This window comes from Pseudomonas sp. NPDC087803, from assembly GCF_044742995.1.
GTDB lineage: Bacteria > Pseudomonadota > Gammaproteobacteria > Pseudomonadales > Pseudomonadaceae > Aquipseudomonas.
The window spans coordinates 188,780-245,273 of record NZ_JBIUVO010000003.1 but is presented as its reverse complement, the minus strand read 5'-3'; the positions used below and the strand labels follow the sequence as shown (position 1 = coordinate 245,273).

Annotated in this window: 52 protein-coding genes (1 of these 52 only partly in view); 26 read left to right on the top strand and 26 right to left on the bottom strand. The window is 61.0% G+C overall.

Annotated features, from left to right (window positions below):
* Positions 1-112: 112 nt before the first annotated feature.
* Genes ACIOUG_RS05635 through ACIOUG_RS05620 form a run of 4 tightly spaced genes read right to left on the bottom strand, consistent with a single transcriptional unit; the run spans position 113 to position 2,562 of the window.
* Positions 113-589, bottom strand: coding sequence for a DoxX family protein (locus ACIOUG_RS05635; RefSeq protein WP_401063202.1), 477 nt, complete (start codon positions 587-589; stop codon positions 113-115).
* A complete protein-coding gene (locus tag ACIOUG_RS05630) occupies positions 586-1,344 on the bottom strand; it encodes a putative DNA-binding domain-containing protein (RefSeq protein ID WP_401063200.1) in 759 nt (252 codons plus the stop codon). Before ACIOUG_RS05630 ends, ACIOUG_RS05635 begins: the two co-directional genes overlap by 4 nt.
* Positions 1,341-2,228: a DUF692 domain-containing protein gene (locus tag ACIOUG_RS05625; protein WP_401063197.1), complete on the bottom strand. Its 888-nt coding sequence runs from the start codon at positions 2,226-2,228 to the stop codon at positions 1,341-1,343. Before ACIOUG_RS05625 ends, ACIOUG_RS05630 begins: the two co-directional genes overlap by 4 nt.
* A gap of 25 nt (positions 2,229-2,253) precedes the next feature.
* Positions 2,254-2,562: a DUF2282 domain-containing protein gene (locus tag ACIOUG_RS05620; RefSeq protein ID WP_401063194.1), complete on the bottom strand. Its 309-nt coding sequence runs from the start codon at positions 2,560-2,562 to the stop codon at positions 2,254-2,256.
* Between the two features lie 379 nt (positions 2,563-2,941).
* Here ACIOUG_RS05620 and ACIOUG_RS05615 point away from each other — a divergent pair, with 379 nt between their 5' ends.
* Together ACIOUG_RS05615 and ACIOUG_RS05610 are read left to right on the top strand one after the other, a co-directional pair.
* Positions 2,942-4,255, top strand: a complete 1,314-nt coding sequence (locus ACIOUG_RS05615; protein ID WP_401063192.1) for a DUF2599 domain-containing protein — start codon at positions 2,942-2,944, stop codon at positions 4,253-4,255.
* A 32-nt stretch (positions 4,256-4,287) separates the two neighbouring features.
* Entirely contained in the window at positions 4,288-5,526 is a 1,239-nt protein-coding gene (locus ACIOUG_RS05610) for a DUF2599 domain-containing protein (protein ID WP_401063189.1), read from the top strand.
* A 161-nt stretch (positions 5,527-5,687) separates the two neighbouring features.
* On the opposite strand, the gene ACIOUG_RS05605 is transcribed toward ACIOUG_RS05610, so the two are convergent.
* The 6 genes from ACIOUG_RS05605 to ACIOUG_RS05580 form a co-directional block, all read right to left on the bottom strand.
* Complete coding sequence (locus tag ACIOUG_RS05605; RefSeq protein ID WP_003222380.1) at positions 5,688-6,389, bottom strand: ABC transporter ATP-binding protein; 702 nt, start codon at positions 6,387-6,389, stop codon at positions 5,688-5,690.
* Entirely contained in the window at positions 6,390-7,157 is a 768-nt protein-coding gene (livG, locus tag ACIOUG_RS05600) for a high-affinity branched-chain amino acid ABC transporter ATP-binding protein LivG (RefSeq protein WP_003222381.1), read from the bottom strand.
* Entirely contained in the window at positions 7,154-8,410 is a 1,257-nt protein-coding gene (locus tag ACIOUG_RS05595; RefSeq protein WP_096797533.1) for a high-affinity branched-chain amino acid ABC transporter permease LivM, read from the bottom strand. The genes livG and ACIOUG_RS05595 overlap by 4 nt, the downstream gene beginning before the upstream one ends.
* Entirely contained in the window at positions 8,407-9,330 is a 924-nt protein-coding gene (gene livH / locus ACIOUG_RS05590; RefSeq protein WP_003222384.1) for a high-affinity branched-chain amino acid ABC transporter permease LivH, read from the bottom strand. The genes ACIOUG_RS05595 and livH overlap by 4 nt, the downstream gene beginning before the upstream one ends.
* 230 nt (positions 9,331-9,560) lie before the next feature.
* Complete coding sequence (locus ACIOUG_RS05585; RefSeq protein ID WP_401063184.1) at positions 9,561-10,688, bottom strand: branched-chain amino acid ABC transporter substrate-binding protein; 1,128 nt, start codon at positions 10,686-10,688, stop codon at positions 9,561-9,563.
* A gap of 61 nt (positions 10,689-10,749) precedes the next feature.
* A complete protein-coding gene (locus ACIOUG_RS05580) occupies positions 10,750-11,010 on the bottom strand; it encodes a hypothetical protein (protein WP_401063182.1) in 261 nt (86 codons plus the stop codon).
* Positions 11,011-11,039: 29 nt separating this feature from the next.
* Here ACIOUG_RS05580 and ACIOUG_RS05575 point away from each other — a divergent pair, with 29 nt between their 5' ends.
* Positions 11,040-11,345, top strand: coding sequence for a DUF2288 domain-containing protein (locus ACIOUG_RS05575; protein ID WP_103520440.1), 306 nt, complete (start codon positions 11,040-11,042; stop codon positions 11,343-11,345).
* A gap of 318 nt (positions 11,346-11,663) precedes the next feature.
* Here the strand turns inward: ACIOUG_RS05575 and ACIOUG_RS05570 are convergent, their stop codons facing one another.
* Positions 11,664-13,811, bottom strand: a complete 2,148-nt coding sequence (locus ACIOUG_RS05570) for a hypothetical protein (protein ID WP_401063180.1) — start codon at positions 13,809-13,811, stop codon at positions 11,664-11,666.
* Between the two features lie 197 nt (positions 13,812-14,008).
* On the opposite strand from ACIOUG_RS05570, the gene ACIOUG_RS05565 reads away from it, so the two are divergent.
* A complete protein-coding gene (locus tag ACIOUG_RS05565; protein WP_401063177.1) occupies positions 14,009-14,905 on the top strand; it encodes an NAD(P)-dependent oxidoreductase in 897 nt (298 codons plus the stop codon).
* Here the strand turns inward: ACIOUG_RS05565 and ACIOUG_RS05560 are convergent.
* Positions 14,796-17,078 carry a putative bifunctional diguanylate cyclase/phosphodiesterase gene (locus ACIOUG_RS05560; RefSeq protein ID WP_401063175.1) on the bottom strand — a complete coding sequence of 761 codons (2,283 nt, stop codon included), beginning with the start codon at positions 17,076-17,078 and terminating at the stop codon, positions 14,796-14,798. The two genes, ACIOUG_RS05565 and ACIOUG_RS05560, sit on opposite strands and share 110 nt — an antisense overlap.
* Before the next feature lie 147 nt (positions 17,079-17,225).
* Positions 17,226-17,594 (bottom strand): YkgJ family cysteine cluster protein, encoded by a 369-nt coding sequence (locus ACIOUG_RS05555; protein ID WP_401063174.1) that lies wholly within the window; start codon positions 17,592-17,594, stop codon positions 17,226-17,228.
* A 301-nt stretch (positions 17,595-17,895) separates the two neighbouring features.
* Between ACIOUG_RS05555 and ACIOUG_RS05550 the strand changes: the two genes are divergently transcribed.
* A complete protein-coding gene (locus ACIOUG_RS05550) occupies positions 17,896-19,245 on the top strand; it encodes a spinster family MFS transporter (RefSeq protein WP_401063172.1) in 1,350 nt (449 codons plus the stop codon).
* A gap of 186 nt (positions 19,246-19,431) precedes the next feature.
* Here ACIOUG_RS05550 and rapA read toward each other — a convergent pair whose 3' ends face one another.
* Positions 19,432-22,278 carry an RNA polymerase-associated protein RapA gene (gene rapA / locus ACIOUG_RS05545; protein WP_401063170.1) on the bottom strand — a complete coding sequence of 949 codons (2,847 nt, stop codon included), beginning with the start codon at positions 22,276-22,278 and terminating at the stop codon, positions 19,432-19,434.
* Between the two features lie 254 nt (positions 22,279-22,532).
* On the opposite strand from rapA, the gene ACIOUG_RS05540 reads away from it, so the two are divergent.
* From ACIOUG_RS05540 to ccoM, 3 genes are all read left to right on the top strand, one after another.
* Positions 22,533-22,874: a hypothetical protein gene (locus ACIOUG_RS05540; protein WP_003222394.1), complete on the top strand. Its 342-nt coding sequence runs from the start codon at positions 22,533-22,535 to the stop codon at positions 22,872-22,874.
* A 109-nt stretch (positions 22,875-22,983) separates the two neighbouring features.
* Complete coding sequence (locus ACIOUG_RS05535) at positions 22,984-23,145, top strand: hypothetical protein (protein WP_177327516.1); 162 nt, start codon at positions 22,984-22,986, stop codon at positions 23,143-23,145.
* A 149-nt stretch (positions 23,146-23,294) separates the two neighbouring features.
* Complete coding sequence (gene ccoM, locus ACIOUG_RS05530) at positions 23,295-23,408, top strand: cytochrome c oxidase subunit CcoM (RefSeq protein WP_003222396.1); 114 nt, start codon at positions 23,295-23,297, stop codon at positions 23,406-23,408.
* 1,040 nt (positions 23,409-24,448) lie between these two features.
* On the opposite strand, the gene ACIOUG_RS05525 is transcribed toward ccoM, so the two are convergent.
* Both ACIOUG_RS05525 and ACIOUG_RS05520 read right to left on the bottom strand, forming a co-directional pair.
* Positions 24,449-25,924 (bottom strand): inorganic phosphate transporter, encoded by a 1,476-nt coding sequence (locus ACIOUG_RS05525; RefSeq protein WP_003222397.1) that lies wholly within the window; start codon positions 25,922-25,924, stop codon positions 24,449-24,451.
* Between the two features lie 376 nt (positions 25,925-26,300).
* Complete coding sequence (locus ACIOUG_RS05520; RefSeq protein WP_003222398.1) at positions 26,301-26,501, bottom strand: hypothetical protein; 201 nt, start codon at positions 26,499-26,501, stop codon at positions 26,301-26,303.
* Positions 26,502-27,149: 648 nt separating this feature from the next.
* On the opposite strand from ACIOUG_RS05520, the gene pcaR reads away from it, so the two are divergent.
* From pcaR to pcaC, 11 genes are all read left to right on the top strand, one after another.
* The gene (gene pcaR / locus ACIOUG_RS05515) at positions 27,150-27,992 is read left to right on the top strand and encodes a pca regulon transcriptional regulator PcaR (RefSeq protein WP_401063167.1); all 843 of its coding nucleotides are present in this window, start codon (positions 27,150-27,152) and stop codon (positions 27,990-27,992) included.
* 292 nt (positions 27,993-28,284) lie between these two features.
* On the top strand, positions 28,285-29,631 hold the full coding sequence (locus ACIOUG_RS05510) for an MFS transporter (protein ID WP_401063164.1): 1,347 nt from the start codon (positions 28,285-28,287) through the stop codon (positions 29,629-29,631).
* A 273-nt stretch (positions 29,632-29,904) separates the two neighbouring features.
* On the top strand, positions 29,905-30,762 hold the full coding sequence (locus ACIOUG_RS05505) for a CoA transferase subunit A (RefSeq protein WP_401063162.1): 858 nt from the start codon (positions 29,905-29,907) through the stop codon (positions 30,760-30,762).
* The gene (locus ACIOUG_RS05500; protein ID WP_338800997.1) at positions 30,762-31,541 is read left to right on the top strand and encodes a CoA-transferase subunit beta; all 780 of its coding nucleotides are present in this window, start codon (positions 30,762-30,764) and stop codon (positions 31,539-31,541) included. Before ACIOUG_RS05505 ends, ACIOUG_RS05500 begins: the two co-directional genes overlap by 1 nt.
* Complete coding sequence (gene pcaF, locus ACIOUG_RS05495; protein ID WP_401063160.1) at positions 31,538-32,743, top strand: 3-oxoadipyl-CoA thiolase; 1,206 nt, start codon at positions 31,538-31,540, stop codon at positions 32,741-32,743. Before ACIOUG_RS05500 ends, pcaF begins: the two co-directional genes overlap by 4 nt.
* A gap of 36 nt (positions 32,744-32,779) precedes the next feature.
* Complete coding sequence (gene pcaH / locus ACIOUG_RS05490) at positions 32,780-33,484, top strand: protocatechuate 3,4-dioxygenase subunit beta (protein WP_401063158.1); 705 nt, start codon at positions 32,780-32,782, stop codon at positions 33,482-33,484.
* Position 33,485: 1 nt separating this feature from the next.
* Entirely contained in the window at positions 33,486-34,052 is a 567-nt protein-coding gene (gene pcaG / locus ACIOUG_RS05485) for a protocatechuate 3,4-dioxygenase subunit alpha (RefSeq protein WP_003222412.1), read from the top strand.
* 191 nt (positions 34,053-34,243) lie between these two features.
* On the top strand, positions 34,244-35,539 hold the full coding sequence (locus ACIOUG_RS05480) for an MFS family transporter (protein ID WP_003222414.1): 1,296 nt from the start codon (positions 34,244-34,246) through the stop codon (positions 35,537-35,539).
* 46 nt (positions 35,540-35,585) lie between these two features.
* Positions 35,586-36,950: a 3-carboxy-cis,cis-muconate cycloisomerase gene (locus ACIOUG_RS05475; protein ID WP_401063154.1), complete on the top strand. Its 1,365-nt coding sequence runs from the start codon at positions 35,586-35,588 to the stop codon at positions 36,948-36,950.
* An 11-nt stretch (positions 36,951-36,961) separates the two neighbouring features.
* Positions 36,962-37,750: a 3-oxoadipate enol-lactonase gene (gene pcaD, locus ACIOUG_RS05470; RefSeq protein WP_401063151.1), complete on the top strand. Its 789-nt coding sequence runs from the start codon at positions 36,962-36,964 to the stop codon at positions 37,748-37,750.
* A gap of 13 nt (positions 37,751-37,763) precedes the next feature.
* Positions 37,764-38,156, top strand: a complete 393-nt coding sequence (pcaC, locus tag ACIOUG_RS05465) for a 4-carboxymuconolactone decarboxylase (RefSeq protein WP_003222417.1) — start codon at positions 37,764-37,766, stop codon at positions 38,154-38,156.
* A 123-nt stretch (positions 38,157-38,279) separates the two neighbouring features.
* Here the strand turns inward: pcaC and ACIOUG_RS05460 are convergent, their stop codons facing one another.
* From ACIOUG_RS05460 to emhA, 5 genes are all read right to left on the bottom strand, one after another.
* Positions 38,280-39,086 carry a methyltransferase domain-containing protein gene (locus ACIOUG_RS05460; RefSeq protein ID WP_401063148.1) on the bottom strand — a complete coding sequence of 269 codons (807 nt, stop codon included), beginning with the start codon at positions 39,084-39,086 and terminating at the stop codon, positions 38,280-38,282.
* A gap of 288 nt (positions 39,087-39,374) precedes the next feature.
* The gene (locus ACIOUG_RS05455; protein ID WP_401063146.1) at positions 39,375-40,634 is read right to left on the bottom strand and encodes an OprD family porin; all 1,260 of its coding nucleotides are present in this window, start codon (positions 40,632-40,634) and stop codon (positions 39,375-39,377) included.
* Between the two features lie 416 nt (positions 40,635-41,050).
* Positions 41,051-42,511, bottom strand: coding sequence for an efflux RND transporter outer membrane subunit EmhC (gene emhC, locus ACIOUG_RS05450; protein WP_401063144.1), 1,461 nt, complete (start codon positions 42,509-42,511; stop codon positions 41,051-41,053).
* Complete coding sequence (emhB, locus tag ACIOUG_RS05445) at positions 42,508-45,657, bottom strand: efflux RND transporter permease subunit EmhB (protein WP_401063142.1); 3,150 nt, start codon at positions 45,655-45,657, stop codon at positions 42,508-42,510. The genes emhC and emhB overlap by 4 nt, the downstream gene beginning before the upstream one ends.
* A 3-nt stretch (positions 45,658-45,660) precedes the next feature.
* Complete coding sequence (gene emhA / locus ACIOUG_RS05440; RefSeq protein WP_401063139.1) at positions 45,661-46,815, bottom strand: efflux RND transporter periplasmic adaptor subunit EmhA; 1,155 nt, start codon at positions 46,813-46,815, stop codon at positions 45,661-45,663.
* A gap of 267 nt (positions 46,816-47,082) precedes the next feature.
* On the opposite strand from emhA, the gene emhR reads away from it, so the two are divergent.
* Positions 47,083-47,715: an efflux system transcriptional repressor EmhR gene (gene emhR / locus ACIOUG_RS05435; protein WP_401063137.1), complete on the top strand. Its 633-nt coding sequence runs from the start codon at positions 47,083-47,085 to the stop codon at positions 47,713-47,715.
* 343 nt (positions 47,716-48,058) lie between these two features.
* Here emhR and ACIOUG_RS05430 read toward each other — a convergent pair whose 3' ends face one another.
* From ACIOUG_RS05430 to ACIOUG_RS05420, 3 genes are read right to left on the bottom strand one after another with little or no spacing between them, the layout of a single operon-like run.
* Complete coding sequence (locus ACIOUG_RS05430) at positions 48,059-49,108, bottom strand: alkene reductase (protein WP_401063134.1); 1,050 nt, start codon at positions 49,106-49,108, stop codon at positions 48,059-48,061.
* Positions 49,109-49,136: 28 nt separating this feature from the next.
* A complete protein-coding gene (locus ACIOUG_RS05425) occupies positions 49,137-50,303 on the bottom strand; it encodes an MFS transporter (RefSeq protein WP_401063131.1) in 1,167 nt (388 codons plus the stop codon).
* Between the two features lie 5 nt (positions 50,304-50,308).
* Complete coding sequence (locus ACIOUG_RS05420; RefSeq protein WP_003222436.1) at positions 50,309-50,629, bottom strand: helix-turn-helix transcriptional regulator; 321 nt, start codon at positions 50,627-50,629, stop codon at positions 50,309-50,311.
* 169 nt (positions 50,630-50,798) lie between these two features.
* On the opposite strand from ACIOUG_RS05420, the gene ACIOUG_RS05415 reads away from it, so the two are divergent.
* The gene (locus ACIOUG_RS05415; protein WP_401063128.1) at positions 50,799-51,377 is read left to right on the top strand and encodes an ACP phosphodiesterase; all 579 of its coding nucleotides are present in this window, start codon (positions 50,799-50,801) and stop codon (positions 51,375-51,377) included.
* A 107-nt stretch (positions 51,378-51,484) separates the two neighbouring features.
* On the opposite strand, the gene ACIOUG_RS05410 is transcribed toward ACIOUG_RS05415, so the two are convergent.
* Both ACIOUG_RS05410 and olsB read right to left on the bottom strand, forming a co-directional pair.
* Positions 51,485-52,276, bottom strand: a complete 792-nt coding sequence (locus ACIOUG_RS05410) for a lysophospholipid acyltransferase family protein (protein WP_401063126.1) — start codon at positions 52,274-52,276, stop codon at positions 51,485-51,487.
* Entirely contained in the window at positions 52,276-53,031 is a 756-nt protein-coding gene (gene olsB / locus ACIOUG_RS05405; RefSeq protein WP_007963187.1) for an L-ornithine N(alpha)-acyltransferase, read from the bottom strand. The genes ACIOUG_RS05410 and olsB overlap by 1 nt, the downstream gene beginning before the upstream one ends.
* A gap of 153 nt (positions 53,032-53,184) precedes the next feature.
* On the opposite strand from olsB, the gene ACIOUG_RS05400 reads away from it, so the two are divergent.
* The 5 genes from ACIOUG_RS05400 to ACIOUG_RS05380 all read left to right on the top strand — a co-directional run.
* Positions 53,185-54,066, top strand: coding sequence for an acyl-CoA dehydrogenase (locus tag ACIOUG_RS05400; RefSeq protein ID WP_401063123.1), 882 nt, complete (start codon positions 53,185-53,187; stop codon positions 54,064-54,066).
* A 148-nt stretch (positions 54,067-54,214) separates the two neighbouring features.
* Complete coding sequence (locus ACIOUG_RS05395; protein WP_401063120.1) at positions 54,215-55,294, top strand: serine hydrolase domain-containing protein; 1,080 nt, start codon at positions 54,215-54,217, stop codon at positions 55,292-55,294.
* A complete protein-coding gene (locus ACIOUG_RS05390) occupies positions 55,291-55,596 on the top strand; it encodes an amidase (RefSeq protein WP_401063117.1) in 306 nt (101 codons plus the stop codon). The genes ACIOUG_RS05395 and ACIOUG_RS05390 overlap by 4 nt, the downstream gene beginning before the upstream one ends.
* Before the next feature lie 243 nt (positions 55,597-55,839).
* Positions 55,840-56,430, top strand: a complete 591-nt coding sequence (locus ACIOUG_RS05385; protein WP_401063114.1) for a YceI family protein — start codon at positions 55,840-55,842, stop codon at positions 56,428-56,430.
* A gap of 1 nt (position 56,431) precedes the next feature.
* A protein-coding gene (locus ACIOUG_RS05380; protein WP_401063111.1) for a phosphatidylserine/phosphatidylglycerophosphate/cardiolipin synthase family protein crosses the window boundary here: on the top strand, positions 56,432-56,494 show its 5' end (the start). 1,095 nt of this gene lie beyond the right edge of the window; the window shows 63 of its 1,158 coding nt (coding positions 1-63); the start codon lies at positions 56,432-56,434; its stop codon lies beyond the right edge, outside the window.

The window sequence follows — 56,494 nt, the reverse complement described above, 5'->3', positions numbered from 1 at the left end:
TATCCATGTAGGAGCTGCCGAAGGCTGCGATCTTTTGATCTTCAAAATCAAAAGATCGCAGCCTTCGGCAGCTCCTACAGAGACATCAGGGACATCAGGGACATCAGAAATATCAGCGGTTGCAGTACCTGGCGATCAGGTGATCGATCGACAATCTCCCCGGTCCGGTCGCCATCAGGTACAGCAACACCGCCGCCCAGGTGCCATGGGTCGGGTAGGCATCGGGATAGACGAACACCTCGATGACCAGCGTCATGCCCAGCAGCGCCAGCGCCGAAAACCTCGTGGCGAAGCCGATCAGGATCAGCACCGGGAAGAAGTGCTCGGCAAACGCCGCCATGTGTGCAGCGACTTCCGGTGCCAGCAACGGCACGTGGTACTCGCTCTGGAACAACGGAATCGTCGAGTCCGCCAAACGTGGCCAGCCGAGTTGCAAGGTGCCGTCGATCAAGTCGATGGCCAGCCCCTCGACCTTGGTCTGCCCGGACTTCCAGAACACCGCGGCAATCGAGAATCGGGCGATGAAGGCGATCAGGCTGTGGGGGATTTTTTCCATGAGCCCGATGGCGCGGGTGATGAGGTTGTTCATGGCGATACCTTGTCGTTCAAGTCGGTGATGGCGTTGTGGCCGATCAGCAGGGCCAGGGTCTGCGGCAGATCGAAGGGCGGACTGTCTTGCGCCGCGTCCAGCAGCGCTCGCTGATTGAGCAGATGGCGGATGAACACGCTGGCGCCGTGATCCAGGGCGAAGACCTCGACCTCCAGACCGTTGCGCAGCACCAGTGCGTGTTGCCCTTGATGAATGTCGATGCCAGCCAGCGTCGCGTCTCCTTGGTGCGCCGCCCAGATCGAGACCACCGCGTAGGCCGAATCGAGCAGGTGCAGTGAGGGATGCAGGGCGATCTTCAGTTCGGCCAGCGTTTGCGGGTCGGCCAGTGCCGCGCTGATCTGTTGCGCACTGACCGCCGCCGCATCGGCAGCGTGATAGGCGCGGGTACGCAGGCGTTCGAGCCGTGCGATGTCGGCCAGATAAGGGACGCCGGCCGCCGGTTCGAAGGCGCCAACGAAATCCGCCAGCCCGTCGCCGTAACGACTCATCAACGGACCGTGCGGCGGCTGCTGCTGGATGAAAAGGCCGGCCATGGCGCGGAAAAATTCCTCGCCGACCAACTGCTGCACCACCGGATAACTGTCGGCCAGCGCGTTGATCAACGAGCCTTGCACGTTGTTGCGATACACCGCAAAACGGCTGGCCGGATCCGCGCCGTTGGCACTGCACAAACCGTCCGGGCAGGGCAGGCGAATGTCGAGCAGGGCGGCGGCGAACTCGGCTTGCGCGCTCATGACTGACCCCCTGCACGCCGCAACAAACCTTCGGCCTGCTGCGCCTCGTTCAGCAGCACGTTGAACGCCGGGACCTGATTGTCCCGTTCGATCAATGTCGCCACCGGGCCGATGCGCTCCAGCGCTTGCCGATACAACGCCCAGACCTCGTCATCAATCGGCGCGCCGTGATCGTCGATCAGCAAACGGTCGCCGAGGCTGTCGGCATCTTCGGCGAACCCGGCCAGATGAATCTCACCGACCGCGTGCAATGGCAGGGCGTCGAGGTACGCCAGTGGATCGCGCTGATGATTGATGCACGACACGTAGACGTTGTTGACGTCGAGCAGCAGGCCGCAACCGCTGCGGCGGATGACCTCGGCGATGAACTGCGGTTCGTCGATGGTCGAGCGCTCGAAGCCGAGATAGGTCGCCGGATTTTCCAGCAGCATCGGACGCTTTAGGCTGTTCTGCACCTGGTCGATATGGTCGCAGACGCGGTTCAACGTCGGTGTGTCATACGCCAGCGGCAGCAGGTCATTGAGGAACACCGGGCCGTGGCTCGACCAGGCCAGGTGTTCGGAAAAGGATTGCGGCTGATAACGCTCGATCAGCGTTTTCAGGCGTTGCAGGTGCTGAATGTCCAGTGGCCCTTCGGCCCCGATCGACAGCCCGACGCCGTGCAGCGACAGCGGATACTGCTCGCGGATCAACCCGAGAAAATGATGAAACGGACCGCCGTCGACCATGTAGTTTTCGGCGTGGACTTCAAAGAAGCCGATGTCCGGCTGGGTGCCGAGCACTTCACGACAGTGCCCGGTCTTGAGCCCCAGCCCGGCACGGGGCGGGAGCCCGCAGAGGGCTGCCCGAGTGCGCGGTGGGACAGGTTCGTGAGTGGTGAACATGAGCGTCACTCGGGCAGGCGGTGGATCAGGACTTGGCTTTGTAGGCTTCCATCTGACCGAAACCGGTCGGCGAGGTCTTGCTCTCGGTGGTGGCGCAGGTGCCTTTCGGTACGAACTTCCACGAGTTCGCCTGGTAGTCCATCTTCGCCGTGCCGGCACACGTAGTGCCTGCGCCCGCGGCGCAATCGTTGTGACCCTTCATGGCCACGCCGAAGCATTTTTCCATGTTGCTGTTGTCGGCGGCGTTGGCGCTGGAAACGGCAGTCATGCTCAGGGCGGAACCAAGAGCCAGAACCAGGGCAGCGGCGGACAGGGAGCGAGTGGTAGCAGTCATGATGTTTCTCCAGATTTGAGCTTGGGTTTTACAAGCGAAGTGCGCTTGCTTACCCCACTAGAGAAACGACATGGCGATGCGTTACAGCGCAGTGCAAATTTTTCAGAAAAATCTTCGAACACGGCAATCCACTGGGAGCGGGCTTGCTCGCGAATGCGGTGCGTCATCAAACATCAATGGCGTCTGACACTACGCCTTCGCGAGCAAGCCCGCTCCCACAGTGGATTGTGTTCACTCTCGCCTGTTCTATAGTCATTTCAACGGCCAACTCTGACAGGCCGATTTACCAGGACGGTATCTTATGACGAAGGATCGCTCAGACTCTGCTGCGCTATCGCGCAAGGCTTCATCGTTTGCTCTGGCTTGCACGCTACCCCTGTTGTTTTCCACAGTTAGCGCTCAGACGCAAACCGACCCGCTGGACACGCTCAAGCGCATCAACCACAACTACAACACCCTCAAGGACGCTTGCCAGGAACCCGATACCGGTGCTGCGCGCGGGCTGTATTATTGCAGCGGCGTGACCTTGCGCATGGTCAATGACGGGCCGTTCAATCCGTGGGATTACAGCCCCTACGCGATCAAGATCGGCGCCACTTCCTACTCGTGGATTCGCAAGGATCTGAGCACGCGGATTCTGATTCACCCGGCCGGCTTTATCCTGCGCACACCCACCGATGCGGCGGCGCTGAAGCTGCCGGTCAAGGAGCAGGGCTTTACCTGCATCTATGCCTTCGATGGCGGCACCGGGCCGGAGCGCAAGTGGTATGGCTGCGGTTTCTTCGACAGCCGCGAACCGCCGCGCGCAGCCCAAGGCACGCTGAACAATCGCAATGCCGCACTGGCTTATGGCACTTGCGCGGAGGCCGGTGTAACCACCGCCGAGCAGTGGACGCAGAAATACACCGGGCTGATGAAGGGGCCGATCCAGTACGGCCAATGTTCGTGGAACGCGGAAAAACCCAGCGACTGGCACGCGATGATCCGCGTGCACGAGTCGCGGCCGAACACCACCAACAAGGATCCTTTTGCCTTCAGTGCCCAGGTCAACGAGTTCATGTTGAAGAACGCTACCGCGACCAACGATGGCAGCGAAAACATGAAGTACATCGATGCCTTCATCTACAACGTCAACAGCACGCAGAACTTCGCCACCCGCGGTGATCAGGCGCCGCCGAAACCGGAGAACGGCCTGAACAGCGCGCGCAATTTCCAGAAAAAACTTCAGGCTCAGGGCTACAGCGTGCCGATCCTGCGCCTGGATTTCACCAAGCCTGCAGAGCAGCGCTTCAGCTATGTCGCCGCCGATCAGGCGATCGACCTGGGCGTGGCCGGTGGCACTGCGCCGCCGGTGGTTGCGCCGAGTCCGAAATACATCGCTTCGGCCGACTGGATCAGACGTTACGACCCCGGCACCCGCAAGGAAGAATGGAGCCTGAGCATCGTGCCCACGGCGGCCGGCCGCGCCTTGTCCGGTGCGCAGGTCGGGGCCATGTACGATCAGTTGTTCGCACTTAAAGGCGCCGACAGCAACTGGCGTGACAACGAGAAATCCGCCGGCAGCATGCGTCAGCAACTGAACTGCGTGCTGGTCAATTACCGCAACAAGACGCCATGGAATCTGGAGCCGTTCAGGCCGGCGTTGTCGGACAGCGAGACTCGCGCCGCGGGTTGCAACCCGGTCCCGCGTTGAGTGTGTGTTGGCTAATCAAGGAGATGCAAGCCATGAACAAACGTCTGAACAGGATCGCGCCGTTGCTCGTGTTGCCGCTGTTGGTGCATGCGGCGTGGGCCAGTGCCGAGTCATGCGACGAGACGCTGCGCAAGGTTGAAAAACTCTACAACAACACGGTCGACAGTTGCGGGCAGGACCCCGCCTCGGACTGCTCGGGATTGCTGGTGCGCGGCACGCACCGCGCCGATCCGGCCAAGGGGCAAAAATGGGACGTGTGGAATCCCAGCCCGAAAGCCGTGGAGCTGGGCACGTTTGCCGCCTCGTTCATGCGCGCCGACGGCATCAGTTATGAAGATCCCGGCATGAGTACGCAGAACGGCTATTTGATTACGCCGAGGGACCTGGTGAAAGACCCCGAGACGCCGGTGCATGTCTATTGCGCGTTTCCCAACGATGCCTGGACCGATTTTCGCAACGACCGTGGCTGTGGCGACAACAAGAACACCGCCCCGACCGAGGCGGTCTGCCAGGCCATGAAACCACCGATAACCACGCCGAATGCCTGGGTGGCGCACTTCACCCAGTACAACAACAATCGCCAGCAGGATCAGTTGCAGTGCGGCTTCAACATGCGCAATCCGATGAGCAGCAAGGAACGGGTCGACGCCTTTCGCAATTTCATGGGCGCGCGCAAGGTCATCAACAGCCGCGAGTTTCAGACCCAGACCGAGCTGCGCCTGGGCAACCCGAAAACCGATGAATTGCCGATTCTGGCGTTCTTCTACAGCGATCAGCGCGGCTTGAATGATGCCTTGGCCAATCAAAAGGATTACAAGGCCAAGACCGGCAAGGACCGCAACATCATCAAGATCGACTTCCCGAAAACCCCGGTGGCCAAGGCCACATTCTCATGCATCCAGACCTCGACGCCGGCACAACCAAAATTCTGCGACAAGTACATCGAGTCCAGCACCTGGGTGCAGCGTCCAGACCCGAAACTGGGGCCGAACACATGGTCGCTCTCGGTGGTGCCGACTGCGTGCGGTCGGGCGATCAAGGACGACCAGACCGACCGGATGTTTGCCGAGCTGTACAACAAGCACAAGGACGATCCGCAATGGCGCCAGTACAGCGTCAATGGCGGGTCATTGCGGCGGCAGATGGTTTGCCATCTGGCGGCTACCTACGAGGGCAAGCCTGTGAGGAACAAGCCCGAGTGGAACCTTGAACCGGCCCGGCCTTATGTCGATCAGGCGACAGCGGTGGCGCAGCACTGCAATCCGTACTGACGGCACTGCCCTTGTAGGAGCTGCCGCAGGCTGCGATCTTTTGATCTTGTGTCTAAAAGGCAAAGTCAAAAGATCGCAGCCTGCGGCAGCTCCTACAGGTGGGATGTGTGAGGCACAAAAAAACGGCCCGAAGGCCGTTTTTTTTTGTTCAGCGAAACGCCTCAACCGCCGAGGTACGCCTCGCGTACTTTCGGGTCGGTCAGCAGCGCTTCACCGGTGCCTTGCATCACCACGCGGCCGTTCTCCAGAACGTACGCACGGTCGGCGATTTTCAGCGCCTGGTTGGCGTTCTGTTCGACCAGGAATACCGTTACACCGTCCTTGCGCAGCTGTTCGATGATGTCGAAGATCTGCTGGATGATGATCGGTGCCAGGCCCAGCGACGGCTCGTCGAGCAGCAGCAGTTTCGGCTTGCTCATCAGCGCACGGCCGATGGCGAGCATCTGCTGTTCGCCGCCGGACATGGTGCCGCCGCGCTGGTTGAAGCGTTCTTTCAGGCGCGGGAACAGGCCCAGGACCTTGTCCATCTGCTCCTGATAGTCGCCCTTGTCGGTGAAGAAACCGCCCATCGACAGGTTTTCTTCAACAGTCAGACGGGCGAACACCCGACGACCTTCCGGCACTACGGCGATGCTCTTGCGCATGATCTGCGACGAGTCCTGGCCGACCAGTTCCTCACCCATGTAGCGGATGCTGCCGCTGTGCGCCTGCGGCGAACCGCAAAGCGTCATCAGCAGCGTGGACTTGCCGGCTCCGTTGGCGCCGATCAGGGTCACGATCTCGCCCTGACGGACTTCGACGTTGACGCTGTGCAGGGCCTGGATCTTGCCGTAGAAGGTGGAAACGTTTTCGAACTGCAGCATTTACGCTTCCCCCAGGTAGGCTTTGATCACTTCAGGATTGTCGCGGATCTGATCCGGCGTGCCGTCGGCCAGAGGCGTGCCCTGGTTGATCACGACGATATGGTCGGAAATGCTCATGACCAGTTTCATGTCGTGTTCGATCAACAGCACGGTGACGTTGTGCTCTTCACGCAGCACGCTGATCAGCGCCTTGAGGTCTTCGGTTTCCTTCGGGTTCAGGCCGGCGGCCGGTTCGTCGAGCATGAGGATCCGCGGACGGGTCATCATGCAGCGGGCGATTTCCAGGCGTCGTTGCTGGCCGTAGGCCAGGGTGCCGGCGGTACGGTTGGCGAACTCTTTCAGGTTGACCTTTTCCAGCCAGTACTCGGCATATTCCATGGCCTCGCGTTCGCTCTTGCGGAACGCCGGGGTCTTGAACAGGCCGGCCAGAAAGTTGGTGTTCAGGTGACGGTGCTGGGCGATCAACAGATTCTCGACCGCCGTCATGTCCTTGAACAAACGCACGTTCTGGAAGGTGCGCACCACGCCCTTGAGGGCGATCTTGTGCCCCGGCAGGCCCTGGATCGGCTCGCCGTCCAGCAGGATGCTGCCGCCCGACGGTTGGTAGAAACCGGTCAGGCAGTTGAACACGGTGGTCTTGCCCGCGCCGTTCGGCCCGATCAGCGCCACCACTTGTTTTTCCTTGACGGTCAGGGCCACGCCATTGACCGCCAGCAAGCCGCCGAAGCGCATGCTCAGGTTTTCGACCTTAAGAATCTCGCGGCTCATTTTCGCAACTCCATGTGTGGGCGTTGCATCGGCAGCAGACCTTGTGGACGCCAGATCATCATCAACACCATCAGCGCACCGAACATCAGCATCCGGTATTCGCTGAACTCACGCATCATTTCCGGCAACAGGATCATCACCACGGCCGCGAGAATCACGCCCAGTTGCGAGCCCATGCCACCCAGTACAACGATGGCGAGAATGATCGCCGACTCGATGAAGGTGAACGACTCCGGTGTGACCAGACCCTGACGGGCAGCGAAGAAGCTCCCGGCGAAACCGGCGAAGCTCGCACCCAGGGTGAACGCCGACAGCTTGATGATCGTCGGATTCAGACCCAGTGCACGGCAGGCGATTTCATCTTCACGCAGCGCTTCCCACGCACGGCCGATCGGCATGCGCAGCAGGCGGTTGATGATGAACAGCGCTGCCAGCGCCAGCAACAGGGCCACCAGGTAGAGGAAGATCACCTTGTTGATCGAGTTGTATTCGAGGCCGAAATATTCGTGGAAGGTTTGCATGCCTTCCGCTGCTTTACGTTCGAAGGTCAGGCCGAAGAACGTCGGTTTCTCGATGTTGCTGATGCCGTTCGGGCCACCAGTGATGTCGGTCAGGTTACGCAGGAACAGGCGGATGATCTCACCGAAACCGAGGGTCACGATCGCCAGATAGTCACCGCGCAGACGCAGCACCGGGAAGCCCAGCAGGAAGCCGAACGTCGCCGCCATCAGGCCGGCAATCGGCAGGCAGATCCAGAAGCTCAGGCCGTAGTAGTGCGACAGCAGCGCGTAGCTGTAGGCGCCGACGGCATAGAACCCGACGTAACCCAGGTCAAGCAGACCGGCCAGACCGACGACGATGTTCAGACCGAGGCCGAGCATCACGTAGATCAGGATCAGCGTGGCAATGTCCACCGCGCCACGGGAGCCGAAGAACGGCCACACCAGTGCACCGAGGATCAGCGCAATGATGATGTAGCGTTGCGTGGTCGGCAGGGTCAGGAAGTTGCTGGCCTTGGCCGGGATCAACGGCAGGCCCGGCGAGGATTTCCACGCCTTGCTGATCTGCTGGTTGAACAGCACGCGCAGGAACATCAGCACCGAGCACACGGCGATGGTCGCCAGAATGGCCGGGCTGGTGCCGTGCACTTCAAGGTTGATGCCGACGATGGTCAGTTTCAGACCGAGTACCGGATACGCAACCGCCCAAACCAAGAGCGCACTGAAGAGTGCTTGCTTAAGATTTTTAGTCATACCTTCTCAACCTCCGGACGGCCCAGAATGCCGGTCGGACGGAACAACAGCACCAGAACCAACAAGCCGAAAGCCACGACGTCCTTGTACTGGTCGCCGAAGATATCGGCGCCAAAGGCTTCCGCCACCCCGAGCACCAGCCCGCCGAGCATCGCGCCGGGGATGCTGCCGATCCCGCCGAGTACCGCAGCGGTGAAGGCCTTGAGGCCGACGAGGAATCCGGCGTTCGGGTTGATCACGCCGTACTGCATGCTCAGCAGCACGGCGGCGACGGCTGCCAGCGCAGCACCGATGACGAAGGTCAGGGCGATGATGTTGTTGGTGTTGATGCCCAGCAGGTTGGCCATCTTGATGTCTTCGGCGCAGGCGCGGCAGGCGCGACCCAGGCGAGAGCGGGAGATGAACAGCGTGAGGCCGAGCATGGCGACCAGGGTCACCACGAACACCACGATTTGCATGTAGGAAATCAGCACTTCATGTGCGCCACCTGGCCCGATGGAGATGTTGCCGGGGATCAGGTTGGGGATGGATTTGTCCTTGGAGTCTTGCGCGAGCAGAACCGTGTTCTGCAGGAAGATCGACATACCGATCGCGGAAATCAGCGGGATCAGACGGTTGCTGCCGCGCAGGGGGCGGTAGGCGATCCGTTCGATGCTGTAACCGTAGGAACTGGTGACGACGATGCTTGCGATAAACGCGGCGGTCATCAACAGCGGGACGTTGTCGATTCCCATCATGGCCAGCCCGGCGATGGCGATGAACGCCACGTAGGAGCCGATCATGTACACCTCGCCGTGGGCGAAGTTGATCATTCCAATGATGCCGTAAACCATCGTATAGCCGATGGCAATCAGGGCATACGTGCTGCCAATGGTCAGGCCATTAACCAGCTGCTGGAAGAAGTGATAGATGTCAGGCATTACAACGCTCCTAAAAACCTGATACGCATTTCACTGGTGGAGTCATTTTCCCGCCCGGCCCCGTGGATCTATATCCACTTCGAATCCGGGTTTTGCCAGCGAACCGCTGATGACGGTTTTGAGATTTTCAGGTGGGGAGACTGGCGGATCACGCCAGCGCGGCCCATACATTCGTAAAACAAAGCCCACGGCACGCCGTGGGCTTTATTGGCAGTCAGTCAGGGCGCGCCTTACTGAGGCGACACTTCAGTTTTTGGTTTGCCGAAGTGCCACTCGTAAACCACAAATTTGAAGTCCTTCAGGTCGCCCTTGGCGTCGAAGCTCAGGTCGCCGGTCGGGGTTTTGAAGGAGCCTGCGTGAATGGCAGCGGCCACTTTGGCCGGGTCTTCGGATTTGGCTGCGGTGATACCGCCGGCAATCACTTCAACCGCCGAGTAGGAAGGGAACACGAACGGGCCGCTCGGGTCTTCTTTCTTGGCCTTGAAGGCATCAGCCAGGGCGACGTTGGCCGGATCCTGGTCGAAGGATTTCGGCAGGGTCACCAGCAGGCCTTCGGAGGACTCTTTGGCGATCTGCGAAATGGAGTCGTTACCCACGCCTTCCGGACCCATGAACTTGGCTTTCAGGCCTTTTTCCTGGGCTTGACGCAGGATCAGACCCAGCTCCGGGTGGTAGCCGCCGTAGTAGACGAAGTCGACGTTGGCTTGCTTGAGCTTGGCGATGATCGAGGAGAAGTCCTTGTCGCCGGCGTTGATGCCTTCGAATACCGCGACCTTGACGTTCTTGCTTTCGAGGGTTTTCTTCACCGCGGTAGCGATGCCTTCACCGTATTGCTGCTTGTCGTGCAGTACGGCAACGATTTTCGGCTTCACGTGGTCGGCGATGTAGTTACCGGCGGCAGGGCCCTGGGCGCTGTCCAGGCCGATGGTGCGGAAGACCATTTTGTAACCACGGGCGGTGATGTCCGGGCTGGTGGCAGCCGGGGTGATCATCACGACGCCTTCGTCTTCGTAGATGTCCGAAGCAGGCTGAGTGGAGCTGGAGCACAGGTGACCGACCACGAACTTGACGCCATCGTTGACGACCTTGTTCGCGACCGCTACGGCTTGTTTCGGATCGCAGGCATCGTCGTATTCAACGGCTTCGAGTTTCTTGCCGTCGACGCCGCCCTTGGCGTTGATCTGCTCGATGGCCATTTTCGCGCCACTGAACTGCATGTCGCCGTATTGGGCTACAGGACCGGTCTTAGGGCCGGCGATACCGATCTTGATGGTGTCAGCGGCGAACGAATGGCTGGCAACCCCGGCCAGAACCATAGCGGCAAACAGTTTGGAAATCTGCTTAGTAGCCTTAGTCATAGTGCTCCACTCTTACTGTTGTAATTTTTTTGAGTTCTGGCGCCGTAGCAGCAGAACCGGGTCAGATATCTTTGCGATACCCTCCGGAAATGCCCCCGGCAACTGTACCGGTACAGTGTAGAGCGCCGATTGTTGGCCTGGGAAGCTGGCGCCGGGGGGCAAAACTTGTGGGTGTCGCATTTTTGAATGAAAAAGACAGAATTGCGGCGGGGCTTTCGCGGGCATATATCCCAATCAGCAGCATTCCCTGGCGTTCCTGCTCTTTTCGTTCGGTAAAGCCTTTTGCAACCGGGTTTTTCTGCCGGACCACCGACGTTATCATTCGCGCCGATTTCTTTTCCGGACAGTCCCATGAATCAAGAACCTAGCACCCTCTATGCCAAGCTGCTTGGTGAAACCGCATCTATTACCTGGAAAGAGCTGGAGCCGTTCTTCGCCAAGGGTGCCCTATTGTGGGTCGACCCGGCTCTGGATTTGATCGCTGCCGCCGAGGCCGTGGCCTCGGACGATGGCGAGAAAGTCGCCGCCTGGCTGGCCGAAGACAAACTCGCCAAGCTGTCTGAAACGCGGGCGCTGGATATTTTTGAGCGTGATCCAGAGATGTGGGCGGTGGTGGTACGGCCGTGGATTCTGGTCCAGGAAAGGGCGCAGGTCTGAAGGGGTGCACCTTTGTAGTGCGTGCTGTCATTCGCGAAAAGTGTGTAGCCGAGTAGCGTGATGGCACGTTGCCGTAGAGAAATGCCACAAGCGTGGGTGGCCTCACGGTGACGTAAACGTAACGGGAACAGTTTAGTAAGCAGCCTAACGGCTGCTTAATTGTTTCTGGATGTTGGAAGGACTGAGATTTTCGGGAATTTGAGGGCCCCATCGCTGGCAAGCCAGCTCCCACAGGTTTTGTGGTGTTCACAATTAGTTGTGTTCACGCAGACCCTGTGGGAGCTGGCTTGCCAGCGATTGGGGCGACTCGGTCTGACATTAGGCCGAGTAAGTCTTCCCGGTATGGTTATTCAAGGAAATAACCTTGGTCTTGCCGATCCGGTGACGGTAGATCTCGCGCAGGTACTTGATTGCTTTCTTCACGCAATCGCGTGACAGGCGAATGTCGTTGATCGAGACAAATTTGTCCTTGTCGTTGATCAACTCGCGGTACTTCTTCTCGTACATCGGCTTGATCGCGTACCAGTTGGTGTCGAGGATCTTCGCCGGGTTTTCGAACTCGTTGAGCAGATCGTCGATACGGTCTTCGTCGAAGTCTTCGTTGATGATGAAGTCGAGGATCGAGTTGTCCAGGGTCTCGTCGAAGCGGTACGGGGTCTTGGCGAAGCAGCGCTTGATGAACGCCACGATCAGGGTCAGGAAGTCGTCCGACAGGCACGGGCTCTTGGCGATCAGGGTGGTCAGCGACAGGTTGGCCGAGGCGCCGATCACCAGCGCATAGCGCTTGAGCGTGGTGTTGGGGAACAGGCTGTTGAGGTGGGTCTTCAACCGGTTCAGGTCCATGTACGACAGCTTGTAGTCTTTCGGCAGCGAGACGATCGAGACCACCGACGAGCAGTTCTTGAAGAAGTGCAGGTCGTGCAGCGCGGCGGCGTCGTAGCCGGAGTTCTTGTATTGCTCCAGCGAAGCACGATAACGCTTGGATTCGATTGGCAGCAGGCTGATGCCTTCGATCGCCTGAGTGACTTTGTTGAAGTGCGGCAGGTCGATCGAGCGGAAGAACAGATCGTCGATGTTCAGGCGCTGCGGCTCTTTGTCGAACACCTTGAACTTGTCGCTGCTCGGCGGCGGGGTTTCCGGTACCACCGATTCGGCGTAGGCAATCGCCACCGGGCCGGCCAGACTCATGAACAGGTCGTTGGCATCGAGGCGAATGGTTTCGCCGATGTCGATGCCGGCGCGACGGAAGTAATTCTGGTCGTAGTCGGTGGTCACCGCCTGCGCCGTCAGAATGTTGAAGATCTGCTGCGAGATGTACTGGTTGGCGTGCTTCTCCATCGCATTGACATCAATGTTCTGGATGTTGCCGTCATCGCTCTCTTCGGCGTAGCCCATGACGCTGGCTTCGCTGCTGTCTTCATTGGCGAAGTTGTAGGAGAAATCCCATTCTTCCGAGAGGTATTTGCACAGCAGGCGTCCGGCGTTGATGTGCAGCGCCTCGGACATTTCACTGCGGTGATCGGAGATGTTCGGCAGCACGCAGATGCCGCTGGTGAAGATCGGCTCGAACACGAACGAATGCCCGCTCTTGCCGTCATGCTCGTCCATCGGCTTGGTGTCGAACGTCTTGTTCATGTACGAGTGCTGCTGGGCCAGACCGAACTCCGAGGCCATGCCCGAACCGGTACCGCCGCCGGCACTGAAGATCGAGAAGTACAGGCGCGACTGGTTGGCCTTGATGCCGCAGCTGTCGATCAGGTACGAGTGGATCATTTTCCAGTCAGGGCTGGAGAAACGCTGGGTGTCCTTGTTGAGGATGATCTTCGCCAGATACTGGCCGAGGATCGGCGCGTTACCGGCGCCACCGGCGTGGACTTCGGACAAGTCCATGATCTTCATTTTGCTGTAATCGCGCAGGAAGCCGCTTTTCTCGCCCTTGCGCGAGAAACGGATGCGCCCGGCAATGTCTTTGTCGAGGTCGCCGAGCATCACCAGCGGTTCGACGAGGAACACCGGTTTGCTCGACTTGTTCGGACCGATCCGCAGGTTTTGCTTGATCCACTGCGCCGGGCTGTAGCCCTTGTCGGCCAAACGGCGGTCAGTGGCGCGGTCTTCGTTGTTGAATTCGTTGAGGTAGAACTTGCGCGCGTTGTACACCAGCTCCGCGACGTCGAGGGCGATGTTCGAGCCGCAGCGACCGAGGCCGATCAGGCACACCGAGGGGAATTCCTGGTCGTTGTGCTGTTCGTTGTCGCCTTCCAGGTGCGGTGGGCGCGGGAACACCAGATCACGCAGACCGTCGAGGTTGTCGAGGATGCGGTCAGTGTTGGTTTCGGTGTAGTACAGGTATTGGTGAGTGCCCAGCGGACGCGAAGGAGGCAATGGCTTCATCGGAGCCGGGCTGTTCGCCGCAGGGCTCAGGGTCAGATCGGATACCGCGGTGGCCGGATTGTTTTTAGAAGTCATTGTGCGCCATATACCTGGACAGGGTTGGCTCGGCGACCGTTGTCATCGAGCCTCACGGAAAGAGGATCTCGCGTCTTTGACTGCGCGTATTTGGCCCGGGCGTCAGGGTCTTGGCCTGATCGTCGCGCGGGGGAATCCTTTCCTGATCGTTCATGAATCGGCCATTATTCAGTGATCTTTAATCAAAAAGAGGCGAAATGATGTCAACGCTACCTTCGTTGGGCTTTGCCGGAATCGGCCTGATGGGCTTGCCGATGTGCCGTCGCCTGCTGGCCGCGGGTTACCCGCTGACCGTGTGGAACCGCAACCCGGCCAAGTGCGCGCCACTGGTCGAGGCCGGCGCCCGGCAGGTAGCGAGCCCCGCAGAACTGTGCGAACACGCGGACGTGGTGATGCTCTGTCTGGCTGATACGGCGGTGGTGCGCGAGGTGGTGTTTGGCGCCGAGGGTGTGGCTGAAGGCGCGAAAAACGGCCAGTTGCTGGTGGACTTTTCCAGCCTCGAACCGACCGCGACTCGCGAGATGGCGGCTGAGTTGGCAGACAAAACCGGGATGGGCTGGCTCGACTCACCGGTGTCCGGCGGTGTGGTCGGTGCCGAGGCCGGCAGTCTGGCGATCATGGTCGGCGGTGCAGCGGCGGATCTGGAGCGGGTGCGCCCGGTACTGCTCAGCCTCGGTCAGCGGGTCACGCACATGGGCGGCATCGGCGCCGGGCAAGTGACCAAGGCTTGCAATCAGATGATCGTTGCCTGCAATGCACTGGTGATTGCCGAAGTGGTGGCGCTGGCCGAACAGGCCGGAGTCGATGCGAGCCTGATCGCCGAGGCGCTGGCCGGTGGTTTTGCCGATTCGAAACCGTTGCAGATCCTCGCCCCGCAAATGGCCGAGAGCCGATTCGAACCGGTCAAATGGCACGTGCGCACGCTGCTCAAGGACCTCGATACCGCAGTGAAATTCTCTCGCGAACAAGGCTCGGCCACGCCGATCAGCGGATTGGCCGCACAACTGATGCGCCTGCATGGGGCGCAAGGATTTTTGCAGAAGGATCCAGCGACACTGGTACAAATGTACCGCGCGCCAGACTCAACGGATTGACTGCGTGCGAGTGTTTGCGCTGATTGATTTCCTCCAGCACCGGGCGTAATTCGTCCAGCGGCACCGGGCGGCTCAGCAGGTAGCCCTGAATGAAGTCGCAGCCCGAGCGCTCGAGGAATTCATACTGCTCCAGGCTTTCCACGCCTTCGGTCACCACCTGCAAATGCAGGGTGTGGGCCATGACGATGATCGCCTGGACGATCTCCATGTCGGCGGTTGCCTTGGGGATGTCGAGGATGAAAGAGCGGTCGATCTTCAGCGTGTTCAGCGGCAGGCGCTTGAGGTAGGCCAGCGATGAATAACCGGTGCCGAAGTCGTCGATCGACAGCGACACCCCGAGGGCGCGGATCTGCCGCAGCAGCACCAGGGTATTGGCGATGTTGCCCATCAGCGCGTTTTCGGTGACTTCCAGTTCCAGCCGTTCCGGCGCGACGCCGGCGGTGCGCAGCGCACTTTCGATTTCATCGGCCAGCTCTTCCCGGGCAAGGTTGAGCGGCGAGCAGTTCCAGGCGATTTTCAGTTCGTCGCAGCCGTGGCGCGTCAGTTCGCCAAGATCGGTGCAGGCCCGGCGCAGCACCCAGTTATCCAGCTCGGCGATCAGGCCGTTGGTTTCGGCAATCGCGATGAAACGATCCGGGGCCAGCAGGCCATGCACCGGGTGCTGCCAGCGAATCAGCGCTTCGAGCTTGGTCACCCGCCCGGTTTTCAGTTCGAAAATCGGCTGGTAGTAGAGCATCAGCCCGTTGTCTTCGCGCAGGGCGTGGCGCAACTCTTCTTCCAGTTGCAGTTCGAGACTGGCGCGGGTCTTCATGTTGGAACTGAAAAAATGCAGGCCGTTACGCCCGGCGCCCTTGGATTGATAGAGCGCCAGATCCGCGTGCTTGAGCAGTTCTTCGCAGGTGGTGCCGTCGTCGGGGAACAGGCTGATGCCGATGCTGGTGGTCATCACCATGCGCCTTCCGGCCAGCTCGATCGGCTCCTTCATTTTCTGCATGATGCGCTGCGCCATGCTGCGTGCTTCCTCACGGTCACGCAGGCCGATCAGGATGCAGAACTCGTCACCGCCGAAGCGCGCGACCACGTCTTCATGGCTGCGCACCGAGCCTTTGATGTGATTGGCGATGACTTTGAGCAGGGCGTCACCGGCGTCGTGGCCGAGGCTGTCGTTGATGCGCTTGAAGTGGTCGATGTCGAGAAACATCACCGCGAGCATGCCGCCCTCGCTGGTCTTCTGGCTGAGTTTCTCGGCGAAGATCTGGTTGAAACCGCGGCGGTTGATCAGGTTGGTCAGGGCGTCGTAGTTGGCCACTTGCTGCAGTGACATCCGCGCCTGATCGAGCTGGCCGAGCAGGGCGTTGACCCGGCGCAGGTCGTGCTCCTTGTTCTGCAGTTTCTTGTCGGCGAGTGCCGCGCTGATCGCGCTGCCGAGAATCAGCAGGATGATCAGTGCAACCGTCAGGCCCAATTGCAGATGGCTGGATTCTTTTGGCAGGGTCAGTGCGGTGCCTTCGGGCAACACCAGATGCAACGCGGCCATGCCGGTGAAGTGCATGCTGATGATACCGGCGCCGAGGATCACCGCAGCGGTGTACTTGAGCAATTGATGAAAACGCCCCGTGCCTTCCCGCAGATAACCGGCCACCCACAACGCGGCGAAGCTGGCGCCGATGGCAATCACGATCGACAGGCAGAACAACAGCGGCTGGTAATAGGCGCTGGCCACCGAGTGCATGGCTGCCATGCCGACGTAATGCATGCCGGCAATCCCCAGGCCGATGACGATCGCGGTTTTCAGGTAATGCACCAGGCTCGGCTGTGGGTCACTCAAGGTGTGCATTGCCAGCCACGAGGCGAGCAGGGCGATCAGCAGGGAGAACAGGGTGATCGCCAAGTCATATTGGACTTCGATCGGCGCCTGGAATGCGAGCATGGCGATGAAATGCATGGCCCAGATGCCACCGGCCAGGCACGAGGCGCCGATCCAGCGCCACACCCGCTGCGAGCCCGGGTCTTCGGCGTGGCCGACTCGCTCGGCCATGTCGAGGGTGGCAAAACTCGCGGCGCAGGCGACCAGATAGGCCACCAGCACCAGCAAGGGATTGTGTGTGCAATCGAGAATGACCTGCCCGCTCTCCGGCAGCTCGGTAACAAACTGCAAACCAAGCCACTCCATAGCATCCCCATCTCTGAAGTCGTCCCTGCTGCGTCAGCAACGCAGGCGAATGAGAGGAGTATAGAGGCGGTTTTTGCCATGCAAGCGGTAGTGGCACATTGGCGCCAACGATTTCGGCATGAGTTCAATAGCGATTGGCACTAAGCGTCAGGCGCTCTGCTCGTAAGGGATCAGATTCCAGTCCGGTTCGAGCGGCGGCAAGCCGAACCGCGCGCGCGCCTTGTCGCAATCGACATTCTGTTCGCCGTATTCCCAGGAAGCATCGAATTCGCGGCAGGGACTGGAGCGTTGCTCATAAATCGAGCACTGCACGTTACTGCCCACCTCACCAACCAGCGCCGTACAGCGCGGCGATTTGCAGTCGGTGCCGTTCATCGCCACCCGGCTGGGGCTGATCTGCGTTACCAGTTCATCGGGCACTGTGCCGCCGGAGGAGGCGCATTCACCCCAGAAAAAAGACACGCGAAAATGGGAACAGCAGGCACCGCAATTCAGACACGGACTGACTTCGGACATGGGGAGGGCATCAAAGGGGTTGGTCGGCGAATCCGGACGGATCCGGCGGCTATTCTAGGCTTCGCCAAGAACTTGGGAAGGGGGGCGCGAAAGTATTTATTTGTGGCAGGATTTTGCTGCAAAACCCCCGGTTTACCGGGGATTGCCGAGTTATCAAGGGCTTACGTTTCTTTACAGTGCCATGGCCCGTCATCAGGCTGACGAATGATCACAGACAGCCCCGGCCCGCCTGTCTAGATTGCAGGTTCCGGGCTCGGATGCGTCGGCAGTGAAGCCCTCATAACAATAAAGAGACGGACCCATGCAGAACTCGACCCAAGCGGCGAATGCCTGGCGCATTCTGTTCCTGTTGTTCCTTGCCAACCTGTTCAATTTCTTCGACCGCACCATTCCGGCGATCATCATCGAGCCGATCCGCATGGAATGGCACCTCAGCGACTTTCAACTGGGGATCGTCGGCACCGCGTTCACCCTGGTTTATGCGATCGCCGGCCTGCCGTTGGGGCGCATGGCCGATACCGGTTCGCGCAGCAAACTGATGGGCTGGGGCCTGGCGACCTGGAGTGCGTTGACGGCGGTCAACGGTCTGGTCGGCAGTTTCTGGAGTTTCCTGCTGGTGCGCATGGGCATCGGCATTGGCGAGGCCAGTTACGCGCCGGCCGCCAACTCGCTGATCGGTGATCTGTTCCCGGCGCACCGTCGGGCGCGGGCCATGGGCATTTTCATGCTCGGCCTGCCGTTGGGTCTGCTGCTGGCGTTCTTCACCATCGGCGCGATGGTCAAGGCGTTCGACAGCTGGCGCGCGCCGTTCTTTATCGCGGCAGTGCCGGGGCTGATCCTTGCGGTGTTCATGTTCTTCATCAAGGAACCGAAGCGCGGTGCGGCGGAAACCGTGCAGGTCTCGCAGGAAAGGGTCGACAAGCCGATCCGTCGGGTGCTCGCGGTACCGACCTTCCTCTGGCTGGTGCTGGCGGGCCTGTGTTTCAACTTTGCCACCTATGCCTGCAACTCGTTCATGGTGCCGATGCTGCAGCGCTATTTCCTGATGCCTCTGCACGATGCGGCGGTGGCGACCGGGGTGATTGTCGGCATCACCGGGTTGATCGGGCTGACCCTGGGCGGCTGGATCGCTGACAAGATTCATCAGCGAGTTGCCAACGGACGGCTACTGTTTGCCGGGTTCAGCCTGATCGTCTCAACGGTGTGCACGGTGTGGGCGCTGTATGTCGGGCGTGTCGAGATCGGGGTGTTCGTCGCGCTGTTCAGCGTCGGCTGGCTGTTTGCCTATAACTTCTATACCTGCGTATACACGGCGATTCAGGACGTGGTCGAGCCGCGCCTGCGGGCCACGGCGATGGCGCTGTTCTTTGCCGGGCTGTACCTTCTTGGCGGCGGCTTGGGGCCGGTGGTGGTGGGCGGTTTGTCGGATCACTTCGCCAAGTCGGCGATGATTTCGGCGGGGGCTGAGCAGATGACCGAGGCGTTCAAGGCTGTCGGCCTGCATGATGCGATGTATCTGATTCCGGTGGCGCTGTTTTTCACCATGGTGTTTCTGTTTCTGGCGGCGCGGTGTTTTGTCCGGGATGCGCAGCGGATGAAGGAGGGGTTGGTGGCAGTGGTTGAGCCTGATGTTTCTGTGGCGACGGCATGATTGCTATCGCTGGCAAGCCAGCTCCCACAGTGACCGAGTCATACGCATAATTTGTAAACACTCCAAACCCTGTGGGAGCTGGCTTGCCAGCGATAGGGCCATCAGCATCAGCCGATAAATACCAGACAAACAAGAAGGCCCGCATCACTGCGGGCCTTCTTGTTTTCAGCGCTAGAGCAGGGCGGTTTAACCCGCCACCAACACCCGGATCGCTTCCAGACGCAGCGCCGCTTTATCCAGCATCGCCAGACCCAGTTCACGCTGCTTGCGCAACGCATCCAGTTCGCTGTCGCGCACGGTCGGGTTGACCGCTTGCAACGCGGTCAGGCGCGCCAGTTCTTCTTCGGTATCGGCCGCCAGACGACGACGGGCCTCGGCCACGCGTTCGGCGTGACGCGGGGCAATCTTGTCTTCACCAGCGTTGATCCGTGGCGTCAGCTGATCGCGCTGGGCCTGGATGAACTTGTTGGCGCTGGCACGTGGCACGCTTTCCAGTTGATCGTTCAAGGTTTCGAACGAGACGCGGGCCGACAGATCGTTGCCGTTGGCGTCGAGCAGGCAGCGCAGGGCGGCCGGCGGCAGGTAGCGGCCCAGTTGCAGCGAGCGCGGGGCAACCACTTCGCTGACGTAGAGCAGTTCCAGCAGCACAGTGCCTGGCTTCAGCGCCTTGTTCTTGATCAGTGCGACGGCGGTGTTGCCCATCGAACCGGACAGCACCAGGTCCATGCCGCCTTGCACCATCGGGTGTTCCCAGGTGATGAACTGCATGTCTTCGCGCGACAGCGCCTGGTTGCGGTCGTAAGTGATGGACACGCCTTCGTCGTCGCCCAGCGGGAAGCTGGCGTCGAGCATCTTCTCGCTCGGTTTGAGGATCAGGGCGTTTTCCGAGTGGTCTTCGCTGTCGATGCCGAACGCGTCGAACAGGGTTTCCATGTAGATCGGCAGGGCGAACTGGTCGTCTTGCTCAAGGATGTCTTCGACCAGTTGATCGCCTTCGCCCGAACCGCCGGAGTTGAGTTCCAGCAGACGGTCGCGACCGGTGTGCAGCTCTTGTTCCAGACGCTCGCGCTCGGCGCGGGCTTCGTCGATCAGCGCTTGCCACTCGCCGTCATCAGCTTCTTCAAGCAGCGGCAGCAGGCGCGGGCCGAACTGATGCTGCAAGGCGTTGCCGGTCGGGCAGGTGTTGAGGAACGCGTTCAGCGCTTCGTGGTACCACTGGAACAGGCGCTCTTGCGGACTGGTTTCCAGGTACGGCACGTGCAGTTCGATGATGTGCTTCTGGCCGATCCGGTCGAGACGCCCGATACGCTGCTCGAGCAGGTCCGGGTGCGACGGCAGATCGAACAGCACCAGGTGGTGGGCGAACTGGAAGTTGCGACCCTCACTGCCGATTTCCGAGCAGATCAGCACCTGCGCGCCGAACTCTTCGTCGGCGAAGTAGGCGGCGGCGCGGTCACGCTCGAGAATGTTCATGCCTTCGTGGAACACCGTGGCCGGAATGCCGGAACGTACGCGCAGCGCGTCTTCCAGGTCCATCGCGGTTTCGGCGTGGGCGCAGATCACCAGCACTTTGGTGCGCTTGAGCATCTTCAGCTGATCGATCAGCCACTCGACACGCGGGTCGAATTTCCACCAGCGCTCTTCTTCGCTGGCGTCCGGCTGGGCCTGGAAGCTGACTTCCGGGTACAGCTCGGCGTGATCGCCCAGCGGCAGTTCGAGGTATTCGTCCGGGCATGGCAGCGGGTACGGGTGCAGTTTGCGCTCCGGGAAACCCTGCACCGCGGCGCGGGTGTTACGGAACAGCACGCGGCCGGTGCCGTGGCGGTCGAGCAGTTCGCGCACCAGGCGGGCGCTGGCTTCGGTATCGCCATCGTTGACCGCGGTCAACAGGGCTTCGCCTTCGTTGCCGAGGAAACCGTGGATGGTCTTGTGTGCAGCAGGCGACAGGCGCCCCTTGTCGAGCAGTTCCTGAACGGCTTCGGCCACCGGGCGATAGTTCTCGCTCTCGGCGCGGAACGCAGCCAGGTCATGGAAACGGTTCGGGTCGAGCAGGCGCAGACGGGCGAAGTGGCTGTCCTGACCGAGCTGTTCCGGGGTCGCGGTGAGCAGCAGCACGCCGGGAATCACTTCAGCCAGTTGTTCGACCAGCGAATACTCAGGGCTGGCCTTGTCTTCGTGCCATACCAGGTGGTGGGCTTCGTCGACCACCATCAGGTCCCAGCCAGCGGCGAACAAGGCGTCCTGCGCCTTCTCGTCTTCGACCAGCCACTCCAGGGCAACCAATGCCAGCTGGGTGTCTTCGAACGGGTTGGTGGCATCGCTTTCGATGAAGCGTTCTTCGTCGAACAGCGCAACCTGCAGGTTGAAGCGGCGGCGCATTTCCACCAGCCACTGGTGCTGCAGGTTTTCCGGCACCAGGATCAGCACGCGGTTGGCGCGGCCCGAGAGCAGTTGGCGATGGATCACCAAACCGGCCTCGATGGTTTTCCCCAGACCCACTTCGTCGGCCAGCAGAACCCGTGGCGCGATGCGGTCGGCGACTTCGCGAGCGATGTGCAGTTGGTGCGCGATCGGTTGCGCACGCACGCCGCCCAGGCCCCAGAGCGAGGACTGCAACTGGCGGCTGGTGTGTTCCAGAGTGTTGTAGCGCAGGGAGAACCACGACAGCGGGTCGATCTGCCCGGCGAACAGACGGTCGCTGGCCAGACGGAACTGAATGAAGTTCGACAGCTGGGTTTCCGGCAGGGTGACGGCTTCGTTCTGCCCGTTCAGACCGTGATAGACCATCAGCCCGTCGACGTCGTCGACTTCGCGCACGGTCATCTTCCAGCCTTCGAAGTGAGTAATGGTGTCACCCGGCGAGAACCGCACGCGGGTGAGGGGCGCATTCCGTAGCGCGTACTGGCGGGTTTCGCCAGTGGCCGGGTAAAGCACGGTCAACAAGCGGCCGTCCTGTGCCAGAACGGTGCCTAAACCAAGCTCTGCTTCGCTGTCACTGATCCAGCGTTGCCCCGGTTGATACTGCTGCGCCATGCTGCCTGACTCCCACCTTGAAAAAGCGGGCTATCTTAACGGAATGCCGGCCTCCAGACCAAAGGTTTACGAGTGTAGGAGCTGCCGAAGGCTGCGATCTTTTGATCTTCGGGAACGCTTGCGTTCTACGGTGTTCCATTAAAGATCGCAGCCTGCGGCAGCTCCTACAGGTGCCAAGTGCGTCACAGATTTGCGACGGATGGCTCAAGGCGCCTTTGCCGCAGCCGATAGCCTGCTGACAGGAGACCCTTCATATGCTGCCACCGATGCTCCCCCTGAGCGCTGTGCCGATCACTTCCCAGCAGGATCCGATTCGCCAGCGGCCGGACATTCCTCCGGTGGTGCCGGTGCAGGAAAGCTCCAACGAAAGCACAATCGACCTGCAAAAACGTGACCCGGAAGAGGATCGACTACTGGCGCGCGAAGAACAGCGGCGCCAGCAGGAACGTGATCGTCGCCGTCGCGAAGCCGACGAAGACCCGGAAGAGCATCTGGCCGTGCCCGGTACCGAGCTGAATGCCGATAACACCGTGCCGGTGGTGCCGCTGATGGAAGATCAGCCGCGTCAGGGCCTGTGGGTCGATATCGAGATTTAAGGCCGGACATTTACACGGGTTGTTGTGGAGTGCTGGCGTCAGGCTGCATGATTGGCGCAGTCCTGCCTTTGATGCGGCAGTTGTGATTCTTTCAAGTGATGCACCCGCCATGAGCCAAGACGACAAACTGATCGACCTCAGCACCGAACGCGCCAAGCGTGTGCATGACCTCAATGAGAAACGCCTGAACGAAGTGCGCAAGGCCTTCGAGCAAGCAATGCCGCTGGGAAAAGCCAAGAAAAAGTCGAAAAACAAGCCGAAAAAGCGTTGATCTCCCCCCTGCATCCTTTGATGCAGGTCAGTTATTTTCCCGCCTTTGCCTTCTGTGTTGTCCGGACTTGATCCTGGTCAATTTCTGCGCCTGCGTGATTGGTTAACTTAGCTCCATCGCAGCAAAGCAGGGGCCAGGAGGCCACAGTCATGTTTTTCGATAACGTGGTGTTTGCCGGGGTTCTTACTGTAGGTCTCATGGTTCTGTTTTTTGCAGGGTTTGGATTTTTTATCTGGAAGGATGCGAATAAGCGCAAGAAGTAGGTCTTTCCGGGTTTGATGAGCACGCAAGGCATTTTGGGCGACTTCGGTTGCCCTTTTTTTTTGTGTTCTTGGCGGTTTTTGGGCCGGCCGTGTGCTTGGGGTTCTGGGTGTATATCCGTTTCTGCGGGGTGGCTGATTAGGGTTCCGCCCTTACGGCGGGTCACTTTTGGCAAACGCCCCAAAAGTAACCAAAAGGTCTGTGCCCTGACGTTCGGCCCTCGCCTAGGCTCGGGTTCCTTCGCTCCGGGATCATCCGGGGGGCAGCGCCTACGGTTTGCTTCGCTGCACCTCCTCTCGCTGTGTTTGGCTGCGCCAAACGGTCGCTACGCTCCCACCCCCGGATAAACCCCTCCACTCAGCCTGCCGACGGGCCCTCAGATCAAAATCAAAAGCGGTACTCGAGCTAACGCTCATTGTGTTGAGTGGGGCGGCTTCGCCGCATGGGGGGTACGCTCTCTGAATTGTAGGAGCCAGCCTGCTGGCGATGGCGGCCTGACAGCCGACCAATCTCATACTGAATACACCCAATCCCATGTAGGAACTGCCGAAGGCTGTGATCTTTTGATCTGGATCTTGTAGTAGCCAGCCTGCTCGCGAAGGCGGCCTGCCACCCGACCAATCTCATATTGAATACACCCAATCCCATGTAGGAACTGGCTGTGATCTTTTGATCTGCTTTGGCTTTGGTTTTTGATCTTCAGCCCCTTCGGCAGGCCGAGCGAAGGTGTCCATCAGGGGGTAGGCGCGCAGCGCCATGCGGCGGAGCCGCATACATCGAGAGGAGGTGCAGCGAAGCAAACCGTAGGCGATGCCCCCTGATGGACACCGTAGCGAGGGAACACTGAGCCCCAGCGAAGTGCCGTACGCCGGGGCAAAGCCTTTTGGGTTACCTTTTCGGCGTTTGGAAAAGGTGACTCGCTGTAAGAGCGAAACCGCCAGCGGCAACACCCACAGAAACGGATATGCCCCCAATACAACCAAAACAAAAAAGGCGCGATCCTTTCGAATCGCGCCTTTTCATCAAAGCTTGAAGCAGTCTATCAGCTACCCAAAGCCTTCGACGCCAACCAGAACAACCCAGCCGACAACGCCACAGTCGCCGGCAGGGTCAGCACCCACGCCAGCAGGATGGTGCGAACAGTGCCGCCCTGCAGGCCGCTCTTGTTGGCGACCATGGTGCCGGCCACACCCGAGGACAGAACGTGAGTGGTCGATACCGGCAGACTGAAGATGTTGGCCATACCGATCAAACTGGCGGTAGTGATCTGCGCCGACATGCCTTGGGAATAGGTCATGCCTTGCTTGCCGATCTTCTCGCCGATGGTCAGTACCACGCGTTTCCAGCCGACCATGGTGCCCAGGCCGAGGGCCAGTGCGACCGCCAGAATCACCCAGAACGGGGCGTATTCAGTGGTGGTGGTCAGGTCTTTGCGCAGTTTGTCCAGGTCAGCTTTTTCACGCGCTTCCAAGCCCGGCAGCTTGCCGACTTTCTTCGCGGTGTCGTCCAGGCACAGCAGGTAACGACGGACTTCGATGCGGCTTTCCGAGGACAGCGAATGGTAGTCCGCTACACCTTTAAGGGTGCCAAGCAGGGCGTTGATGGTCGGTTCGGTCTGCTGCGGGTTGCAGCGGAATTTCTCCGGCAGGTCGCCTTCAACGCTTTTGCCCAGGGCCAGGAATTCGCCCAGGGAATCGGCATTGCGCTTGTAGAACTGGCTCAGGTGCAGGGTCGCGTCGCGGGTGCGTTCGATCTGGTAAGTGGTGCTGCTCAGGTCGAGGACGAACTGCGCAGGCACGATACCGATCAATACCAGCATGATCAGGCCGATGCCTTTCTGACCATCGTTGGAGCCGTGCACGAAGCTCACGGCCATGGCCGAGATAACCAGGACCAGGCGGTTCCAGAACGGCGGGTGCTTCTTGTCGTCGATCTTGCGGCGCTGTTCCGGGGTCTTGTGCATCTTCGACAGCGGGCGCCACCACTTCAGGCCGATCAGGATCAGCGCGGCGATCAGGAAGCCAGCCATTGGCGAAAACACCAGCGAGGCGCCGATGTCGATCGCTTTCTGCCAGTTCACGCCGTCGGCCAACGGGATGTTGTTGATCAGGGCGTTGGCCAGGCCGACACCGAGGATCGAGCCGATAAGGGTGTGGGAACTGGAGGCCGGGATACCGAAGTACCAGGTGCCCAGGTTCCAGGTGATCGCCGCGGCGAGCAACGAGAACACCATCGCCAAACCATGGCCGGTGTTCACATTGATCAGCAGTTCCACCGGCAGCAAGTGAACAATGGCATACGCCACGCCAACGCCGCCCAGCAACACGCCGAGGAAGTTGAACACACCGGAGAAGAACACCGCCAGATGAGGCGGCATGGCTTTGGTGTAGATAACAGTGGCTACCGCGTTAGCGGTGTCATGAAATCCATTGATGAACTCGAAGGCGAGGACAAACGTCAGGGCGAGCAAGAGGCTCACAAGCACCCAAGCATCCAGTCCGCTGAATAAATCGATCATGAAGGTTTTCTGACCCGGTCATAAGGGGGCGCGATTATGCCAGAAAAGACTGGAATTCGATCCCCTACCTGCTCATCGGTAGCAATCAATGTCGAATTAAATTGTTGCAAGGTGCAAAGCCCTAGCGTGCAGCAGGGTTTTTCAACTGTTTGATTAGATTGGAAAAATCTTCAAACAGCAGGCATTTTGTCGAGTGCGCGAGGGCCTCAAACGCCTGTGTGAAATATCTCTGAAACGAGTCAGACACGCTCCTTTCCCGTGCAGGACGGGGGAGGTGGGCCGCTGCCCGCGGGTAGCGGGCGCGCAAGGCATCGTCGGGTCACCGTGCTTTTAGCCGGTGGCGACGCAGACCCTCGAAAAACTCGGAATCGTCAGTTCATGGCTCTTCGGTTTTGAGTTCTTCTTCCATCTTTTTCAGTTCTTGCTGAAAAACCTGATCCTGAACAGTGGGGCGTTTACGCCATGCCTTGCGTTCCGGTTCGGGTTGAGCGGCGTAGGTGGTGACTTCCCCGCCGTAAACTTCCTTGTAACGTTGTTCCTGGCGCTCAAGTTCCGCGCGCAGTTCGTCTTTCGTCACAGTGCTACCTGTTTGAGTTGAGATAAATGTCTGGTGAAACGCACTGCAACGAATCAATTGAGCGGATCCACCAACTGCCAATACCCGGACGGGCATTGGTGTTATCGGCAGGGCGATCAAGACTTCCATGTTGCAGGCGGCTGCGGCACCAGATTAAAACTGACGCAGCATCAGTTTCCTGTTTCAGCGAGTGCTGGCGTTGCATGAGTCATGCGCGTCAGCGCTGGCCGGGGCTGTCGGCGATTGGCATCGCCTCGGCGGGCGGCGGCTCCGGGAAATAATGCGGGGCGCCACTGAGGTGCATTATAGCGGTCGATTCGGGAATGACTATCTTTGCCAAGTTAAAAACGGTTCTGGATGTGTGATTGTTTTGTGACTGACAATTTTTATCGGTAGTTGCAGTCGTGGCCAACCTTTAGCGCGATGGTGTTGTGTTTCTGGCGTCATTAAGTCGAACAACTAAGGGCATCGCTGCAGCGGCGCGACAAAGTTGAGAAAACATTGCGGCAGGTCGAGCGGGGCCCGTGCTGGCGATTGCGATAATCGGTCGGCGGTTCGATAATCGCCCAATCTTGGCGTGCCGACCCTTGTGCATCTCGCGGCGAGCCGCTTGTATAGCCATTGATCCGTGCCGCATAAGGACAACAAATGAACGATCAAATGCGCAACTCCTTCACTTCCGTGGCGCCGCCGATCGTCGCTTCGCCCGCCAAGCGCATCCAGGCGCTGACCGGCGATCCGGATTTCATGACTTCGCTGGCCCGTGGCCTGGCGGTGGTGCAGGCATTTCAGGAGCGCAAGCGGCACCTGACCATCGCCCAGATCAGCCACCGCACGGAAATTCCCCGCGCCGCCGTGCGCCGTTGCCTGCACACCTTGATCAAACTGGGTTACGCCACCACCGATGGCCGTACTTACTCGTTGCTGCCCAAAGTGCTGACCCTCGGCCACGCGTATCTGTCTTCGACGCCGCTGGCGGTTTCAGCCCAGCCTTATCTGGACCGCATGAGCGAGCAACTGCACGAAGCCTGCAATATGGCCACGCTCGAAGGCGACGACATTCTGTACATCGCCCGTTCGGCGACCACACAGCGGCTGATTTCGGTGGACCTGTCGGTGGGCGGGCGGCTGCCGGCCTATTGCACGTCGATGGGCCGTATCCTCCTGGCAGCACTGGACGACACTTCGCTGGGCGAATACCTCGACCATGCCGAACTGGTGGCCAAGACCAGCCGCACGCTGCACACCGCGGAAAGTCTGCTCGAATGCCTGCAGGAAGTGCGACAGCAGGGGTGGTGCATCGTCGATCAGGAACTCGAACAAGGCCTGCGCTCGATTGCCGTGCCGGTCTACGACGCGTCGGGTCAGGTGGTGGCGGCGCTCAACGTCAGTACTCACGCCGGTCGCGTCAGTCGCACCGAGCTGGAACAGCGCTTCCTCCCAGGCCTGCTCAGTGCCAGCCGCGACCTCAGCGCCCAGTTGTTCGCCTGATGAAGCTGTTCGATAAACGCACAGTGTTGCGTTTATCGAATTGACGCTAAAAGCCTCGGATCATTAATGTCGCGGCAGCGTCATCCGGCGCTGAGCACACGTCTCAGCCCGGACTGCCGACTCCCATAATAATGACAAGAGGCAACCCCCATGCGCACGTTCCCCGACTGTCGCCGCTTCAGCCCGTGTTGCCGGGTTCACCGCAACAGCTGATTCCAGCCTTCTATTCTTGTGTCCGTGCCGCTCTTTGGCCGGCCGCCGTTCGACTGCGTTTTTTGCGTGGATAAAAATAATGAACCAGCCTCAGTCCGCTGTAGGTAACTGCCTCGACGTGCAGACCTTCATCAATGCCCAACCGATCTCGCGCTATCAGTGGCGCGTGGTGATCCTGTGTTTCCTGATTGTCTTCCTCGATGGCCTCGACACCGCAGCGATGGGTTTTATTGCGCCGGCGCTGTCCCAGGACTGGGGCATCGACCGCGCCAGCCTCGGCCCGGTGATGAGTGCTGCGCTGATCGGCATGGTGTTCGGCGCACTGGGTTCCGGCCCGCTGGCTGACCGTTTCGGGCGCAAAGTGGTACTGGTCGGCGCGGTGTTGCTGTTCGGCGCGTTCAGTCTGGCTTCGGCCTACAGCACTAACGTCGAGCAACTGCTGGTGCTGCGCTTTCTCACCGGCCTCGGTCTGGGCGCCGGCATGCCCAACGCCACCACGCTGCTCTCGGAATACACCCCGGAGCGCAAGAAATCCTTGCTGGTGACCAGCATGTTCTGCGGCTTCAACCTCGGCATGGCCGGTGGCGGCTTCATTTCGGCGAAGCTGATCCCGGCGTTCGGCTGGCACAGCCTGCTGCTGATCGGCGGGATTCTGCCGCTGATCCTCGCGGTGGTGCTGTTGTTCTGGCTGCCGGAATCGGCGCGTTATCTGGTGGTGCGTAATCGCGGCACCGACAAAGTGCGCAAGACCTTGTCGCCGATCGACCCGGTCACCGTCGCGCAGGCCTCGAGTTTCAGCGTGCCGGAACAGAAAACCGTCAAGGCGCGCAACGTGTTCGCGGTGATTTTCTCCGGCACCTACAGCGCCGGCACCTTGTTGCTGTGGCTGACCTACTTCATGGGCCTGGTCATCGTTTACCTGCTGACCAGTTGGCTGCCGACCCTGATGCGTGACAGCGGCGCGAGCATGGAGCAGGCGGCGTTCATTGGCGCGTTGTTCCAGTTTGGCGGGGTGTTGAGTGCGGTCGCTGTGGGCTGGGCGATGGACCGCTTCAATCCGCACAAGGTCATCGGCACGTTCTACCTGCTGGCCGGGATATTTGCCTACGCGGTGGGGCAGAGCCTGGGCAACATCACCTTGCTCGCGACCCTGGTGCTGGTGGCGGGGATGTGCGTCAACGGCGCGCAATCGGCGATGCCTTCATTGGCGGCGCGGTTTTATCCGACTCAGGGCCGGGCGACCGGGGTGTCGTGGATGCTCGGGATTGGCCGGTTCGGCGCGATTCTCGGGGCGTGGATGGGCGCGACATTGCTGGGGTTGGGTTGGAACTTCGAGCAGGTGCTGACGGCGCTGGTGATTCCGGCGGCGTTGGCGACGACGGCGGTGGTGATTAAAGGCATGGTCAGTCATGCGGATGCGACCTGAGTGGAGTCATTTTGATCCTCGCTGCATGTTCCGGCGCCTTCGCGAGCAAGCCCGCTCCCACAGGGAAAACACATTTCAAATGTGGGAGCGGGCTTGCTCGCGAAGCTTTTGGTTCTTATTGATAGGGTGGTAACAATCTGTTCGATAAACGAACACTCAGTCGATTATCGGATTGTTTGGTAATTTTCAGCGGCTTAATCTGCAGTGACTCCGGCGCTGAACCTCGCGCCTTTTTCTCACTGGCGATTCACTACATAAACGGGAGCCTGCTCCATGGCTGAGATCCTTTCGCTGCACGACGCGGTGAAGCAATTCGTCAACGACGGCGACACCGTCGCGCTCGAAGGCTTCACTCACCTGATCCCTACGGCGGCAGGTCATGAAATCATTCGTCAGGGCAAGAAAGATCTGACCCTGGTGCGGATGACGCCTGACCTGATCTACGACCAACTGATCGGTGCCGGTTGTGCACGCAAGCTGATCTTTTCCTGGGGCGGCAACCCGGGTGTGGGTTCGCTGCACCGTCTGCGCGACGCGGTCGAGAAGCAATGGCCGCATGCGCTGGAAATCGAAGAACACAGCCACGCCGACCTGGCCAACGCCTACGTCGCCGGCGCTTCCGGCCTGCCGTTCGCGGTGCTGCGAGCCTACGCCGGTTCCGACCTGCCGAAGGTCAACCCGCTGATCAAAACGGTCACCTGCCCGTTCACCGGTGAAGTGCTGGCGGCGGTGCCATCGGTGCGTCCGGACGTGACCGTGATCCACGCACAGAAAGCCGACCGTCAAGGCAACGTGCTGCTGTGGGGCATTCTCGGGGTGCAGAAAGAAGCGGCACTGGCGGCCAGGCGCTGCATCGTCACCGTCGAGGAAATCGTCGACAACCTCAACGCCCCGATGAACGCCTGCGTGCTGCCGACCTGGGCCTTGAGCGCGGTCTGCCACGTACCCGGCGGCGCGCATCCGTCCTACGCTCACGGTTACACCGAGCGTGACAATCGTTTCTATCAGGCGTGGGATCCGATCGCCCGTGACCGTGAGACGTTTACCGCGTGGATCAACGAATACATCCATGGCTGCGCTGACTTCAGCGAGTTCCAGGACAAGTTGGCCGCTGCTTCGGAGGCCAAGTAATGACTTACACCACCAATGAAATGATGACCGTCGCTGCGGCCCGTCGCCTGAAGAACGGCTCGGTGTGCTTCGTCGGCATCGGCCTGCCGTCGAAAGCCGCCAACCTCGCGCGCCTGACTTCGTCGCCGGATGTGGTGCTGATCTACGAATCCGGCCCGATTGGCGCCAAGCCAAGCGTGCTGCCGCTGTCGATCGGTGATGGTGAGCTGGCGGAGACGGCCGACACCGTCGTCCCGACCGGTGAGATTTTTCGCTACTGGCTGCAGGGCGGGCGCATCGACGTCGGTTTTCTCGGCGCAGCGCAGGTCGACCGTTTCGGCAACATCAACACCACCGTGGTCGGTGACTATCACGCGCCGAAAGTTCGCTTGCCGGGTGCCGGTGGCGCGCCGGAAATCGCCGGTTCGGCGAAGAGTGTGCTGATCATTCTCAAGCAGTCGGCGCGTTCGTTCGTCGACAAGCTCGACTTCATTACCTCGGTCGGTCACGGCGAGGGCGGCGATTCGCGCAAGCGTCTGGGCCTGCCGGGCGCCGGTCCGGTCGGGATCATCACCGACCTGTGCATCATGGAGCCGGAAGCGGACACCCATGAATTCGTGGTCACCGCTCTGCATCCGGGCGTGACCCGCGAGCAAGTGGTCGCCGCCACCGGTTGGGCGATCCGCTTTGCCGACAATGTTGAAACCACGGCTGCGCCGACCGAGGTCGAACTGACCGCGCTGCGCGATCTCGAAGCGCGCACCGCCGCCGCCCACGGCCAGGCACCGGGAGAAGCATGATGCGTGACGTGTATATCTGCGATGCGATTCGCACCCCCATCGGCCGTTTCGGCGGTGGCTTGTCCGCGGTGCGCGCCGACGATCTGGCCGCCGTGCCGATCAAGGCGCTGATGGAACGCAACCCCTCGGTGGACTGGAACGCGATCGACGAAGTGTTCCTCGGCTGCGCCAACCAGGCCGGCGAAGACAACCGTAACGTGGCGCGCATGGCGCTGCTGCTGGCGGGGCTGCCGGACAGCGTGCCGGGTGTGACCCTCAACCGTCTCTGTGCTTCGGGCATGGACGCGATCGGCACCGCGTTCCGCGCCATTGCCAGTGGCGAGATGGAGCTGGCGATTGCCGGCGGCGTCGAGTCGATGTCCCGCGCGCCGTTCGTGATGGGCAAGGCCGACGCAGCGTTCTCGCGCAACATGAAACTGGAAGACACCACCATCGGCTGGCGTTTCATCAACCCGTTGATGAAAGCCCAGTACGGCGTCGATGCGATGCCGCAGACCGCCGATAACGTCGCCGATGACTATAACGTGTCGCGCGCCGACCAGGACGCGTTCGCCCTGCGCAGCCAGCAACGCACCGCCGCCGCGCAGGCTGCGGGCTACTTCGCCGAGGAAATCGTCGAAGTGCGGATCGCCCACAAGAAGGGCGAAACCGTGGTCAGCCAGGACGAACATCCACGCGCCGACACCACGCTTGAAGCCCTGAGCAAACTCAAACCGGTCAACGGCCCGGACAAGACTGTCACCGCCGGCAACGCATCCGGCGTCAACGACGGTGCCGCTGCGCTGATTCTCGCTTCGGCGGAAGCGGTGAAAAAACACGGCCTGACTGCCCGCGCCAAAGTGCTGGGTATGGCCAGTGCCGGGGTTGCGCCACGGGTGATGGGCATCGGCCCGGTACCGGCGGTGCGCAAACTGATCGAGCGCCTTGGGGTGGCGGTCAGCGATTTCGACGTGATCGAACTCAACGAAGCCTTCGCCAGCCAAGGCCTGGCGGTGCTGCGTGAACTGGGTCTGGCCGACGATGCGCCGCAGGTCAACCCGAACGGTGGCGCGATTGCCTTGGGTCACCCGTTGGGCATGAGCGGCGCGCGACTGGTGCTGACCGCGTTGCATCAGTTGGAAAAGACCGGCGGCAAGCAAGGTCTGGCGACCATGTGCGTCGGCGTCGGCCAGGGTCTGGCCCTGGCCATCGAACGCGTCTGACGCACAGCTGCACGAATAAGAACTGAGGAAAGCGAAATGACTGACAAGCCTGGCTACCGTCGTCCGCAGGAAGGCACCCAGCCTGAGTACCTGCACCCGACGTATCAATCCACCAACCTGCGCTCGCCGTCCAAGCCGTTGGTGTTCCTGCCGCATTCGTTGTCGGAGATCACCGGCCCGACCATCGGTGCCGAACGCGTCGCCGACCAGGACAACGACCTGACCGCCCAGCACGACGGCGAGCCGTTGGGTGAGCGCATCATCATTCACGGCCGTGTGCTCGACGAAAACGGTTTGCCGGTGCCGGGGATTCTGGTGGAGATCTGGCAGGCCAACGCCGCCGGCCGCTACAACCACAAACGCGACCTGCACGACGCGCCGCTGGACCCGAACTTCACCGGCACCGGCCGCACCGTGACCGACGCCGACGGCTGGTATCAGTTTCAGACCATCAAGCCCGGCGCCTATCCGTGGGGCAACCACCACAACGCGTGGCGCCCGGCGCACATCCATTTCTCACTGTTCGGGCCGAGCATCCTCACCCGTCTGGTGACGCAGATGTACTTCCCCGGCGACCCGCTGCTGGCCTACGACCCGATCTACAACTGCGTGCCGGACATCTCCGCCAAGGAACGTCTGATCGCCGCTTTCGATCTGGAAAAAACCATTCCGTCCTACGCCCTCGGCTATCGCTGGGACATCGTCTTGCGCGGCCGCGACGCCACGCCGATGGAGAAATAAGATGACGCTGACTGCCACCACGTCCCACACCGTCGGGCCGTACTACCACATCGGCCTGACCTGGCTGAATCGCGAAAACCTCGCGGTCGAACAAACCCTCGGCGAACGCGTGGCGATCACCGGCCAAGTCGTTGACGGCAACGGCGATGTGGTCAACGACGCGATGCTCGAAGTCTGGCAGGCCAACGCCGCCGGCAAGTACGCGCACCCGGAAGACGAGCAGGACAAACCGCTGGACCCGCATTTCGAAGGTTTCGGCCGGGTGCCGGTGGACGCCGAAGGGCGCTTCCGTTTCACCACGATCAAACCGGGCACGGTCGAAGGCCTGAAGGGCTCGACCCAGGCGCCGCACCTGGTGGTGCTGGTGTTTGCTCGTGGGCTGGTGAAGCACTTGCTGACACGCATTTACTTCGAAGGCGACCCGGCGAACGTCAATGATCCGCTGCTGGAATGTGTGCCGGCCGAGCGCCGCGGGACGTTGCTGGCGAAGCCGGATGCGGCGGGGGTTTATCAGTGGAATGTGATTTTGCAGGGCACTGAGGCGGAGACGGTGTTCTTCGATTACTGAAGTACACCCCAAAACCTTGTAGGAGTGAGCCTGCTCGCGATAGCGGTGGATCAGACGAATAAGGGCTGAATGACAAACCGCAATCGCGAGCAGGCTCACTCCTACAAGGGAACTGTGTTGGATGTATCTGTGGAACGGGACTGTTGCGAAGTGTGTCTAGACTCTCACCTGTCCCTTCAGAGTAAAAAACAATGACAACTACCACCGCTCATTACACCGGCGAGGAGCGCAGCAAGCGGATCTTCGCCATTGTCGGTGCCTCGTCCGGCAACCTTGTCGAATGGTTCGACTTCTATGTCTATGCCTTCTGCGCGATCTATTTCGCCCCGGCGTTTTTCCCCTCCGACAACCCCACGGTGCAACTGGTCAACACCGCCGGGGTGTTCGCTGCCGGGTTCCTGATGCGCCCGATCGGCGGCTGGATCTTCGGGCGGCTGGCGGACAAGAAGGGCCGCAAGACCTCAATGATGATTTCGGTGCTGATGATGTGCTTCGGCTCGCTGCTCATCGCCTGCCTGCCGACCTACGCCAGCATCGGCGTCTGGGCACCGCTGCTGTTGCTGTTCGCGCGGCTGCTGCAAGGCCTGTCGGTGGGTGGCGAGTACGGCACCACCGCGACCTACATGAGTGAGGTCGCGCTCAAAGGGCAACGCGGCTTTTTCGCTTCGTTCCAGTACGTGACCCTGATCGGAGGCCAACTGCTGGCGGTGTTGCTGGTGGTGATCCTGCAGCAGTTCCTCAGTGAAGACGAATTGCGAGCCTACGGCTGGCGGATTCCGTTTGTGGTCGGTGCGGTGGCGGCGGTGATTTCGCTGTTCCTGCGCCGTTCGCTGAAAGAAACCACCAGCAAGGAAATGCGCGAGAACAAGGACGCCGGCAGCATCCGCGCGCTGTTCCGTGATCACAAAGCCGCGTTCATCACCGTGCTCGGTTACACCGCCGGTGGCTCGCTGATTTTCTACACCTTCACCACGTATATGCAGAAGTATCTGGTGAACACCGCCGGCATGCACGCCAAGACCGCCAGCTATATCATGACCGGCGCGCTGTTCCTGTATATGTGCATGCAGCCGCTGTTCGGCATGCTTGCCGACAAGATCGGCCGGCGTAATTCGATGCTCTGGTTCGGCGCGCTCGGCACGCTGTTCACCGTGCCGATCCTGTTGAGCCTGAAAAGCATCAGCAGCCCGGTGCTGGCCTTTGTGCTGATTACCGTGGCGCTGGCAATCGTCAGTTTCTACACCTCGATCAGTGGCCTGGTGAAAGCCGAAATGTTCCCGCCGGAAGTCCGCGCTCTTGGCGTCGGTCTGGCCTACGCGGTGGCCAACGCGATCTTCGGCGGCTCGGCTGAATATGTGGCCCTGAGCCTCAAGGCCGGTGGCATGGAAAACGCTTTCTATTGGTACGTCACGGTGATGATGGCGGTGGCGTTCCTGTTCAGCCTGCGCCTGCCGAAACAGGCGGCGTACTTGCACCACGATCTGTAAACCGATGTGCGCGGGCCGCATTGGCCCGCGCCGGCAAGGACTGTTTATGACTCAGCGACCGGGCAATCAATTGTTCGATGCCTACTTCACTGCCCGCGACATGCGCGACGTGTTCTGCGATCAAGGCCGGGTGCAGGCGATGCTCGATTTCGAAGCGGCACTGGCCCGGGCCGAAGCGCGGGTCGGGGTGATTCCGGCGTCTGCCGTCGCGCCAATTGCCGCCGCCTGCAACGCCGGTCTGTATGACTTCGCGGCGCTGGGCGAGGCGATTGCCACGGCCGGTAACTCGGCGATTCCACTGGTCAAGGCGTTGGGCAAGCAGATTGCCGCGAGCAGCGCCGAGGCCGAGCGTTATGTGCATCTGGGGGCGACCAGTCAGGACGTGATGGATTCCGGGCTGATCCTGCAATTGCGGCAGGCGCTGGAGCTGATCGAAAGCGATCTGGCAGCGCTCGCCGATTCGCTTGCCACCCAGGCCCAACGGCATGCGGCGACGCCACTGGCCGGGCGCACCTGGCTGCAACACGCCACGCCCGTCACGCTCGGGATGAAGATTGCCGGTTGGCTCGGCGCGCTGACCCGCAGTCGTCAGCGTCTGCGTGAACTCAAGCCACGGCTGCTGGTGCTGCAATTCGGCGGCGCTTCCGGCACCCTCGCGGCGCTCGGCGGGCAAGCATTACCGATCGCTCAGGCCTTGGCGGAAGAACTGCGACTGACACTGCCCGAGCAACCGTGGCACACCCAGCGTGATCGCATCGTCGAGTTCGGTGCGGTACTCGGTTTGATCGCCGGCAGCCTCGGCAAACTCGGGCGCGATGTGAGTCTGTTGATGCAGACCGAAGCGGCGGAAGTGTTCGAGCCGTCGGCGCCGGGCAAGGGCGGTTCGTCGACCATGCCGCACAAGCGCAATCCGGTCGGCGCGGCGGTGTTGATCGGTGCAGCGACGCGGGTCCCAGGGCTGGTGTCGACGCTGTTCAGCGCAATGCCACAGGAGCACGAACGCAGTCTCGGACTGTGGCATGCCGAATGGGAAACCTTGCCGGACATCTGCTGCCTGGTCTCCGGTGCGCTGCAACAGGCGCGCTTGCTGGCCGACGGTCTGGAAGTCGACGCCGAGCGCATGGCGCGCAATCTCCAATTGACTCAAGGGCTGGTGCTGGCCGAAGCGGTGAGCATCGTCCTCGCCCAACGGGTCGGTCGCGACACCGCGCATCACCTGCTCGAACAATGTTGCAAACGCGCGGTGGCCGAACAGCGCCATCTGCGTGCGGTACTCGGCGACGAGCCGCAAGTGACCGCCGAACTGAGCGGCACCGAACTGGATCATCTGCTCGACCCCGCGCATTACCTCGGCCAGGCGCAAGTCTGGGTCGAGCGCGCAGTGGCCGAACACAACGCTTTGACTGTCTGAAGGAGAGGGCTGTGGCTTTCGTTCAACTCGCCGATGGCGAACTGCACTATCAATTGGATGGACCAGTCGACGCGCCGGTGCTGGTGCTGTCCAACTCGCTGGGCACCGACCTGCACATGTGGGACGCGCAGATACCGGCGTTCACCGAGCACTTGCGGGTGCTGCGTTTCGACACGCGCGGGCACGGCCAGTCGCTGGTGACGCCGGGGCCGTACAGCATCGAGCAACTGGGTCGCGACGTGCTGGGTCTGCTGGATGCGCTGCACATTGAACGTGCGCATTTTTGCGGATTGTCGATGGGCGGCTTGATCGGCCAGTGGCTGGGGATCAATGCCGGTCATCGTCTGCACAGACTGATCGTGTGCAACACTGCGGCGAAGATCGGCGATCCGTCGGTGTGGAATCCGCGCATTGAAACCGTGTTGCGTGATGGCCCGGCAGCGATGGTCGCACTGCGTGATGCGTCGATTGCCCGTTGGTTTACCCCGGATTTTTCAGTGGCCAATCCGGCCGCGGCGAAGAAGATCACCGACATGCTCGCGGCGACCTCGCCTGAAGGTTACGCGGCGAATTGCGCGGCGGTGCGCGATGCCGATTTCCGCGAGCAACTGGCCTCGATCAACCTGCCGCTGCTGGTCATCGCCGGCACTGAAGATGCGGTGACGCCGCCGTCCGGTGGGCATTTCATTCAGGAGCATGTGCGCGGCGCCGAGTACGCCGAGTTCTATGCCGCGCACCTGTCCAACGTGCAGGCCGGTGCCGCTTTCAGTGATCGTGTTCTGGCGTTTCTGAACGCTTAGTGAGGGAAGATTTGTGGACGAGAAACAACGCTACGACGAAGGTCTGCAAGTACGCCGCGCGGTATTGGGCGATGCCCACGTCGATCGCAGCCTGAACGCGCTGACCGAGTTCAACTCGGAATTCCAGGAGATGATCACCCGTCACGCCTGGGGCGATATCTGGACCCGTCCGGGCCTGCCTCGGCATACCCGCAGCCTGATCACCATCGCCATGCTGATCGGCATGAACCGCGAGGCCGAGCTGAAACTGCATTTGCGTGCGGCGGCCAACAACGGTGTGAGCCGGGGCGAGATCAAGGAAGTGATCATGCAGAGCGCGATTTATTGCGGGATTCCGGCGGCGAATGCGACGTTCCATCTGGCGGAGTCGGTGTGGGATGAGCTCGGGGTCGAATCCCGGGAGTGATGGTGCCTGAACTGACGCCTTCGCGAGCAAGCCCGCTCCCACATTTGGAATGCATTTCCCCTGTGGGAGCGGGCTTGCTCGCGAAAGCGGCAGACGCCGAGATGCATTAATCCGCACCGGCACTCAGACCCTGGCGACAATGAAAATCCGCTTGAACGGAAACAGCGTCTGCCCGTTTTTCTCCGGCGGATAATGCTTATGCACCCGCATCAGATAGTGATAGATGAAGCGCGCCTGTTCTTCTGAACTCAGCGCCTGCATCACCGGCCGCAGCGCCGAGACCTTCACCCAGTCGTACACCGGCGACTTGCCGTCGACCACTTGCAGTTGCTCGGTTTCCCAGATGTCCAGCGAAGTGGTCAGCGGCGCCAGCAAGCGGTAGTAATCCTCCAGCGACAATAGTGGTCGCGCCGCCATGTGCTGGCGCAGTTGCGGTGTGCCGATAGGGGTGTGACCGAGACCGGCGTCGTCGAGGGTGTCGAGCATCAGTCGATACCACAAGGCATCGCGCCAGTCCGGCATGTGCGCCGCCAGACAGCCGCCGGGGTTGAGATGCCCGAGCAGGCGCGGCAGCAGTTGTTGATGCTCGCCTATGAAATGCAGCACCGCCGCCGCGAGCAGCAGGTCGGCGGGTTGTGCGGGTTGCCAGTCGAGCAGGTCGCACTCTTGCCAGTGGGCGTTGATCGGCAGGCACCGGGCTTGATTGAGCATCTGCCGCGAGCTGTCGACGCCCAGCAACTGCGCGCGCGGCCAGCGCTCGGCCAGCAACTGCGTGGCAATGCCGGTGCCGCAGCCCAGGTCGTAGATATGTTTGGGGTTAGCCAGTTCGACACGATCGAGCAATTCGTTGACCGGGCGCTGGCGTTGACGGGAAAACTGCTGGTACGCCTTGGCGTCCCAGTCGGGTGCTGCGTTGAGTTGAGTGATCATGAGGTGGTCCTCCGATGATCAGCAGTGTCTTCCGATGACAATCTGGCCAAAACTTGAGGACCAACAACTTTGGATGGCGGAAGCGGGGAGGGTGTGGCGCCTGAGTCCTTCAGGTGTTTCCTACTCTACCCGAGGCCCGGCGAAGTGCCACAGATCCTGACGGATGGCTCTCTGATATCCCCTTTCCCTGTAGGAGCTGCCGAAGGCTGCGATCTTTTGATTCTGCTTTTCAAGATCAAAAGATCGCAGCCTTCGGCAGCTCCTACAGGTGGCCGGGGGGATTTTGAATCAGAGCAGGCTGATCGGGTAGCTGATGATCAGGCGGTTTTCGTCGAACTCGTTGTTGCTGAAGTCGCGGCGCATGGTCGAGTTGCGCCAGCGTACGTTGAGGTTGCGCAAGGTGCCGCTTTGCACGGTGTAGCCCAGTTCCGATTCGCGGCCCCATTCCTTGCCGTCGGTGATGGTCCCGGTGTGCACGTTGTCGCCGCTGATGTAGCGGTTCATCAGGGTCAGGCCGGGGATGCCCATGGCGGCGAAGTTGTAGTCGTGGCGCACCTGCCACGAGCGTTCTTGCGCGTTGTCATAGCTGGCGTTGTAACTGTCGTTGGCGAGGGTGCCGCCGCTGGTGCCGTTGACGCGCATCCAGGCGCTGTCGCCGGTGAGTTTCTGCAGGCCGACGTAGAAAGTGTTGCCGCCGTATCGGGCCGAGAACAATCCCGACCAGGTCTTGTTGTCGAGTTCGCCGGCGCGGGCGCTGCCGTCGTCCTTGCCGTAGAAGAAACCGAGGTTGGCGCCCAGCGTCCAGGCGCCGAGCGGCTGGCTGTGGGTCAGGTTGACGTATTGCTGACTGTAGATGTCCTTGAGTTCGGCGTTCCACAGGCCGATCTGCGTGCGCTTTTCGTTGAAAACGTATTCACCGCCCTGAAAGTTGAAGCGATCGGAGGTGAACGCCGCTTTGCCGAACATCGACATGTCGCTCATGCTGCTGTCGTCGCGCGGGCTGTTGGCGCGGAACTGCCCGCCGTAGAGGGTCAGACCGTTGATTTCCTTCGAGGTGATCTGCCCGCCACGGAAGGTTTGCGGCAGCGAACGGCCGTCATCCGAGCGCAGGATCGGCAGCACGGGCATCCATTCGCCGACCTTGATTTCGGTCTGCGACAGCTTGGCCTTGAACGCGACGTTGGTGCGACCGAAGTTGTCCGCCGGACGCCCGTCGTGATCCAGCGGCAGCAATTGCGTGCCGCCGGTGCCCTTGCCGCCATCGAGCTTCACCGAGTACAGGCCGAGCACGTCCATGCCGAAACCGACGGTGCCTTGGGTGAAACCGGACTTGGCGTCGAGGATGAAGTTCTGCGTCCACTCTTCAGCCTTGCCCTGCGCCTTGGTCGGGTTGGTGAAGTTGCGGTTGATGTAGAAGTTGCGCAGGTTCAGGTTGGCGCTGGCGCCTTCGACAAAACCGGCTTCTTCGGCTGCGGCGGGCAGGGCGACGCCGGTCAGTGCGAGGGCGATCAGGCCGGGGAGGGCGTACGGCGCAGTTGGATGAGTCATCGCAGGGTCTCTTGTTATTTTTTTTGGGGTCGAACGGGTCCGTTGCCGCCACTTTCGGGGCAGGCACGAGCTTGCAGAATCTGGGATGCAGCGGCGGCGATCAGCCGGACGGGAGAGGGCGCGGGGGCATGGTGTCGAACCTGTTGTTATTGGTTTTGTGGAGCGAATGGTGCGCGGCGCGATGGGCGGGATTCAATCGGGGAAAGCGGGTTTTGGGCGATTATCGAACGCAAGATTGAGCCGGGTTTTGTGGTGGTCGATAAGGCGCTATCGCGAGCAGGCTCACTCCTACAATTGGAATGCGTTCCCCTGTAGGAGTGAGCCTGCTCGCGATAGCGCCATTCCAGCCAACACATTTGTTTCAGGCAACAAAAAGCCCACCAATCGGTGGGCTTTCTGTTTTCACCTGATGATGATCAGAACAGCTTCATCTTCGGTGCTTCTTCTTTCAGCGGTTCGTTCTGCGCGGTCTGCGCATTCCAGCCACCACCCAGGGCCTTGTACAGGTTGACCGCACTGGTCAGCTGCGCGAGGCGGTCGGTGATCAGTGCCTGTTGCGCGCTGAACAACTGACGCTGGGCGTCGAGGAAGGTCAGGTTGCTGTCGACACCGATGCGGTAACGACGCTCGGCCAGGCGGTAGTAATCCTGGTTGGCCGCGACGAAGTCACGCTGCGCCTGCAACTGCTCGGTGTAGGTCTGGCGGGCGGCCAGGCCGTCGGCGACTTCCTGGAAGGCGGTCTGAATCGACTTCTCGTAGTTCGCTACGTCGATGTCTTTCTGGATCTTTGCCGCGTCGAGGCTGGCGCGCAGGCTGCCGGCGTTGAAGATCGGCAGGTTGATCTGCGGCGAGAACAGCCAGGTCCCCGAACCACCCTTGAACAGGCCGGACAGGTCCGGGCTCAGGCTGCCCGCATTGGCGGTCAGGCTGATGCTCGGGAAGAACGCAGCACGGGCCGCGCCGATGTTGGCGTTGGCCGCTTTCAGGTTGTACTCGGCCTGAAGGATGTCCGGACGACGTTGCAGCAGGTCCGAAGGCAGACCGGCCGGTACGTCGCTGAGCAGATCATCCGACAGCGGTTTGGCCGCTTGCAGGTTGGCCGGGATACCGGTGCCGAGCAGCAGGGTCAGGCTGTTTTCGTCCTGAGCCACTTGACGGGTGTACTTGGCCAGTTGCGCCCGGGCGTTTTCCACCGAGGTACGCGACTGCGCCAGGTCCAGCGCCGAGGCGACCCCGACTTCGTTGCTGCGACTGGTCAGCTTATAGCTTTCTTCGAAGGCACCGAGGGTGTCCTGCGTCAGCTTGAGCAGTTCCTTGTCGGCCTGCCAGGTCAGGTAGGCGTTGGCCACGCTGGCCACCAGGCTGATCTGGGTGCTGCGCCGCGCTTCTTCAGTGGCGAAGTATTGTTGCAGCGCTTGTTCGCTCAGGCTGCGCACCCGACCGAACAGGTCGAGTTCGTAGGCGCTGATGCCGACCGTGGCGGAGTAGGAGCTGGTGATGCCCGCTTCACCGGTCTGCGATGCACGGGCCGGAACCCGCTGACGGCTGCCGCTGGCGTTCGCCGATACCGCCGGGAACAGGTCGGCACGCTGGATGCGGTATTGAGCCGCATACGCGTCGATGTTCAGCGCCGCGACACGCAGGTCGCGGTTGTTTTCCAGGGAAACCTGGATCAGCTGCTGCAGGGCCGGGTCATGGAAAAACTGCTTCCAGCCCTGCTCGGCAGCGGCTTGCGCCGGTGCCTGGGCCGGCGAGTACGCCGGGCCCTGCGGGAACTGGTTCGCAACCGGTGCTTCTGGCCGCTGATAGTCAGGAATCAGCGAACAACCGCTCAGCACGAAGGCGGCGACTGCGATGGAGAGTAGCGACTTGCTCATTGGCCAGCCTCTTTAGGAGTTTCAGTCGTCTCATCCTGGTCCGCGATTTTACGCTGGCCCATGGACGAAACCGTGACGAAGAACAGTGGGACCCAGAAGATCGCCAGAATCGTAGCCGTGAGCATACCGCCAATCACGCCCGTACCGATCGCATGCTGGCTGCCTGAACCTGCGCCCGTGGAGATTGCCAACGGTACTACACCGAGGACGAACGCCAGCGAGGTCATGATGATCGGTCGCAGACGCATGCGGCACGCTTCGATCGCCGCATCGCGCAGACTGCGCCCTTGCTCGTGCAGCTCCTTGGCAAATTCCACGATCAGAATGGCGTTTTTAGCCGCAAGACCGATGGTCGTCAACAGGCCCACCTGGAAGTACACGTCGTTGGACAGACCGCGCAGGCTGGTGGCCATCAATGCACCGATGATCCCCAGCGGTACCACGAGCATGACCGCGATCGGAATCGACCAGCTTTCATACAGCGCCGCCAGACACAGGAACACCATCAGCAGCGACAGGGCGTACAGCGCTGGCGCCTGCGAGCCGGACAGACGTTCCTCGTAGGACAGACCGGTCCAGGAGATACCGACACCGGCCGGCAGCTTCTTGGCAATCGCTTCGACTTCGGCCATCGCCTCACCGGTGGAGTAACCCGGCGCCGGAGAACCGAGGATCTCCATCGCTTCCACACCGTTGTAACGCGCCAGTTTCGGCGAACCGTAGATCCACTCGCCCTTGGCGAACGCGGAGAACGGCACCATGGTCCCGGCGCTGTTGCGCACGTACCACTTCTTCAGGTCTTCCGGGCTCATGCGCGAACCGGCCTGGCCTTGCACGTAGACCTTCTTCACCCGACCACGGTCGATGAAGTCGTTGACGTAGCTACTACCAAAGGAAATCGACAGGGTGCTGTTGATGTCGGAAATGCTCACGCCCAGGGCGCGAGCCTTCGCATCGTCGATTTCCAGGTGGTATTGCGGCTCGTCGTTCAGACCGTTCGGACGCACCTGGTAGAGCACCTTGCTCTGCGCGGCCATGCCGAGGAACTGGTTACGCGCTTCCATCAGTTTTTCGTGACCGATACCGGCGCGGTCCTGCAGGAACACGTCGAAACCGGTGGCGTTACCCAGTTCCAGTACTGCCGGCGGAGCGAAGGCAAACACCATCGCGTCGCGGAAGCTGAAGAAGTGCTGCTGGGCGCGCTGGGCCAGGGCGAACACGCTGTTGCTCGCATCACGCTCGTGCCACGGCTTGAGCATGATGAACGCCAGACCCGAGCTCTGACCACGACCGGCGAAGTTGAAGCCGTTCACGGTGAACACCGAGGACACCGCGCCCGCTTCTTTATCCAGCAGGTAGGAACGCATTTCGTCGATCACGACTTGCGTACGTTCGGCACTGGAACCGGCCGGGGTCTGCACCTGGGCGAACAGTACGCCCTGGTCTTCTTCCGGGAGGAACGCGGTCGGAATGCGGGTGAACAGCCAGATCATGCCGACCACGATCAGGACGTAGGCCAGCAGGTACGGCGCTTTGCGCGACAGCATGTTGCCGACGCCGCGCTCGTAGCTTTTCACGCCACGGTCGAAGCTGCGGTTGAACCAGCCGAAGAAGCCTTTTTTCGGTGTGCCGTGCTCGCCTTTCGGAATCGCCTTGAGCATGGTCGCGCACAGCGCCGGGGTGAAGATCAGCGCAACCATCACCGACAGGGCCATGGCCGAAACGATGGTGATCGAGAACTGCTTGTAGATCACACCGGTGGAGCCGCTGAAGAACGCCATCGGCAACAGTACCGCCGACAGAACCAGGGCGATACCGACCAGAGCGCCCTGGATCTGGCCCATGGACTTCTTGGTCGCTTCCTTCGGTGACAAGCCTTCTTCGCTCATCACCCGCTCGACGTTTTCCACCACGACGATGGCGTCGTCCACCAGCAAGCCGATGGCCAGCACCATACCGAACATGGTCAGGGTGTTGATGCTGAAACCGAACGCCGCGAGGATGCCGAACGTACCGAGCAATACCACCGGCACGGTCATTGTGGTGATGACGGTGGCGCGGAAGTTCTGCAGGAACAGGAACATCACCAGGAACACCAGCACGATCGCTTCGACCAGGGTTTCAACCACACCCTTGATCGACTCGGTCACCACCGGAGTGGTGTCGTACGGGAACACCACTTCCATGCCTTGCGGGAAGAACGGGCTCAGCTCGTCGATCGTTTTACGCAGGGCCTTGGCGGTGTCCAGTGCATTGGCGCCGTTGGCCAGTTTGACCGCCAGACCGGAGGACGGCTTGCCGTTGAACTGTGCCGAGATGGTCGAGTTTTCGCCACCCAGACCGACGTCGGCAACATCGCCGATGTGCACTTGCGAACCGTCCTGGTTGACCTTCAGCAGGATCGCCTTGAACTGCTCGGCAGTCTGCAGACGGGTCTTGCCGATGATGGTGGCGTTCAGTTGCTGACCAGGCAGTGCCGGCAAACCACCGAGCTGACCGGACGATACCTGGACGTTCTGCGCCGAAATCGCGGTGCTGACATCCGCCGGGGTCAGGTTGTACTTGTTCAGCTTGGCCGGGTCGAGCCAGATGCGCATCGCGTACTGGGCACCGAAGACCTGGAAGTCACCGACGCCGGCAGTCCGCGAGATCGGGTCCTGCATGTTCGACACGATGTAGTTGGACAGGTCGTCCTTGGACATGCTGCCGTCACGCGACACTACGCCGATCACCAGCAGGAAGTTCTTCACTGCCTTGGTCACGCGGATACACTGTTGCTGCACTTCCTGCGGCAGCAGCGGGGTGGCCAGGTTCAGCTTGTTCTGAACCTGAACCTGCGCGGTGTCGGAGTTGGTGCCCTGCTCGAAGGTCGCGGTGATGGTCATGCTGCCGTCGGAGTTACTTTCCGAGGACACATAACGCAGGTTGTCGATACCGTTGAGCTGCTGCTCGATCACCTGGACCACGGTGTCCTGCACGGTTTGCGCCGAAGCACCCGGGTAGGTCACGGAGATCGCGATGGCCGGAGGCGCAATGCTTGGGTACTGGTTGATTGGCAATTTGAGGATCGATAGTGCCCCGACCAACATGATCACCAGGGCAATTACCCAGGCGAAAATCGGACGGTCGATAAAAAATTTCGACATGAGTTACTCCCCTTTGCCGCCAGCGGCTTTGTCAGCTGCCTGAGCGGGGGCCGGGTTCTTGGCTACGTTGGTCGCTTCGGTCGGGTTGACCTGAGCACCTGGGCGAACATATTGCAGGCCTTCGGTGATCAGACGATCGCCCGCCTTCAGGCCGTCTTCGATCAGCCACTGGCTGCCGACGGTGCGGCTGGCCTTGAGCTGACGCAGTTCAACCTTGTTGTCCGGGCCGACAACCAGTGCGGTCGGGGTGCCCTTGAGGTCGCGGGTCACGCCTTGTTGCGGCGCCAGAATGGCGGCGGCGTTGACCCCGGCCTGCAACTGGGCGCGGACGAACATGCCTGGCAGCAGGGTGTGATCCGGGTTCGGGAACACGGCACGCAAGGTCACGGAACCGGTAGTCGGATCAACCGAGACTTCGGAGAATTCCAGCTTACCGTCGAGCTTGTACTGGCTGCCGTCTTCGAGGGTCAGTTTGACCGCTGCCGAGTTGTCGCCGACCTTCTGCAGGCGACCGCTTTCCAGCTCGCGGCGCAGTTCCAGCAGTTCAACCGAGGACTGGGTGACGTCGACGTAGATCGGGTCCAGTTGCTGGATCGTCGCCATTGCGTCGGTCTGGCCATTGTTGACCAGGGCGCCTTCGGTCACCGAAGAACGGCCGATGCGGCCAGATATTGGCGCGTAGACCTTGGTGTAGCGCACATTGATTTGCGCGCTCTGCAACGAGGCTTCCGATTCCATGCGGTTGGACACGGCGGTGTCGTATTCCTGGCGGCTGACGGCCTGCTCGTCGACCAATTGCTTGTAGCGGTCGGAGATCGACTTGGTCGAACGCAGGTTGGCCTCGGCGCTTTTCAGGGTCGCTTCATAGACCGACGGGTCGATCTGATACAGCTGCTGGCCGGCTTTGACATCGCCGCCTTCCTTGAACAGACGCTTGAGAATGATGCCGTTGACCTGCGGTCGAACTTCAGCAATGCGGTACGCACTGGTGCGGCCCGGCAGTTCCGACGTGAGGGTGAACGCTTGTGGTTGCAGGGTGACGACGCCGACCTGAGGAGGCGGAGCGGCTGGGGCCGCTTCTTCCTTTTTACATCCGCTGAGCAGCGATGCCAGGGCGACGGCAGTGACCAGAGCGGTAACAGCTGGCTTGAATTGCATGAAGATCCTCGGGTCAGGCGCGCACATTGCGCACAAGAAGTGTGAAAGGGTGAAAAAATCGGCTCGAGTGGATAAGTAGCTTGCTAAGGAATATACTTACGTTCATGGTTGTTTGTAAATAGCTTGGCGTCTTACCCACCCTGTTACAAAATGCGTCGCAAGGTTTGAAATTGTAGGCCGGGGAGCCGATTCGTGAGAGATCAGCCCCCTCATTATTCAGCGGATATTCAGCCATCCCTGAAACATCCTGTTTGAGGTTTTACTGCCATGGTCCGTCGTACCAAAGAGGAAGCTCAGGAAACGCGCAGCCAGATTCTCGAAGCGGCCGAGAAAGCGTTTTATGAAAGGGGCGTGGCCCGCACGACCCTGGCGGATATCGCGACGATGGCCGGCGTTACGCGTGGCGCCATCTATTGGCATTTCAGCAACAAGGCCGATCTGGTGCAGGCGATGCTCGACAGCCTGCATGAACCGCTGGATGAATTGGCCAAGGCCAGCGAGAGCGAGGACGAACTCGACCCGTTGGGGTGCATGCGCCAGCTGTTGATCCATCTGTTCCATCAGGTTGCCCTCGATCCGAAGACCCGTCGCATCAACGAGATTCTGTTTCACAAGTGCGAATTCACCGATGAAATGTGCGATCTGCGCCAGCAGCGCCGCACGGCCAGTCTCGATTGCAACCTGCGCATCGGTCTGACCCTGCGTAATGCGGTCAATCGCGGCCAGTTGCCGGAAGATCTCGACACTGCCCGGGCGGCCATCAGCATTCATGCGTATATCGATGGCCTCCTATATGGATGGCTGTTGGCGCCTGACAGCTTCGAACTGCATGCCGAAGCCGAGCGCTGGGTCGATACAGGGTTGGATATGCTGCGCCTGAGCCCCAGCCTGCGCAAATGAAACAAAATGCGTAATTGGCACAGGTTATGTCAACTGGCCTGCTTTTATATACACCGGACCGCGAGTTTAAACGTAGCGAGCTACGGATTTTGTAGGGATTTTGTGTCGTCCCTGTGAACGAATGTTAGCTGCCGCCAATAATGACAGCGTCACCTTGTGGGAGCGGGCTTGCTCGCGAAGGCGTCTTAACATTCAATTCATTTGCCGACTGTCACACCGCTTTCGCGAGCCGCCTGCTCCCCCAATGGAGCTTCAGCGATTGCGCGGCAAAACCCAAGAAAAAGCCCCCGACTTTCACAAGTCGGGGGCTTTTGTGTTTCTGCTGTCGCGTACTGAATAACGCTTACAGCGTCGGGTAGTCGATGTAGCCGACCGGGCCCTTGCCGTAGAACAGCTCCGGACGTGCATCGTTCAACGGTGCATCGGCCTTCAGGCGTGCCGGCAGATCCGGGTTGGCAATGAACGGTACGCCGAACGCCACCGCGTCAGCCTTGCCTTCAGCCAGCCAGGCATTGGCGCTGTCCTTGGTGAAGCGTTCGTTGGCGATGTACGCACCACCGAAAGCTTCTTTCAATTTTGGACCGAGGCTGTCAGCGCCTTCTTTTTCGCGGGAGCAGATAAAGGCGATGCCGCGCTTGCCCAGCTCGCGAGCCACATAAGTGAAGGTCTCGGCCAGATTGTCGTCGCCCATGTCGTGGGAGTCGGCGCGGGGTGCCAGGTGCACGCCGACACGGCCGGCGCCCCAGACGTCGATCGCCGCGTCAGTCACTTCCAGCAGCAGACGTGCACGGTTCTCCAGGGAGCCGCCGTAGTTGTCGGTCCGCTGGTTGGTGCTGCTTTGCAGGAACTGGTCGAGCAGGTAGCCGTTGGCGCCGTGGATTTCCACGCCGTCGAAACCGGCGGCTTTGGCGTTCTCGGCGCCGGTGCGGTAGGCGTCGACGATTTCGGCGATTTCCGCGGTTTCCAGAGCACGTGGCGTCGGGTAGTCGGCCAGTGGGCGAACCAGGCTGACGTGACCCTTAGGCTGGATGGCGCTCGGCGCGACCGGGGTTTCGCCGTTGAGGTACGACGGGTGCGAGATGCGGCCGACGTGCCACAGTTGCAGGACGATCTTGCCGCCGGCCGCGTGCACGGCTTTGGTCACGTTGGTCCAGCCGCGCACCTGGTCGTTGGACCAGATGCCCGGAGTGTCCGGGTAGCCGACGCCCATCGGGGTGACCGAAGTGGCTTCGGAGAGGATCAGGCCGGCAGAGGCACGTTGCACGTAGTACTCGGCCATCAGCGCGTTCGGCACGCGGCCTTCGTCGGCACGGCAGCGGGTCAGCGGGGCCATGATGATGCGGTTGGACAGCTCGAGGTCGCCCAGTTTGATCGGATCGAAAATAGTTGCCATGTACAACCCTCGTCAGTGAAGTGGTTAATCAGTGGGTAGCAGGGGCCAGACCGGCATCGCCGTTATGACGGAAAGTGATCAGGGTCACCAGCAGCGCGAGCACGGCCAGCGCGGCGGCGGCCAGGGGCACGCTGGTCAGGCCGAAACCGTGGGCAATGACGCTGCCGCCGACCCAGGCGCCGAGGGCGTTGCCGATGTTGAAAGCGCCGATGTTCAGGGTCGACACCAGATTCGGTGCAGCTTTGCCGAAGGTCACCACGTTGACTTGCAGCGCCGGAACGGCGGCAAAGGAGGCGGTGGCCCAGAGGAACAGGGTGATTTCCGTCGGGATCAGCGCAACGCTGGTCCAGCTCAGCACGGTGGAGACCACCGCCATCGCCACGAACACCCCGATCAGGGTCGCGCCGAGACGCTTGTCCGCCAGCTTGCCGCCGATGATGTTGCCCACCGTCAGACCGAGGCCGATCAGCAGCAGGGTCCAGGTCACGCCTTTTGGCGAGACGCCGGTGACGTCACCAAGCAGCGGCGCGACGTAGGTGAAGAGGGTGAACATCGAGGCGGCGAACAGCGCGGTCATGCTCAGCGACAGCCAGATGCCAGCGCCTTTGAGGGCGGCGAGTTCGGCGCGCATGTCGAGTTTTTCTTCGTCACGCTTGGCCGGCAGGAAGCGGATCAGACCGATCAGCGCTACCACACCAATCACGGTCACCGCCCAGAAGGTCGAACGCCAGCCGGCTTCCTGACCCAGCGCCGTGCCCAGCGGTACACCGAGGACGTTGGCCAGGGTCAGGCCGGTGAACATCAGCGCCACGGCGGATGCGCGCTTGTTCGGCGCCACCAGCCCGGCGGCTACCACAGAACCGATACCGAAGAATGCACCGTGGCACAGCGCAGTGACGACACGGGCAAACATCAGCACGTTGTAGTCACTGGCGATGGCGCACAGCAGGTTACCGACGATGAAAATGCCCATCAGCGCTACCAGTGCGGCCTTGCGCGGCAGTCTGGCGGTGGCCAGTGCCATGAACGGCGCACCGATGGCCACGCCCAGGGCGTAACCGGTCACCAGCCAGCCGGCGCCGGGAATCGACACACCGAGGTCGGCCGCCACATCGGGCAGCAGGCCCATGATGACGAACTCGGTAGTGCCGATGGCGAAGGCGCTCAAGGCCAGAATGAGTAGCGAGAGGGGCATTTGAATCAATTCCTTGTGGGAGCGCTGAGCTCTTTGACGATGGCGTCGAGGAACGCCTGGATCACGTCCTCGTTGCGTTTGAAGAAGTGCCACTGGCCGGCTTTCTGGCTGCTGATCAGACCTGCGCGTTGCAGGGTCGCCAGGTGGGCGGAGACGGTCGACTGCGACAGGCCGCAGCGTTGATCGATCTGCCCGGCGCAGATGCCGTACTCGTGGTTGTGAATCTGCTCAGGAAACTGGGCTTTGGGGTCTTTCAGCCAGATGAGAATGTCTCGCCGTACTGGGTGTGCCAGGGCTTTTATTATTTCGTCGAGGTCGAGGTTCATGGCTTTATGCTCGTGATGTGTAGCGCTATATCGCGATGAAGCGAACTTTAAATCGGTATTTCGCGATATACCAATATGAATTTGATCTGACGACCGCATAAATCGGTATATCGGGTTATAACGATACGTGTGCTGTAACGATGAAAGCGCGCAGTGCTAAGCTGCGCCCATGAACTATCTCGCACATTTACACCTCGGAGGCCAGCACCCCGAGCAATTACTCGGCAGTCTGTATGGCGATTTCGTCAAAGGACGCCTGCAAGGGCAATTTGCGCCGAAGATTGAAGCGGCGATTCAGCTGCATCGGCGGATTGATGTGTTCACCGATCGCCACCCGTTGGTGGACATCGCCCTCAGGCGTTTCACCGAGACCCGTCGGCGTTATGCCGGGATTGTCCTTGATGTGTTTTTCGACCATTGCCTGGCGCGGGACTGGAGGCTGTACGCCGATCAGCCGCTGGCGCAGTTCACTGCCGACGTTTATCGGGTGCTGTCGAGCGAGCCGCAATTGCCCGAACGCCTGGCAAAGATCGCCCCGCACATGGTTGCCAATGACTGGCTGGGTTCGTATCAGGAATTCGAAGTGCTGGACCAGGTGCTGCGCGGGATCTCTCGCCGCCTGAGCCGGCCAGAGGAACTGGCGGCGGCGATGCAGGAGTTGCGGCGGTTGTATGAGCCGCTGAGTGAGGATTTCCGCTTGTTCTATCCGCAGCTTCAAGCATTTGCACAAACGTCGGCAACACACTAACCCCCTGTGGGAGCGGGCTTGCTCGCGAATGCGGTGGATCATCCTTCAAAAATGTTGAATGACACACCGCCTTCGCGAGCAAGCCCGCTCCCACAGGGGATGTGAGTTCAGGCAGCGATAGCGGGGCGCATCGGTGCTGTCTGTTTCTCCGGGATCGTCCCGAACAACGCCTTCTGCACCGCCTGCTGCGCTTCGAACGCCAGCGCCGCACGCTCGCGGCCCTGACAGGCGATCGGCTTGAGCAGATGCACTTCGACATCGCCGCAGTCGTGGCTGAACAGACGCATCAGGTGCGAGAGCAAATCATCGTCGCCAATGAACGGTGCCAGCGTGTCGATTTTGCCATCGCGCAGATAACGGATCGCCACCGGTTGCAGCATCACCTCCGAATCAATCGCCGCCGACAGCAGGCGGCCATGAAAGGTGCGCAGCGAACGGCCATCGGTGGTGGTGCCTTCCGGGAACATCAGCAGCGGATGTTGCGTTTGCAGGTGACGGGTCATCTGTTTGCGGATCAACTGGCTGTCGCCCGAGCCGCGACGGATGAACAGACTGCCGGCCTTCGCCGCCAGCCAACCGGCCACCGGCCAGGTGCGCACTTCGGCCTTGGACAGAAACGACAGCGGCGTGAGCATGCCCAGCAGCGGAATGTCAGTCCATGACACATGATTGCTGACCCACAGCATCGGCTGCTTTGGCAACTCGCCGTGCACGGTCACGCGAAAGGGCAGGGCATTGCTCAGGCGCGCCATGAAAAACCGCGACCAGCGCTGCCGACGTTGCATCGAGTGCGCCAGGCCCAGACGTTCGAACACGCCGAAGACGCTGGCCATGGTCAAGCCCAGCGCCACCACCAGCAGCACCCGCGCGATCCGCGCGTACACGCGCAACCGGCTCATCACACGGCCGCCTTGAAGTGCTTGGCGTAGCGCGGGCAGAGTTCGTCGCGCTTGAGCAGGATGAACACGTCGGCGACCTGGAAGTCCTCGTCCCAGCACGGCTCGCCGCAGATCTTCGCGCCCAGGCGCATGTAGGCCTTGAGCAGTGGCGGCATTTCGGCGATCACGTTCGACGGGATATCCAGCGACGGCAGCGGATTCTTCGGTTCGGCGCGCAAGTGTTCGGTGCACAGATAGCGTTCGCGCAGACGCTGCATGATCGCGTGGGCCTGCACGCCGCCGTCCTGCATCGGAATGCTCGCGCAACCCATCAGGTAGCTGTAGCCGCCCTGATTCAACACTTCGGCCAGTTCACCCCAGAGTACGGCGATGGTGCCGCCGTTGCGGTAGGCCGGGTCGACGCAGGTGCGGCCGATTTCGAGGATCGGCCCTTGCAGATGGGCGAGGCCATGCAGGCTGAATTCTTCTTCGCTGTAGAATTTGCCCAGGCTGCTGGCAGCCGTGTGATCGAGCAAGCGGGTGGTGGCGACCAGACGCCCGGTGTTCAGGTCACGCACGCCGATGTGGCTGCAGTGAACATCATAGTCATCCATGTCCAGACCCAGTTCCGCGCCTTTCAGCTTGGCGTTGAACTCGCCGCTGAATACGCTGAAGCGCAAGGCCTGGGCTTGCTGCAAGGCCTCGGCGCCGATCAGGCGTTCGGCTTGCAGGCGGCGTTCATTGCCGGTGTCGCTGATGCGGGCGATCTGAGTCATAGGAATCTCCGTACGGGCCTTGAACCCGTCGTGGGTTGCAGCCGATCGACTTTCTTTATGCAGCCATGTTGTGCAAAGTCAGGCTATGTAGCCCCGGTGTCATCACCGTGAACGTTTGGTGATGCTTGTATGACAGCCCACAAGGAGCCTCTTATGCCCTGGCCAGACTTGCTCGAAAGCCGTGAACGCTTGCCCGCCGTGGCTGATCTGGCGGAAGGTTTCGCCACCTTGCTGCATCAGTTGGGCAACGTGACGCCGTTCGAACTGGCGGTGGCCGGAGGCCGGCGCATGGCGACGCCGGGGCTGGCCTTTTTGGTGGGATATCAGGCGGCATTGCGCATGCTCTGGCCGAGCGCGCCGCCGAGTCTTGGTGCGTTGTGTGCGACCGAGCAGCGCAGCTTGCGCCCGGCCGACATGCAGACCCGCCTCAGCGATTTGCGCCTGAGCGGGCAAAAGGATTTCGTCACCGCAGGGGATGCGGCGGACTGGCTGTTGATCGCTGCGCGCAGTGAAGAGCCCGGCGCAGCACCGCGCCTGAGTCTGGCGGTGGTCTATCCCGGCGAACCCGGCGTGCGCGTGGAAAAACTCCCGGCACTGCCGCTGATGCCGGACATCAGTCACGGTCGGCTGCATCTGGACGGCGCGTTGTGCGAGTTGCTCGCGGGCGATGGCTGGGATGCCTACGTGAAGCCGTTCCGCACTCTGGAGGATGTTTACGTATTGAGCGCGATGACCGCGTGGCTGTATGGCGTCGGTCAGGACAGTGGCTGGTCGCAGCCGCTGCTGTTGCGCTTGCTGGCGCTGTTGGCCGGGTGCGCGGAAACGAGTCGCCAACCGCCGAACAACCCGGCCGGGCATGTGCTGTTGGCTGGGTTGTTTGCGCAGTTCGATGCGTTCAAACCCGAGATCGATCAGGCGTTGGCTGGGGGTAATCCGGAGTGGGCGCAGATGTGGCAGCGCGATCAATCGGTGATGCAGTTGGCGGCGGGCGCGCGGGCCAAGCGCTTGGCCAAAGCCCTGCACATTCCCCTGTAGGAGCTGCCGGGGGGGGGGGTGTTTTTTTTTTTTTTAAAAAAAAAAAAAAAAAAAAAAATCCCCCCCCCCGGCGGCAGCTCCTACAGTGATCGGGAGATTGTCATTTTTCTGGGCCATGATCTTCGCACCCGTCGGTTGAGACTTTTCCATGTGCAAAGGCCTGTCCTTGTTTTTGCTGCTGATCAGCTTCACGGTCCAGGCCGAGCAATGGCCCGATGAACAATGGCCGGCGGGCGCAAAAATCAGCGGCGCAGCGGTCGAGGCATTAGAGGCCTACGCCTTCCCACCCCGCGACGACACCACCCGCCAAGGCATCCGCACTGACGCGCTGCTGATCATCCGCGACGGCCAGTTGATCTACGAACGCTACGCCGGCCCGACCCGTGCCGAGACCCCGCACCTGACCTGGTCGATCAGCAAAAGCCTGATCGCTACCGTGCTTGGCGTGGCGTATGGCGAGGGCTTGTTCAAGCTTGATGATCCGGTTTCGAAATTCTACCCGGCGCTGGAAAAACACCCGGCGATCACCGTCGCGGATCTGCTGCATTGGGCTTCCGGGCTGGACTGGCAGGAAGACTACGAATACGCCCCGTTGAAATCCTCGGTGGTGGCGATGCTCTACACCCGTGGGCACCGCGACATGCCCGCGTTCACTGCCGATCACGACGCTTATGCGCCGCCGGGGCAGGCGTTCCGTTATTCCAGTGGCGACAGCAATCTGCTGGCGGCAGCGCTGAAGAACATGGTCGGCCCGCAGCGTTATCCCGACTATCCGTGGACCGCGTTGTTCGAGCCATTGGGCATCCGCCACGCCGTGTGGGAAACCGATGCCGGTGGCACGTTTGTCGCTTCCTCTTACGCGTATCTCACCGCCCGTGATCTGGCGCGAGTGGGTCTGTTGATGCAGCGCGATGGACGTTGGCACGACCGGCAATTGCTGCCCAAGGATTGGGTCGCCTTCAACCGCACTGCCTTTGCCGGCTACAAGGCGCATCAGGACGAAGCGGTGCCCGGTGGCCAGTGGTGGCTAAACCGCCCGGTGGATGGCGCCGCCGCGCCGTGGCCGGACGCGCCGCCCGACACCTTCGCCGCCCTCGGCCACTGGGGCCAGGCGCTGTATGTGATCCCCAGCGAGAAACTGGTGATCGTGCGTTACGCCGATGATCGCGACGGCAGCTATCGCCACAACGAACTGCTCAAGCGCTTGCGCAAGGCGCTGCAGCCATGACGTGGTTGAAGCGGGTGTCGCTGCTGGCGCTGATCGTCCTGCTGGGCTGGATCTGGCTCGAACGGGAAAACCTCTGGGCCTTCCCCGACATCATCAGTGCCTACACGGCCAAGGAATATTGTTCGTGTCGTTATGTGATGAACAACGACGCCGAATATTGCCGGGGCTATGTGAAACAGTGGCTGCCGACCAGCGAATTCAGCGGTGACAGCGCGAGCAAGACCATCACCGTCAGCGGCATGGGCCGCAGCAATCGTGCTCAGTGGTTGAGCGAACGCCAGGGCTGCCGCCTCAATCCCTGATCTGTGGAGCGCCACTTCCCCATTGTGGCGAGGGAGCTTGCTCCCGTTGGGGCGCGCAGCGGCCCTTGGCGCGCGGTCTGTAAAACTGTGGAGGCAGGTCATGCGACTGCTACGCAGCCGAGCGGGAGCAAGCTCCCTCGCCACAGAGATTTTTATTGTCGGCAGATTTGCGCAGATTGAACATTTGCAATAACGGCGTGGGCGGTTAAGGTTCGTGCAGGTTTATCGCCCAACGAGTGTTCAATGTTCAACCGCTCCCTCTATAAAGCCTTCGCCAGCCTGCTGCTGGCCGCCGCCGCGCTGCCGGCGCAGGCCAACTGGTATCTGGATGGCGAGTCGTCGCGGCTGTCGTTTGTCAGCACGAAAAACGCCCACGTTTCTGAAGTGCAGCGCTTTCTGGTGTTGCACGGCAAGGTCGATCCCAGTGGTCGGGCCGAGGTCGAAGTCGAGCTGGATTCGATCAACAGCGGCATCCCGCTGCGCGACGAGCGCATGCGCAAGGAGCTGTTCCAGATCGAGCAATTCCCCGAAGCGACCATCAGCACCCAGATCGACCTGCGTCCGATCAACGATCTGGCCCCCGGCGCGCAGCTGGAATTACGCTTGCCGCTGACCGTCAACCTGCACGGCAAGCAACACGAATACCCGGCGGAGTTGCTGGCAACGCGGCTCGATGACCGGCGTTTTCAAGTGGTGACGCTGGAGCCGCTGGTGATCAACGCCGAGGATTTCGATCTGGTGCCGGGCCTGGAAACCCTGCGCAACCTGGCCGGGTTGTCGGCCATCAGTCTGTCGGTACCGGTGGGTGCGGTGCTGATTTTCACGGCGCGCTGACATGCGCGGCGCGGTGTTCCCATGGCGTGACGGCAACCGTTTCGAGCTGTTGATCGACGGCCCG

Coding starts and splice junctions, on each gene's coding strand:
- ACIOUG_RS05385 (WP_401063114.1), top strand. CDS start 55,840: ATGTTCAACCGCTCCCTCTATAAAGCCTTCGCCAGCCTGCTGCTGGCC.
- ACIOUG_RS05525 (WP_003222397.1), bottom strand. CDS start 25,924: ATGATCGATTTATTCAGCGGACTGGATGCTTGGGTGCTTGTGAGCCTC.
- olsB (WP_007963187.1), bottom strand. CDS start 53,031: ATGACTCAGATCGCCCGCATCAGCGACACCGGCAATGAACGCCGCCTG.
- ACIOUG_RS05585 (WP_401063184.1), bottom strand. CDS start 10,688: ATGACTAAGGCTACTAAGCAGATTTCCAAACTGTTTGCCGCTATGGTT.
- ACIOUG_RS05635 (WP_401063202.1), bottom strand. CDS start 589: ATGAACAACCTCATCACCCGCGCCATCGGGCTCATGGAAAAAATCCCC.
- ACIOUG_RS05580 (WP_401063182.1), bottom strand. CDS start 11,010: ATGATAACGTCGGTGGTCCGGCAGAAAAACCCGGTTGCAAAAGGCTTT.
- ACIOUG_RS05560 (WP_401063175.1), bottom strand. CDS start 17,078: ATGGAGTGGCTTGGTTTGCAGTTTGTTACCGAGCTGCCGGAGAGCGGG.
- ACIOUG_RS05505 (WP_401063162.1), top strand. CDS start 29,905: ATGGCTGAGATCCTTTCGCTGCACGACGCGGTGAAGCAATTCGTCAAC.
- ACIOUG_RS05430 (WP_401063134.1), bottom strand. CDS start 49,108: ATGGCAACTATTTTCGATCCGATCAAACTGGGCGACCTCGAGCTGTCC.
- ACIOUG_RS05455 (WP_401063146.1), bottom strand. CDS start 40,634: ATGACTCATCCAACTGCGCCGTACGCCCTCCCCGGCCTGATCGCCCTC.
- rapA (WP_401063170.1), bottom strand. CDS start 22,278: ATGGCGCAGCAGTATCAACCGGGGCAACGCTGGATCAGTGACAGCGAA.
- ACIOUG_RS05460 (WP_401063148.1), bottom strand. CDS start 39,086: ATGATCACTCAACTCAACGCAGCACCCGACTGGGACGCCAAGGCGTAC.
- ACIOUG_RS05630 (WP_401063200.1), bottom strand. CDS start 1,344: ATGAGCGCGCAAGCCGAGTTCGCCGCCGCCCTGCTCGACATTCGCCTG.
- ACIOUG_RS05555 (WP_401063174.1), bottom strand. CDS start 17,594: ATGTCCGAAGTCAGTCCGTGTCTGAATTGCGGTGCCTGCTGTTCCCAT.
- emhC (WP_401063144.1), bottom strand. CDS start 42,511: ATGAGCAAGTCGCTACTCTCCATCGCAGTCGCCGCCTTCGTGCTGAGC.
- livH (WP_003222384.1), bottom strand. CDS start 9,330: ATGCCTGACATCTATCACTTCTTCCAGCAGCTGGTTAATGGCCTGACC.
- emhR (WP_401063137.1), top strand. CDS start 47,083: ATGGTCCGTCGTACCAAAGAGGAAGCTCAGGAAACGCGCAGCCAGATT.
- ACIOUG_RS05550 (WP_401063172.1), top strand. CDS start 17,896: ATGCAGAACTCGACCCAAGCGGCGAATGCCTGGCGCATTCTGTTCCTG.
- ACIOUG_RS05500 (WP_338800997.1), top strand. CDS start 30,762: ATGACTTACACCACCAATGAAATGATGACCGTCGCTGCGGCCCGTCGC.
- ACIOUG_RS05410 (WP_401063126.1), bottom strand. CDS start 52,276: ATGAGCCGGTTGCGCGTGTACGCGCGGATCGCGCGGGTGCTGCTGGTG.
- emhB (WP_401063142.1), bottom strand. CDS start 45,657: ATGTCGAAATTTTTTATCGACCGTCCGATTTTCGCCTGGGTAATTGCC.
- emhA (WP_401063139.1), bottom strand. CDS start 46,815: ATGCAATTCAAGCCAGCTGTTACCGCTCTGGTCACTGCCGTCGCCCTG.
- ACIOUG_RS05610 (WP_401063189.1), top strand. CDS start 4,288: ATGAACAAACGTCTGAACAGGATCGCGCCGTTGCTCGTGTTGCCGCTG.
- ACIOUG_RS05570 (WP_401063180.1), bottom strand. CDS start 13,811: ATGACTTCTAAAAACAATCCGGCCACCGCGGTATCCGATCTGACCCTG.
- pcaR (WP_401063167.1), top strand. CDS start 27,150: ATGAACGATCAAATGCGCAACTCCTTCACTTCCGTGGCGCCGCCGATC.
- ACIOUG_RS05475 (WP_401063154.1), top strand. CDS start 35,586: ATGACTCAGCGACCGGGCAATCAATTGTTCGATGCCTACTTCACTGCC.
- ACIOUG_RS05510 (WP_401063164.1), top strand. CDS start 28,285: ATGAACCAGCCTCAGTCCGCTGTAGGTAACTGCCTCGACGTGCAGACC.
- ACIOUG_RS05395 (WP_401063120.1), top strand. CDS start 54,215: ATGTGCAAAGGCCTGTCCTTGTTTTTGCTGCTGATCAGCTTCACGGTC.
- pcaF (WP_401063160.1), top strand. CDS start 31,538: ATGATGCGTGACGTGTATATCTGCGATGCGATTCGCACCCCCATCGGC.
- ACIOUG_RS05605 (WP_003222380.1), bottom strand. CDS start 6,389: ATGCTGCAGTTCGAAAACGTTTCCACCTTCTACGGCAAGATCCAGGCC.
- ACIOUG_RS05625 (WP_401063197.1), bottom strand. CDS start 2,228: ATGTTCACCACTCACGAACCTGTCCCACCGCGCACTCGGGCAGCCCTC.
- ccoM (WP_003222396.1), top strand. CDS start 23,295: ATGTTTTTCGATAACGTGGTGTTTGCCGGGGTTCTTACTGTAGGTCTC.
- pcaH (WP_401063158.1), top strand. CDS start 32,780: ATGACTGACAAGCCTGGCTACCGTCGTCCGCAGGAAGGCACCCAGCCT.
- ACIOUG_RS05575 (WP_103520440.1), top strand. CDS start 11,040: ATGAATCAAGAACCTAGCACCCTCTATGCCAAGCTGCTTGGTGAAACC.
- ACIOUG_RS05420 (WP_003222436.1), bottom strand. CDS start 50,629: ATGAACCTCGACCTCGACGAAATAATAAAAGCCCTGGCACACCCAGTA.
- pcaG (WP_003222412.1), top strand. CDS start 33,486: ATGACGCTGACTGCCACCACGTCCCACACCGTCGGGCCGTACTACCAC.
- ACIOUG_RS05595 (WP_096797533.1), bottom strand. CDS start 8,410: ATGACTAAAAATCTTAAGCAAGCACTCTTCAGTGCGCTCTTGGTTTGG.
- ACIOUG_RS05565 (WP_401063177.1), top strand. CDS start 14,009: ATGATGTCAACGCTACCTTCGTTGGGCTTTGCCGGAATCGGCCTGATG.
- ACIOUG_RS05390 (WP_401063117.1), top strand. CDS start 55,291: ATGACGTGGTTGAAGCGGGTGTCGCTGCTGGCGCTGATCGTCCTGCTG.
- ACIOUG_RS05620 (WP_401063194.1), bottom strand. CDS start 2,562: ATGACTGCTACCACTCGCTCCCTGTCCGCCGCTGCCCTGGTTCTGGCT.
- ACIOUG_RS05400 (WP_401063123.1), top strand. CDS start 53,185: ATGCCCTGGCCAGACTTGCTCGAAAGCCGTGAACGCTTGCCCGCCGTG.
- ACIOUG_RS05480 (WP_003222414.1), top strand. CDS start 34,244: ATGACAACTACCACCGCTCATTACACCGGCGAGGAGCGCAGCAAGCGG.
- livG (WP_003222381.1), bottom strand. CDS start 7,157: ATGAGCCGCGAGATTCTTAAGGTCGAAAACCTGAGCATGCGCTTCGGC.
- ACIOUG_RS05535 (WP_177327516.1), top strand. CDS start 22,984: ATGAGCCAAGACGACAAACTGATCGACCTCAGCACCGAACGCGCCAAG.
- ACIOUG_RS05425 (WP_401063131.1), bottom strand. CDS start 50,303: ATGCCCCTCTCGCTACTCATTCTGGCCTTGAGCGCCTTCGCCATCGGC.
- ACIOUG_RS05415 (WP_401063128.1), top strand. CDS start 50,799: ATGAACTATCTCGCACATTTACACCTCGGAGGCCAGCACCCCGAGCAA.
- ACIOUG_RS05540 (WP_003222394.1), top strand. CDS start 22,533: ATGCTGCCACCGATGCTCCCCCTGAGCGCTGTGCCGATCACTTCCCAG.